The sequence below is a fragment of the Thioclava arctica genome, from assembly GCF_040892615.1.
Taxonomy (GTDB): Bacteria; Pseudomonadota; Alphaproteobacteria; order Rhodobacterales; family Rhodobacteraceae; genus Thioclava; species Thioclava arctica.
In genome coordinates this window covers 223981-281651 of the sequence record NZ_JBFRYC010000005.1, presented here as the reverse complement: position 1 = coordinate 281651, position 57671 = coordinate 223981, and the positions used below count along the sequence as shown (strand labels likewise).

The following is a 57671-nucleotide window of genomic DNA, read 5'->3' as shown; positions in this document are numbered from 1 at the left end:
GGGCATCGTGGGTGTGTTCGCCTCACTCAACTGTGCCGCGAAAGCTGGCCCACCCGAGGCCATCACGGTATCGGGCAAGCCCTGCGACTGCGTGCTCAGGTTTGATCCGGGCGCGCCCGCCATCACTGGCGCTGTCTGATCGAGCTTTTGGCAGGTGGCCTGACGACAGGTGAACATGGCAGGCGTTGCGCCCACCGCCTGGAAGTCATTGCGTTCATAGCCTTGTGGGGTCGAGGCAAAGATCCGCACGGTGCAATTATCGCCATTGCACCAGAAGCCCTGCCCCAGCACCGACGTATCCAGCAGGTAATCCGTGCGCCCGTCGGCGTTCATGTCGGCCAATTGCACAAAGCCCGAGCGCGCGATGAGCTGCTGTGGCTGCACATTTGAGTTGCGCGCGATTTCAAACACAGCCTCCGACACTTCGGGTGGAAGCCCCCCAATCGTGCCGCCCGCATATTTCGGCGACCCCGCCCCGCCCAGCATCTGCTCGCGCGTTTCAACAAGAAGACCGCGCATTCCCTGCGGATGCGTCGAGATGGTCTGCGCCACGGCAGAGCCGCCCAGTCTGGCCTTTTGATACGCAGAGGTCAGGATCGTGCGTTCAAGCTCGCTCAGATTGCCGGTGATCGGGAAATCCATGAACGCCTGATATTGCGAGATGCCCGTGCGCGAATTGCGCCCAAGCACACCATCGGGCCGGCCCACATTCCAGCCGAAATGATTGAGCGAAGCTTGCACTTCGCGATTTTGTTCGCGCTGTGCTGAGGACATCGAAGGTGCCCTGTAAACGTTTCTCGTGACCGTGCGAGTTCGGGTGGTGCGATTGCGATTCGCCTCATTCACGATCGCGCCGCCGATGATGCCACCGATCACGCCGCCGACAATGTCAGAGCCCCCCGCCGCCACTGGTCCCACCGGACCAAAGGCGATGCCAAGCGCGAGTGCGCCGGTAATCCAAGCCTTGTGTTTCATCTTTAGACCCTCCAGTCCCATGCTTTCGGCTTTGCTTTTTGCAGCGTAAAAGCCATTTTGCAGCGCCAAGGGGGGGCTCTTGGATGTGAAGCACTCCACGGCACCGCTCACCAATCCGTTATAGTTTGCGGGGCGAATCGCTTGGATGGCAAGAAGAATTGACGTTGGGTAAGGGAATCCAGCGCCGGAAAAGGAGATGTCATGGTCGAGTGGCGCATCAGCGATACCTTGGTGCCTTACCAAGAGGCGCTTGCCTTTATGGAGGCGCGCGTGGCGCAAATTTCCGCCGGCGACGCCGATGAGATGATCTGGTTGCTTGAACACCCCCCGCTTTACACGGCGGGCACGTCGGCCAAACCCGCCGATCTTGTCGATCCCGACCGCTTTCCCGTCCATGAGGCGGGACGGGGCGGGCAATATACCTATCACGGCCCCGGTCAACGCATCGCTTATGTGATGCTGGACCTCAACAAACGTGGGCGCGATGTACGCCAATTCGTGCATCAACTCGAGACATGGGTGATCGCAGCGCTGGCTGAATTCAACGTCACCGGTGCGATCCGTGAGGGGCGCGTGGGCGTCTGGGTCACCCGGCCCGAAAAGCCGCGAAGCGCCGATGGAACCTTGGCCGAAGACAAAATCGCCGCGATCGGCGTCAAGCTGCGCCGCTGGGTCAGCTTTCACGGCATCTCGATCAATGTTGACCCCGATCTCAGCCATTTTGAGGGAATCGTGCCCTGCGGGATTCGCGACCATGGCGTGACCAGTCTTGTCGATTTGGGCATTCCCGCGACGATGGCCGATCTTGACGTCGCGCTGGCTGCGACATTCGCGCGCACCTTCGCGGGGAAACCCGCTCACGCGCGATAAAGTTACTGACATTGACTATATTTTGCATGTTAAGACCGCCTTCAAGACAGCGTGACTGTCTGTGAAGGCCGGACCGGGAGGGTCCGCACTGCTTACACAAAACCAAGGGAATACGCGATGAAACTTAGCTTGATTGCCTCGATCACCGCCATCGCCTTGGCTGGCCCTGCTTTCGCGCAGGACGCCGCCAAGGGCGAAAAAGAATTCAAGAAATGCAAAGCCTGCCACTCGATCGTCGCCCCTGATGGGACCGCCATCTACAAAGGCGGCAAGGTCGGCCCGAACCTTTATAACGTCGTGGGTCGCCCCGTCGCATCCGTCGAGGGCTTCAAATACAAGGACGGCATCAAGGAACTGGGCGCGACTGGCGCGGTCTGGACCGCCGAAGACATCGCAAGCTACATAACCGATCCGTCGACCTATCTCGAAGAGAAAACCGGCGATCCCAAAGCCAAATCGGGCATGACCTGGAAGCAAAAGAAAGATCAGGCCGATATCGCCGCCTATCTTGCCTCCCCCGAGGTTTCGCCGGGCAACGCCAGCTAAGCAGCGCTTGCGCACTCAGAACACGAAAAGGCGGGGCTGCGGACCCGCCTTTTTTCGTTGTAGCCCCCGTGATCGACGCTGCGACATGCAAATATTCAAGATTCTGCAAAAATCTTCACGGAGCTGCGACAATTTTTCACGGTTGCGTGTGTTGAAATCTTGCTCCGGGCGCAAAACCCCCATAACGTCACCCTAATCAGGCCCATGGGAGGGAGACCCCGGCCTGCAGGGAGATATGGGAGTATACTATGGCCGACGCAGCCGTCCACGGCGAAGGTGCACATGGAAGCCGCGGGTTCTTTACCCGTTGGTTCATGTCCACCAACCACAAGGATATCGGGATCCTCTACCTGTTCACCGCAGGGTTTGTTGGCCTGATTTCAGTTCTTTTCACAGTTTATATGCGCCTCGAGCTGATGGAGCCCGGCGTGCAATACATGTGCCAAGAGGGCGCAAGATTTATCGCCAACGCGGCCGAGGAATGCACCCCCGACGGGCATCTTTGGAACGTGATGATCACCTATCACGGCGTTCTGATGATGTTCTTCGTGGTGATTCCGGCGCTGTTCGGGGGCTTTGGCAACTACTTCATGCCGCTCCAGATCGGTGCGCCGGATATGGCGTTCCCGCGGATGAACAACCTCAGCTACTGGCTGTATGTCGCAGGCACCTCGTTGGGGATCGCGTCGCTGCTGGCACCCGGTGGCGGTGGTGGCATGGGTTCGGGCGTGGGCTGGGTGCTCTACCCGCCGCTTTCAACCAATGAATCCGGCTATTCGATGGATCTGGCGATCTTTGCCGTACACGTTTCGGGCGCCAGCTCGATCCTTGGCGCGATCAACATGATCACCACGTTCCTGAATATGCGCACACCGGGCATGACGCTGCACAAAGTGCCGCTGTTTGCCTGGTCGATCTTTGTGACCTCATGGCTGATCCTGCTGTCTCTGCCGGTTCTGGCGGGCGCGATCACCATGCTGCTGATGGATCGCAATTTCGGCACCACCTTCTTTGACCCTGCAGGCGGTGGCGATCCGATCCTCTATCAGCACATCCTGTGGTTCTTCGGTCACCCCGAGGTCTACATCATCATCCTGCCGGGCTTTGGCATCATCAGCCACGTCATCGCGACCTTCTCGCGCAAGCCGGTCTTTGGCTATCTGCCGATGGTCTATGCGATGGTCGCGATCGGGGTGCTGGGCTTTGTCGTCTGGGCGCACCACATGTACACGGTGGGCCTATCACTGACGCAGCAAAGCTACTTCATGGTGGCGACGATGGTGATCGCGGTGCCCACGGGCGTGAAAGTGTTCAGCTGGATCGCGACGATGTGGGGCGGTTCGATCCAGTTCAAGACGCCGATGCTTTGGGCGCTTGGCTTCTTGTTCCTGTTCACCATCGGCGGCGTGACCGGTGTGGTTCTCAGCCAAGCTCCGCTGGATCGCGTCTATCACGACACCTACTACGTCGTGGCGCACTTCCACTATGTGATGTCGCTTGGCGCGGTGTTCGCGATCTTTGCCGGGATCTATTTCTGGATCGGCAAGATGTCGGGGCGGCAGTACCCGGAATGGGCGGGCCAGCTGCATTTCTGGGCGATGTTTATCGGCTCGAACCTGATCTTCTTCCCGCAGCACTTCCTGGGCCGTCAGGGTATGCCGCGCCGCTACATCGACTATCCAGAGGCCTTTGCCACCTGGAACTATGTTAGCTCGATCGGGGCGTTCATCTCGTTTGCCAGCTTCATCTTCTTCATTGGCATCGTGTTCTACACCTTGTTCTTCGGCAAGCGCGTGACCGAGAACAACTACTGGAACGAATATGCCGACACGCTGGAATGGACCCTGCCCTGCCCGCCGCCCGAACATACGTTCGAGCAGCTTCCCAAGCGCGAGGACTGGGACCACGCCCATTCCCATTAGCGGCGCTCCCATCTTCCTGATCTAGAAACGGCCCCGGTGTGATCCGGGGCCGTTTTTTATTGTAGGAAGCGCGCGCAGAACGCTTTGCCGAGTTGGCGATCCGCGTTATCTTTGAGCCTGCGCGTGAACGAGTGACCTTATGCCCTATCGCTGGACACATAGCCCTGCCGCCGGGGCCACTGCGGCCCAAACCGCAACCGAGTTGCACCTGTGGCCCTACCACTCTTTGCCGCGCAAAGGCTTCGTGACCTTCATCGTCATTTTCGTAACGCTGATCAGCCTGCCGCTCTTTGCGGTGCTTGGGCGGGTGGCGCTGTGGTGGCTTTTGCCCTTCATCATGGCAACCGTGGCAGGGGTCTGGTGGGCGATCTCGGCAAGCTATCGCACCGGCGAGGTGCGCGAGGTTCTGTCGTTCAGCCCCCAAAAGCTGCATCTGACGCGCCATGATCCCGGTCGTGCGAAAGCGCGCGATTGGGAGGCAAACCCGCATTGGGTACGTGTCGAAATGCACGCCAAGGGCGGGCCAGTGCCCGATTATCTGACCTTGTTGGGCGGTCCGCGCGAAGTCGAGATCGGTGCTTTCCTGACACCCGAAGAGCGGCGCACCCTTCATAACGAGCTGACCCGTCGGCTTGCCGAGCTTCGCGCTCCGGGCCAGTTTTAGCGCCTAGTTCTGCACGCCCACGCCCGGGCCCGAGACTGGCAGACATTGATAGGTTTTCTCGATCTTGAGCGCGGCTTGACGTGCCCACGCATCGCTTTGGCCATTGATCTTTCGAGTCGCGGTTTTGGGCGGCGCGCCCGCTGTGAGCGCCCCGATCAACGCCGTTGCGAACGTATCGCCATAAGCCCGAATCTCGGCCTCATAAGCTGTGTGGGCCTGCAAAGCGCGTGTCTTGGTGGCGCGCGGCGTGACGCTCGGCGCACAAAGATATCCCAATTCCCCCCCAGCCACGCGGGAGGGAAACTGAAACATCTGTCTGTCGGGATAACTGCGTTTGAGGTCATCTAAGCCTGCTGACGGCACACAGGCCCCAAGCAGTGAAACGACCCCCAACGCGCCAAGCACACGTCGATTGAGACGGTTGGGCATGGCACACTCCACTCACTCACACAGTCACATTCTAGTGCCAACATCCCCGAGCCAGCAAAGGCCCCTCAGGCGGATCGCGATCATCAGGGATGAGAGCAGGGCCAAAGAGCGCCTGAGGCGCTGCGGCCCTGCCCCTTAGACGGTAAGGCGATCCTTGACCTGCGGACCGACTTTGGAGAAATCCATCTGGCCAGTGTATTCCGCCTTCAACTCGCCCATTACGCGGCCCATATCGCGGATCGAATCTGCACCGAGCTTGGCAATGGCGCCATCAATGGCCGCCGAGACCTCTTCATCACTCAGTTGGCGGGGCAGGAAATCTTCGATCACGGAGACCTCGGACAGCTCCTTTTCGGCCAGTTCCAGCCGCCCGCCTTCTTCATAGGCGCGCGCGCTTTCCTGACGCTGCTTGACCATTTTCCCCATGATCGCAAGCACTTCAGGATCACCGACGGTGCCCTCACCTTCGCCTTCCGAGCGCATCGCAATCTCACGGTCCTTGATGGCCGCATTGATCAGGCGCAGCGTCGAAAGCCGCTCGCGATCCTTGTCCTTCATTGCCGTCTTTAGTGCGGCTGCGATCCGTTCTCGCATTTCCATGATCAGCGTCCCCTACGTATCAAGACGTCAGAATAGCTGCTTTGCGAAATGCGCACAACCAATGCAAATTATTGATTTTATTGAATAATACAAATCTCTTTCTGGCCCTTGACCCGCGCGCATCGCGCGCCTAAGTTCCGTCGAATTTTGCCTCGGGGAGTCGCGCCATGCCTGCAAGTCAGACCGCAACGGAAAAGCCCACTGCATTGATCGCTCTGGCAGATGGACAGCTTTTCTACGGCCACGGATTTGGGGCCCCCGGAGAGACAGTCGCTGAACTGGTGTTCAACACCGCGATGACAGGCTATCAGGAAATCATGACCGACCCATCCTATGCGGGCCAGGTCGTGACCTTCACCTTCCCCCATATCGGCAATACCGGCGTCACCCCGGAAGACGATGAAACCGCAGAACCTTTTGCTGCGGGCATGGTGGTGAAATGGGACCCGACCGCCCCCAGCAATTGGCGCGCCACCGAAACCCTCGTCGAGTGGCTGGAAAAGCGCGGCCGCATCGGCGTCGGTGGCGTTGACACCCGCCGCCTGACCCGCGCGATCCGCCAGCAAGGCGCGCCGCATGTGGCGCTGGCCTACAACCCCGATGGCGTGTTTGACATCGAGGCGCTGGTCAAAAAAGCGCGCGACTGGAGCGGGCTTGTCGGCCTTGATCTGGCCAAGGATGTGACCTGCGCGCAAAGCTATCACTGGGATCAGATGCGCTGGGCTTGGCCCGAAGGCTACAGCGCGGCGACCGATTGCGATCTCAAAGTTGTCGCGATCGATTACGGTGCGAAACGCAACATTCTGCGCTGTCTGGCTTCGGCGGGCTGCGATGTGACGGTGCTGCCTGCCTCTGCGACCGCCGAAGATGTGCTCGCGCTCAACCCCGATGGGGTGTTCCTATCCAATGGCCCCGGCGATCCGGCGGCGACGGGCGTCTATGCCGTGCCCATGATCAAGGGGGTGCTGGACGCGCAATTGCCAGTCTTTGGAATCTGCCTTGGTCACCAGATGCTGGCGTTGGCGCTGGGGGCCAAGACGATCAAGATGAATCACGGCCATCACGGCGCCAACCATCCGGTGAAAGACCTGACCACAGGCAAGGTTGAGATCACTTCGATGAACCATGGCTTTACCGTCGATAGCCAGACGCTGCCGGCAGGCGTGAGCGAAACGCATATCTCGCTGTTTGATGGCTCCAATTGCGGTATCGCGCTGCAAGATCGCCCGGTTTTCTCGGTGCAGCACCACCCCGAAGCGAGCCCCGGCCCGCAGGACAGCTACTATCTGTTCGAGCGCTTCGCCGATGCGATGCGTGCGCGCAAAGCGTCTTGAAATCGTGGCATTTTTGCGCCCTCCGGGCGTGAATGCCACGCAATGCCCTTGATCTGTTAATCCTCTGTTAACCCTCACTGCGCAAGGTGTGAGCGGGACAGTGATTAGGGGCGACTCATGGCGCGGGCCAAGTCAAGTATTCTGGAATTTCCGACAGACTTGGCGCAGGCAGCGCCGCCGCTCTCGGCGCTTCAAACGGCGACGCCCGCGCAGCGCCTGCGCCGGGTATTCCCAAAATCCTCAACCGAGCGCACATCGCGCACCCCGCTGGGCCAGATCTTGCTGGAAATGGGCGAGGTGGAACCAGGAAATCTGCTCAAGGCGCTGGCGCTGCGACAGCGCGAAGATGTGCGGCTTGGAGATATCCTGCTCACCCATGGCTGGGTCGAGGAACCGGCCTTGATGGCCGCCCTCGCGCGGCAATGGCAGGTCTCGGTTGTCGATCTGATGCGCGAACATCCCGATCCCCGGCTGATTGATGCGCTGGGGGCTGAACTGTGCTTGGCGCAAGCCATGGTGCCGTGGCGCCAGATCGGTGGGCAAACCGTGATCGCGACCGCACGTCCCGAAAGTTTCGCAGCGCTGAAATCCGCCCTGCCCGCGAAATTCGCGCCCTATCGCATGATGCTCGCCCCCGAACGCGATGTGCATGACAGCCTGCTGCAGCGTCGCCAAACCGCCCTGATCCGGCGCGCCGAGGTCAAGGTCGACCCCACCGAAAGCTGCCGCACCCATAATGAGGCCCGCGCGGCGCGGATCGCGGGGGGCTTTGTGGTTCTGACGTTGCTGGGGCTGTGGTTTGCACCGCAAGCGATCTTTGGGCTTCTGTTTGGCTGGGTGATGCTGACCTTGATCGCCTCGATGGGGTTGAAATTGCTGGCGTTCACGGCCGAATTCCGTGCGCGGCGCAAGGTGGATGCCCACCCCGTGCCCCTACATAGTCCAACCACGGGCCCGCCTCCGCGCCTGCCGATCATTTCCATGATGGTGCCGCTGTTTCGCGAGAATGACATTGCGCCACGGCTGGTGGAGCGGTTGGGGCGGCTCAACTATCCGCGCGAGTTGCTGGATGTGATCCTTGTCGCCGAGCAAAGCGATGCCATCACCCGCGAGGCTTTGGCGCATGCGCGATTGCCCCGCTGGATGCGGATCGTGACCGTGCCCGACGGCCCGATCAAGACCAAGCCGCGCGCGCTGAACTATGCGTTGAGCTTTTGCCGCGGCTCGGTGATCGGAGTCTGGGATGCCGAGGATGCGCCCGAACCCGATCAACTCCATATCGTGGCGCGCCATTTTGCGCAGGCCCCGCGTGAGGTGGCCTGCCTGCAAGGCGTCCTCGATTACTATAACCCGCGCACCAACTGGCTCTCGCGCTGCTTCACCATCGAATATGCGACCTGGTTTCGCATGTTTCTGCCGGGTCTGGCGCGGCTGGGCTTCGTGGTGCCTTTGGGTGGGACAACGCTGTTTTTCCGCCGCGACGCACTGGAGAAACTTGGCGGTTGGGACGCCCATAACGTGACCGAAGACGCCGATCTGGGCGTGCGTTTGGCACGCCATGGCTATCGCACCGAATTGATCCCCGCCGTCACCTATGAAGAGGCCAATTGCCGCACGATTCCGTGGGTCAAGCAACGTTCACGTTGGCTCAAGGGCTATGCGATGACGTGGTCGGTGCATATGCGCAATCCGTTGCAGCTTTGGCGCGATCTTGGCACCAAGCGGTTCATCGGCGTGCAAATCCTGATCCTCGGCTCGCTGTCGCAATACATACTCGCCCCGGTCCTGTGGAGCTTCTGGATCACGTTGTTCGGGCTATGGCACCCGATCGCTTCGAACATGCCGGCAAGTTTGTTCTGGCCGATGATGGCGCTGTTCGTGCTCTCGGAGCTGCTCAATATCGCGGCTGGAATGTGGTCCGTGCGCCATGAAGATCATCGCCATCTCATCAAATGGGTGCCCTCGCTGCATCTGTATTTTCCACTGGGCGCGCTGGCAGGTTGGAAAGCGATCTATGAGGTCATCACGATGCCATTTTATTGGGACAAGACCCATCACGGCATCTTTGACACCGCGCATATCCAAAGCGAACAGCGCAGCGGCCCGACCCCAACAAGCCTGATCCCGGCCATCACCAAGGCCAACGCTATCCTGACGCAGCCAGCCCCACGCACCCCGCGCGCGCCCTTGATCGACTGACGCTTGGTTACAGTGCTTCGGCCCAATGGCCAGCCGTGCCATGTCCCGCCGCGTCCAGCTTGAGACGGGTTTCAAAGGCAAGCGAGATATGGGCGCGCAGGGCTGCCGCCGCAGCCTCTTCGTCGCCCTCGCGGATCGCATCAATGATCGCCTGATGTTCATCAAGCGCCGCCGCGCCCCGCCCTTTCACCGCCAGCGAGGTGGTCGCCAAAAGCGCCATCGAGCGATGCACCAGATCAAGCTGCTGCACGAGATAGCGGTTATGCGACGCCAGATGGATCTGGTGATGAAAGCGCCGATTGGCCCGGCTCAGCGCCTCGGGGCTGTTCAACTGGCCGCGATCCTCATCAATCATGTTTTGCAGCACGCGCACCTCTTCGGGGGCGGCGTGTTTGGCCGCCAGTCGTGCCGCCAGCGCCTCTAGCTCGGCGCGCACAACGTAAAGCTCGGCGAGTTGATTGTGATCCAGCGATGCCACGATCAGCGAGCGGCCATCGCGCGCCAACATCTGCTGCGTCTCAAGGCGCTGCAATGCTTCGCGCACCGGCGTACGCGAGACACCGAATCGATCTGCCAATTCGGACTCAACCAAACGGTTGCCGGGCCGATAAATCCCCTCGTCGATCGCTTCGAGTATCAGCGTGTAGGCGTCTTTTTGCATCTGTCCTGCCTTGCATCTTGCGTCAGATTAGGCACGCGCGGGGGGGCATGACAAGCAGATTGCACCTGCGCGCGCCCCGGCCTAGCGTGCGCGCCATGAGCACACATGATTTCTCCCAAGTGACCGACTGGGTCTTTGACCTCGACAACACGCTATATCCGCCCTCGGCGCGCCTCTTTGATCAGATCGAAGTGAAGATGACCGATTTCGTGATGCGCGCATTGGGGGTCGATCGCGCCCATGCCGATCACCTGCGCGGCCATTACTGGCAGCTTTACGGCACCACGCTCGCCGGGCTGATGCATGAGCATGACGTCGATCCCGCGCCCTATCTGACCGAGGTACACGAGATTTCGCTGGATCATCTCACGCCAGACCCGGCGTTGCGCGCGGGTATTGCAGCACTTCCCGGTCGTCGGATCGTATTCACCAATGGCTCGGCCCCTTATGCGAACCGGGTTCTGGCGGCGCGCGGGCTGTCGGGGCTGTTTGACGGGATTTATGGTGTGGAACATGCCGAATTTCATCCCAAACCCTCGGCGCGTGCCTTTGATACGGTGTTTGCCAAGGCCGGAATCAGCCCTGCGTCTGGCGCGATGTTCGAAGATGATCCGCGCAATCTGCGCCACCCCCATGCGCTGGGAATGCGCACCGTGCATGTCGCGCCCGCGCCCGAACCGGCCGATCATATCCACCATCACACGGATGATTTGGCGGTCTTTCTGGCAGGGCTAACGCAGAAATGACCGCGACAGTCTGAAACTGCGACATTATGGCACGCGCTGTGCCCTGTAAAAAATGTTCATCGCCCGTTAAATCCGAACGGGCTATCAGGGAGATAGCGAAGGGAGATTCGACAATGACCATGATGACCGCCGATTCCGGCGCAACGGCCTATGTTGCCGACACCCACGACCATGCCGATCCCAAAACGCAGATCGCGCCGCGCACGATGTATCTGATCGCCTTTCTGGTGGTTGCTTTGGCGGCGGGCTTGACCCTGACCATGGGCCTTGGTGGTCTGATCCTTTGGGCAGTTGGTGCCACTTGGATCATGCTGGCACTGCTCGTCGTGATGACGGCTGGCGGCTGACCAACCCATTTGGGCACTGCCTAGGCGGAAATGTCCCTATCCTATTGTAGGCACGGCCCGAACCAGCGTTCGCGGCCGTGTTTGTTATGACCCGATCCTGCGACAGTCTGGGTGATGGTCACGGGCGCGTAATTGTGGTACTATAATATACATTCAAGTCGTATGTTTGATGTATCATAGCCCTCGGAGGCCCCCATGAACGCAGCCATCACCCCGCAGTCAAACAAAGGCGCGCTGTCGCTTTATCTTCTCGCGGCCCTGATCGTGGCCGGGTTGGTTTTCGGCACGCTGCTGTTTGGTCTTTTGGGCACAACGGTCTGGATGATCGCGATGACCTTCGTGGTCTTCGTCGTGCTTGTCGGAATCTCATTCAGCTAAACCAAACACACGAGGTCGCAGAAACGGCTGCCTGCGGGCGGCTTTCAGCGATTGCGAACGCGGCCCAATCAGGGCAAATTGGGTGCGCATCAGACGAGGGCACACCATGTCACAGGCAACCGACATTCAGCAAACCGATATCTTGATTTCCGGCGGCGGTGTCGCGGGTCTGGCGGCGGCTGCGGCCTTTGGCGCGGCGGGGTTCACCACGATCTGCGTTGATCCCACGCCCCCCGTCACCTCAGAGGGGGCAGAGGGCGCGGATATGCGCACCACGGCGTTTCTGCATCCCTCGCGCAAGCTGCTTGAGGCCGCTGGGCTTTGGTCACGATTGGCCCCGCACGCCGCGCCGTTGCAAATCATGCGCATCATCGACGCAGGGGGCGAGAAATCCGAGGCGCGTCTGACACGCGATTTCGATGCCTCCGATCTGTCCGATGAACCCTTCGGCTGGAACTTTCCGAATTGGTTGCTGCGCCGTGAATTGGTGACGCGGCTTGCGGAAATTCCGCAGGTTGATTTCCGCCCCGGCGTCGCCACGACCGGATTGCTGACACGCGAAAGCGGCGCCGAGGTGACGCTCTCGGATGGTAGTCATGTGCAGGCGAAACTGGTGGTTGCCGCCGACGGTCGCAACTCGTTCATCCGCGAGGCGGCGGGCATTCCCGTCAAGACCACGCGCTACGGTCAAAAGGCGCTGGCCTTTGCCGTCACTCATCCGATCCCTCATGGCAATGTCTCCACCGAAATTCACCGCACGGGCGGGCCCTTCACGCTGGTGCCACTGCCTGATCGCAACGGCGTGCCCTCATCGGCCATCGTCTGGATGGAGCGCGGGGCCGAAGCTGAACGTCTGGCCGCCTTGCCCGTCGCAGAGTTCGAGGCTGCGATGCTCGAACGCTCGACCGGTATCCTGGGGCCGCTGAAACTGGAAACACGCCGCTCGGTCTGGCCGATGATGACGCAGATTGCTCGCCGCTTCAGTGCCCAGCGCGTGGCCCTGATCGCCGAGGCCGCCCATGTCATCCCGCCGATCGGGGCGCAGGGGCTGAACATGAGCCTTGCCGATCTGGCGTATCTGCTTGATCTGTGTGACCGCGACCCCGCGCATCTGGGAGAACCCGCGATGCTGGAGGCCTATCACCGCCGTCGCTGGCCCGAGGTGAAAGCGCGCGAAATCGGGATTGATGCTCTCAACCGGGCTTCAATGGTGCAGGCCCGCCCGTTGCGTGATCTGCGCGCGGGCGTTCTGGGCGCGCTGTATTCGCTGGGCCCGGTGCGCAAATCCTTGATGCGCGCGGGGCTGGGGATCAGATAGCGCCGGTCGTCGCAACCGCGCGCAGCCAAGGCCCACGCCAGAACCGGCGCATCATCAGCGCGCCTGCGCAGGCCAGCCCCAGCACCAGCCCAAGCCACAGCCCGACCCCGCCAAATCCCAGAGGAAAGGCCAGAACATAACTAGCCGGAATACCGATCAGCCAATAGCTGAGCACGGCCATCCCCATCGGCACACGGGTGTCCTGCACGCCGCGCAATAGGCCCAGCGCCATCACCTGCATCAGATCGAACAACTGAAACACCGCCGCAACCATCAGGAATCGCACACAGATGCGGATAATCTGTACGCTTGACGGATTGGCGCGATCCAGAAACAGCGCCGTCATCGGCGCACCGAACGCAACGAACAGCACCACCGTTGCCAAGCCGAACCCCAGCGACAATCCGATCACCACCATCGCCCCGTCGCTCAGCAATCGCGGGTTACGCGCACCATGTGCCCGCCCCGCACGCACCGTCGCCGCGTTGGACAAGCCGACATGAACCATGAACGCAATCGAGGTGATTTGCAGCGCGATGCCATGGGCGGCCAGCTCAACCGTGCCGATCCAGCCCATCATCAGCGCCGAGGCCTGAAACATCGAGCCTTCCGCCACAGAGGTCAGCCCCACCGGCAGGCCCATTTTCAGCACCAGCCAGAACGCCTCCCAATCGGGGCGCCAAAATCGCGCGAACAGCGCGATATGGGTCAAACCGGGGGCGCGCGCGGCATAGATCGCCTGCGCCACAAGGCTGAGGCAGGTGACGGTGAGCGAGGCAATCGCCGCACCGCGCACGCCCAGTTCCGGCAGGCCGAAATTGCCAAAAATCAGCAACCAATTCAGCCCGACATTGACCCCAACCCCAGCCAGCGTGATCCAAAGCAAGACCTGCGTGCGCTCTTGAGCGGACAGATATGAGCGCAACACCATCATCGCCAGCGCAGGTGCCAGCGCAAAGCCGAGAATGCGCAGATAGTCCTGTGCGAGACTGGCAATCTGGGGCTCTTGGCCCAGCGCCTGCAGGATCGGCCCCGAATACCACGTCACCGGCAGCACCGCGATGCCATATAGGATCGACAGCCATATCCCCATCCGCGTGTCGCGCCGCGCCTGCACCTCATCGTCCGCGCCAAGGCTGGCCGAGACCCGGCCCATCACCGCCAGCGCAATGCCATTGCCCAGCATGAAAAGCGAAAAGAAAAAGGACGAGCCAAGAACCAGCGCCGCCAGCGACTCGATCCCATACCAGCCCACCATCACCGTATCGGTCACATTGAGCAGCATCTGCGCAAGGTTGGAGCCAATCAGCGGCAAGCCAAGCCCAAGGATCGCGCGCAAATGGCGCGTAATCGGCATCGGGCTTGCAGAGATTGGGGCTTGGACACGCATCCCGGTTCGCTAGACGCGCGCGCCGGATCGGTCAAGGGCAGCTCAGTCTTCTTCGATCACCTTCTTGCCGGTGATCATGGGGGTGACAAGGTTCTCCCCCTTCCAACGGCGGTAAAACAGGATCGCCGCGATATGCATGCCGACCACGATCAGCAGCAAGGTCGAAAGGATATGGTGCAGCTTCACCGATAGATCGCTGATGTCGCTGGGCACATATTGCGCCAAGGGGCCGACATTGATGTAATCCTTGGGGTCCGACATCATCCCGGTCGCGATCTGCGCGATCAGCAGCGCCAGCATCAGAAAAACCGACCAGCCCCCCATCGGGTTGTGGCCGATCCAATGCGAGGGGTCGCGTGAGGGCAGATGGCGCAAATAGGCCACCACCTTGCCCGGCCCGAACAAGAAGCTTGTGAAGCGCGCATTGCGCGTGCCCACAAACCCCCAGATCAGACGCACCCCCACCAATCCTGCAATCACGTAGCCAAAATAGAAATGCCACGTCATCTGGTTCGGCCCCCATTCCCCCAAGCCCCAGGCGCCAGCAAATGCCAGCACCAAAAGCCAGTGGAAAGAGCGAACAACCGGGTCCCAGACTTTGATCACACGGGTCTTGGGGGAGGTGGTGTCACGCATGTGCTCTGGTCCTGCTTACTTCGCGCGGAAGTTGTCGTGGCAGCCTTTGCAAGAACCGCCCAGTTGGCCGACCGCAACTTGCAGCGTCTCAAGGCTGCCCGCAGCTTCGGGCATGCCAGCGGCCGCTTCGTGCATCGCTGTGGCCTTGGCCATGAAATCATCGCCCTTTTCCCAGATCGCGGGAAGTGCACGGGTCGCATCACCCAGATCATCGGTCGAGGTGCCCGGCACGAACAGCGGCGAGACATCAACCTTGGCAAGCGCTGCGAGGTTGTCAGCAGCGACTTTGGCCTTGGCGGCATCGAAATCCATTTTGCCCTGCGCCATCGGCGCCAGCACCGCCATTTGCGCACCAAGCAAATCAAAATAGCCCTGACGGGCCTTCACCGCATCTTCGGGTGATTGTGCTGCAACCATACCGGCGGGCAGAACGAAACAAAGGGCAAGGAGGGTCTTACGCATCTTAGTCTCCAAATACTGAAAATTCAGACTGTTCTCATTTCACATGTTACACGAACACGTGAAACGCCCAAGACATAACATTTGTGCATAAAAGCACATGCGACGTGCTGACGCCGGCGCAAACTCTTTGATTTTACGCGACTTTCCGCCCAATCGACAAATTTCCGGCCATCGCGCAACGGATTCGCAGCGCGTGACCGTATTAACAAGTTGCTTGCCCCCCTGAATCGGATCAAGCGGGTTTGCGCGCCACAAAATCGACCAGTGCGGCACGGCCAGAATGGCCCTCCCCCTCGTCAAGATCGCCATCATAATCGGCCTGATGCAACAGCTCCCATCCCGGAAACGCGGCGCGCAATAGGTCCAGATCATACAGTTGCTCAACCACGCCGGGCCCACCGCTGCCGTAGCTAGGCTGGCGTTTGGCAAACCCGTGGATCAAGACGATTCCACCCGGTTTCAGTGCGCGCGCGAGACCATCGAAAATCTCGGCACGAAACGCTGGGTCTGCAAACTGAATGAAACAGGCAAGCACCGCGTCATACTCGGCTTCGGGCCAGTCATAGCCGCGTAAATCCGCGTCGATGAACGCCAGAGTGACTCCGCGCTCTTGCGCCAGATGAAGCGCCTTGGCACGCGCATTCGAGGCCTGCTCAAGCGCGGTCATCACCACACCTTGCTCGGCCAGAAACACCGAATTGCGCCCCTCTCCTTCGGCAATCGACAGCATCTTGGCGCCCGGCGCGATGCGCCACGCCTGCGCCGCCACGAAAGCAGCGGGCGCCTTGCCGTACACATAATCCTCACCTGCGAAGCGTGCGTTCCAGCTCATCATGTTCTCCTGCTTGCGACCTCAGAACATGGGCCGCAATTCGGGCACGGCAACCCGTGCACTGGACGCATAGACGTGATTAGCCCGCAGGTTTAGCCCGCTTGCGCTGATCGGGATGCAGCGAAGTGCCAAAAATATGATCGGCAGATTGAACCACATGACTGGCATGGCCAACGATCAGCGGGTCAGGCCCCGACGCCACTTCGTAGTCTTTATCGGGATAATCGAGCGTTGACAGGAAATGACGCATGCAGTTGAGCCGCGCGCGTTTCTTGTCGTTCGATTTCACGATGGTCCACGGCGCGTCGGCGGTGTCGGTGTAAAAGAACATCGCCTCTTTCGCCTCGGTGTAATCGTCCCATTTCCCAAGGCTCGCAAGGTCGATTGGCGAAAGCTTCCAGCGCTTCAGCGGGTCGGTTTCGCGTGATTTGAAACGGGCGCGCTGTTCGTTCTGCGTCACCGAGAACCAATATTTGTAAAGCCGTATCCCCGAGCGCACAAACATCCGCTCCAGTTCCGGGGTCTGGCGCATGAACTCAAGATATTCCGAGGGCGAGCAAAAGCCCATCACCCGCTCCACGCCCGCGCGATTATACCAACTGCGATCATAAAACGTCATCTCTCCGGCCGTCGGAAGATGGCTGATATAGCGCTGAAAATACCATTGCCCGCGCTCTTCTTCGGTCGGCTTGTTCAGGGCCACCACGCGGGCAAAGCGCGGATTGAGGTGTTCGGTAAAGCGTTTGATCGTGCCGCCCTTGCCCGCAGCGTCGCGGCCTTCGAACAGGATCACGAATTTCTGGCCCGTCTCAAGCGCCCATTTCTGAACCTTCAGCAACTCGGCCTGAATCTGTGCTTTCTCGCGCTCGTATTGGGCGCGGCGCATCCGACTCCGATAGGGGTATCTTCCCGTTTCAAAAGCCAGCCGAACGGCATTCGGATCAACGCGCGGAAAGCTTTGCGGACCTTGTGTCGCCGCGTCTCCCGGCGCAATCGCAGGATGCGGATCGCTGGGGTCAGCAGGTTTTTCGACGACCACTTGCGCCGTCGATTGCGACTCCGCCTTGGCTTGGGTCTTTTGCTCTGTTGAACCGATTACCGTTTTATTCATCACACATATCCCTACTGATCAAAACTGTTCTTAGCCTAGAACAAAGCCGCGTGATCTGCCTTGATACGAGTCAAGAAGGCGCTGAGGGGGCTTTTCATTCGCCCAGAAAAACCGCCATATCGCCTGATAGCGGAGGGTCAGATGCTTACAGTTTACGGAAACTACCATTCTCGCGCGAGCCGCACACTTTGGCTGCTCGAAGAGACCAAGCTGCCCTTCAAGCTCAAGCGCGTGGTGCAAGCCAACCGTTTCAAGGACCCGCTGGCCCCTGATGCCGCGCTCAACACCCGCTCCCCCGAGTTTCGCCGCCTCTCTCCGATGGGCGCGATCCCGTTGCTGGAAGACGATGGGCTGATCTTGTCGGAATCGCTGGCGATCAACCTGCATCTGGCGCGCAAGGCAGGCGGCCCACTGGCCCCCGCCAATGAACGCGAACTTGCCCTGATGGAGCAATGGGCCCTGTTCGCTGCCACTTGGATTGAGGCAGATTCGCTTGCGCTGAGCTTTGTGTATCGGCGCAAAGAGCAAGACACCGACGCCGGTGCGCGTGAAATTGCGAATCTGACCGCCAAGCTTGCGCGTCCGCTGGAGGCGCTAGAGGCCCATCTCGCAGATCACAGCCACATGGTTGGCGGGCGTTTCACCGTTGCCGATATCAATACGGCCGAGATTCTGCGCTACGGAACCGATCACGCAGCGTTCCTCGACGCCTACCCGCGCCTCGCTCAATGGCTCAAGCTGTGCCACGCCCGCGCAGGGTTTCGCGCGATGTGGGCGCAGTTTCAAGCCGAGCCGGTTTGAACGCGAATCGAACCGGTCTCGCGGGGCGATTCGCGACCTGACCGCGTTTTGACCATAGGCATTGCCCAGCCATTGGGCATTTGCTCATGCCAAACCTAACTTTTTAGTCAGGTTCTCCGGAACCGTCAGTCAGGATTTCCGCAACCCGCTCGGATTCCGCTTGGTGAACGCGCTTCCCTTACGTCAGTGTGAGGGAGTGAAAAGATGCAGAGTTCGGTGATGTTGGGCCTTCTGGCATATGGGATTTGCCTGCTTGCGGTACTTGGGGTGATTGCAAGCGAGCGTCTCATGCGTCCAGTGTCTGGCAGGCGCGTTGCCCTGCATGGGCCGTTTATCTTCCTCGGCACCATGGTCTTTGCCGCTGCCGCGGCAGCTTGGGTTCTTGCGTTGCGCCATGTCTCCTTGGCGCAAGATACGGCTTCTGCATCGCTTTTCACGATGTTGGCGCTTGTGACGATTGGTGTGCTTTTGTTCGGCGGGAAACCTGCCGTGCGAGAGGTGCTCGGAATAGCCATGGCTGTGGGGTCGATGCTGCTTATGACGAGTATCACCTAAGCGTCTTTGATCCGCGGGTGTGGGGCCTGCGGTGAGAAAGGGGCGGAGGGGTGTTCTTGCCCCCCCGCCCCTACCTGCTGTATCTGTGGTGTAACAAACCACAAGAGGATGCGAGCATGGCCGACGATCTCCTGACGCCCAAAACCGATAGCTACGACGCCTCTTCGATCGAGGTACTCGAAGGACTGGAGCCAGTCCGCAAACGCCCCGGCATGTATATCGGCGGCACGGATGAGCGCGCGCTACACCATCTTGTGGCCGAGGTGCTTGATAACTCGATGGATGAGGCGGTTGCCGGCCATGCCACGCGCATCGAGGTCGAATTGCTGGCCGATTATTCCGTTGTCGTGCGCGATAATGGCCGTGGCATCCCGATTGATCCCCACCCGAAATTCCCCGGCAAATCCGCGCTTGAGGTGATCTTGTGCACGCTACATGCGGGCGGGAAATTCTCGGGCGATGCCTATGAAACTTCGGGCGGTTTGCATGGCGTTGGGGCCTCTGTTGTAAACGCGCTGTCAGATGTGATGATCGTGCAAGTTGCCAAAAACAAAGAGCTTTACGAGCAACGCTTTTCGCGCGGCATCCCCGAAGGCCCGGTGCAAAAGATCGGCGCCGCCCCCAACCGGCGCGGCACCACCACCACCTTCCATGCCGATGCGCAAATCTTTGGTCATCACCGCTTCAAGCCCGCGCGCATGATGAAAATGGTGCGTTCCAAGGCCTATCTGTTCTCGGGCGTTGAAATTCGCTGGAAGACCGAAATCGACGATGGCGAGACCCCCGCCGAGGCCGTGTTCCATTTCCCGGGCGGCTTGTCGGATTACCTGACCGAGACCCTCGGCGGCGCCAGCACCTATGCCGATCGCCCCTTCGCCGGAAAGGTGAAGTTTCAAGAAAAATTCGGCGTGCCCGGTCAAGTCGAATGGGCGATCAACTGGACGCCGTCGCGCGATGGCTTCATCCAATCTTACTGTAATACCGTGCCCACGCCCGAGGGCGGCACCCACGAAGCCGGGTTCTGGGCGGCGATTCTCAAGGGGATTCGCGCCTATGGCGAGTTGGTGAACAATAAAAAAGCCAGCCAGATCACGCGCGAAGACCTGATCACAGGCGGCTGCGCGCTGGTCAGCTGTTTCATCCGCGAACCGGAATTCGTCGGCCAAACCAAAGACCGGCTGGCCACGGTTGAGGCTCACCGTCTTGTCGAAGGTGCGGTGCGCGACCACTTCGACAACTGGCTGGCCTCGGACACGAAATCCGCCGGTGCGATTCTTGATTTCCTTGTGCTGCGCTCGGAAGAGCGGCTGAAACGCCGTCAGGAAAAGGAAACGCAACGCAAAACCGCCACCAAAAAGCTGCGCCTGCCCGGCAAACTGGTCGATTGCTCGGCCACCAACCGCGCGAATACCGAGCTGTTCATCGTCGAGGGCGACTCGGCAGGTGGATCGGCCAAGATGGCACGCGACCGCAAGAATCAGGCACTGCTGCCGCTGCGCGGCAAGATCCTGAACGTTCTGGGCGCGGCGAGTTCGAAACTTGGCTCCAACCAAGAGATCAGCGACCTGACACAGGCTTTGGGCGTCGGGCTGGGAACGCGGTTCAACATCGACGATCTGCGCTATGACAAGATCATCATCATGACCGATGCGGATGTTGACGGCGCGCATATCGCGGCCCTGCTGATGACGTTTTTCTTCACCCAGATGCGCCCGATGATTGATCAGGGCCACCTCTATCTAGCCTGCCCACCGCTCTATCGTCTGACCCAAGGGGCGAAACGGCTGTATGTCTCGGATGACGCAGAAAAAGATGAGATGATGGCTAAGGGGCTGGGCGGTAAAGGGAAAATTGACGTGCAGCGGTTTAAAGGGCTTGGCGAGATGGATGCCAAAGACCTGAAAGACACCACAATGAACCCCGAAACCCGCAAACTAATCCGCGTCACCCTGCATGACGACATGCCCGGCGAGACCGACGATCTTGTTGAACGCCTGATGGGCAAGAAACCCGAGCTGCGTTTCCAGTATATTTCCGAGAACGCGCAGTTCGTGGAGGAGCTGGATGTTTGAGGGAGCGCGATGAGCCAGCCGCAATATCAGGTTCAAGAGGATTTGCCTGATGGCTACTTGCTCGCCCTCGGGATCTACGTCCAGACCTGCTCCCGGATCGAGTTGTGGGCTGCTCGTCTGATCTGTCTGACCAATAAGATGAGTCGTTTAGATCCTGATTTCACGCCGGTGGTTGATAAACTCCGGACGGGACAAACCTGGAAATTAGTCTCGGATTTGAAAGCCAGCTTTGCGACGCTGCAAGAACAAGGCGAAACGGATACTGAACTCCTCGCGCTCGGCGATTACATCGAGAAAAGCTTGGAAACTCGAAACAAGGCTGTGCACGGCACTCATATCGTGCTGCACAATGGATTTATCATGATTGATGCTGGTGAAAAGTTGGATCGCACAAGGGCCGCTTATGATCCAACGATACTCCAAGCTGCGCTCGACAACGCTGATCAAGTTCTACGGAAGCTGAAAGCCTATTGCGAAGCAATTTGATGAAAGGTTCCGCCCGGGCGACCAGCCCGGGCAGCGCCCGACCCTCCCCCCCGGGAGGGCGCAGCCCTTATTGCCAAGAACCGAACGCGCACCTAAAGCCGCCTCCACCCTTCCCGCGCGCTAGATGCATCGCTAATGTGACCAGATGCCCTGCTACCTCGCCTACGGCTCCAACCTACTCACCTCACGACTCGCCGCCCGTTGCCCCTCGGCGCGCGTGATCGGGACGGCGCGGGTTCCCGGGCACAGCCTCGATTTCTCGAAACGCGGACGGGATGGGTCGGGCAAAGCCTCGATCACGCCGGGCAGAGGGGGCGCCGTGGGAGTGCTCTATGATATCGCGCCCACCGATATTCCTGCGCTGGACGACGCCGAAGGGGCGGGCAAGCATTACGAGAAAATCGAACTCACGCTAAGCGCGGGCCCCCGCGCCTTCACCTATCGCGCGCTGATCCGCGCCGACGGCCTTGCGCCCTTCGCGTGGTATCTGGCACTGATCCGGGCGGGGCGGCGCGAACATGGGCTGGCACTGGACGATCTTGCCCACATCGCCCCCCTGCCCGACCCACAAGCCGACCGCCCGGCCTTCCTGCAAGCACGCGATGCCCTGATGCGAGCGGGATATGCAGATTGGCGCACCGCTCTCTGATCTGTCGGGGCCTGTTCAACGCTTTTGGCATGCTATATTGAGATCGACGACAGGAAATTGCCCGCACTCACCCGGGCGCGACAGAAACGGAAAAATCCATGGCCTATTATCGTTCCCGCAAATCCACCCATGGGCGCAATATGGCAGGCGCGCGGGGCCTGTGGCGCGCCACAGGCATGACCGACGACGATTTCGGCAAGCCGATCATCGCCGTTGTGAACTCGTTCACGCAATTCGTGCCCGGTCACGTCCACCTCAAAGATCTGGGCCAGATGGTCGCCCGCGAAATTGAAAACGCGGGCGGGGTTGCCAAGGAATTCAACACCATCGCGGTCGATGACGGCATCGCGATGGGCCATGACGGGATGCTTTATTCGCTGCCCTCGCGCGAGATCATTGCGGATTCGGTTGAATATATGGTTAATGCGCATTGTGCCGATGCGATGGTGTGCATCTCCAATTGCGACAAGATCACCCCAGGCATGATGATGGCGGCGATGCGCCTGAACATTCCAGTGATCTTCGTCTCCGGTGGGCCGATGGAGGCGGGCAAGGTCACGATTGACGATCTCGAGCGCGCCGTGGATCTGGTCGATGCGATGGTGATCGCGGCGGACGACAAATACACCGATGCGCAAGTTGCCGAGATGGAGGCCAATGCCTGCCCAACCTGCGGGTCTTGCTCGGGGATGTTCACGGCCAACTCGATGAACTGTCTGGCCGAGGCGCTGGGTCTGGCGCTGCCGGGCAATGGCTCGATGCTGGCGACCCATGCCGATCGCAAGGAGCTGTTCCTTGAGGCCGGCCGCAAGATCGTCGAGATTACGCGTCGTCACTATGAGTTGGAAGACAAGGGCCTGCTGCCGCGCGAGATCGCCACCTTCGAGGCCTTTGAGAACGCGATGAGCCTCGATATCGCGATGGGCGGGTCCACCAATACCGTGTTGCACCTGCTGGCGATCGCCCATGAAGGTGAGGTTGATTTCACGATGGACGATATCGACCGGCTGTCGCGCAAGGTTCCCGTCTTGTGCAAGGTCGCGCCTGCCAAGCAAGATGTTCACATGGAAGACGTTCACCGCGCCGGTGGCATCATGGGCATTCTGGGCGAGATGAACCGCGCAGGCCTGATCCACGAAAACACGCGCACTGTCCATTCCGAGACGATGGGCGAAGCATTGGCAAAATGGGATGTCGTGAGCGCCAATGACGATGCGGTCGATGCGTTTTATCGCGCAGCGCCCGGCGGCGTGCGCACAACACAGGCCTTCTCGACGCAAAATCGCTACAAGGAAACGGATCGTGATCGCAAAGCGGGCGTGATCCGTTCGGCCGAACATGCGTTTTCCAAAGATGGCGGCTTGGCCGTTCTGTCGGGCAATATCGCGACCCAGGGCTGCATCGTGAAAACCGCAGGTGTGGATGACTCGATCCTGAAATTCTCAGGCCCAGCCAAGGTCTACGAAAGCCAAGACGATGCAGTTTCGGCCATTCTGACGGGCAAAGTTGTTGAGGGCGACGTAGTCGTCATCCGCTATGAGGGGCCACGTGGCGGGCCGGGCATGCAAGAGATGCTCTATCCGACCTCTTATTTGAAGTCCAAAGGGTTGGGGGCAAAATGCGCGCTGCTGACGGATGGGCGGTTCTCGGGAGGCACCTCGGGTCTGTCCATTGGCCATGTCAGTCCCGAGGCCGAAGAGGGCGGGCTGATTGGGCTGGTGGAAAGCGGCGATACGATCGAGATCGATATTCCTGGTCGTACGATTCATCTGGCCGTCGATGAGGCGACGCTGGCTGCGCGCCGCGCGGCCAAAGGGCCGCTGCCTTGGAAACCCGCGGCGCCGCGCAAGCGCGCTGTTTCGACTGCGCTCAAGGCCTACGCGTTGCTAGCCAGTTCTGCGGCCAAGGGCGGCGTGCGTATCCTGCCTGAGTGATCTCTATGCCTTAAAAGTTAACGACCGCGCCCTTCGGGGCCGGCCGTTCCATCTCCTCTCAGGAGATGGAACGGCTCACATTTCGTCTGTTTGTTCAAATAGCATACGTTTTTCCAAGAAAGTTTTCCTCGGGAACAAACGCAACTCCCTCGGCTGCGTTCGTGCGGAAATGCGCCCATACAACGATACGAAATATCCGCACTTGAATACTATTTCTTCGAAGGTTGGCGCCCCTTTGGGAGCCCCCCGGCGTCATCCCTAGCAGACCGATACGGGGTTTTGGCTGCGCAAAAGTCACGACGGTTCGATCTGGTCAACGTGCCTCTCTAGCTTGCCAGCGCCTGTGGATCCAAATTTGTTTGCGCCACATTCGCCAGCTTTCCGGTCGTAAATTGCCCCACGGTTTCAGTCAGTTCTGTTGTTGATTCCAACAGCTTGGCACTTGCCGCCGAAGTCTCTTCGAACATCGCAGCATTTTGCTGGGTGACCTGATCGAGTTGGTTCACTGCGGTATTGATCTCTCGCAGCCCCTGACTTTGTTCGGTTGTCCCTTGCGCCATTTCCTGCACCTTACCCGAAATGCTATTGACCGCATCCATGATCGAATGGAGCACCTCCCCAGCCTTGCTAACCAAGCCGACGCCCTGGCCAATCTGCGCGCTAGAGCGATCAATCAAGTCATTGATCTCGCGGGCGGCATCCGAAGATCGCTGCGCCAATGCACGCACCTCAGAAGCGACAACGGCAAAGCCGCGCCCTGCCTCGCCCGCGCGGGCGGCCTCGACACCTGCGTTCAACGCAAGAAGATTGGTCTGGAACGCGATCTCATCGATGACGCCGGAAATGCGCGAAATCTGTTGCGAACTGTCGGCGATTTCATCCATTGCGTTGACCGCCTCACGCACCACGCCTTCGCTAGAATGGGCGTTGCTTTGCGCCTCAACCACCATTGCACTGGCTTGCTTGGCCCCATCAGCCGCCGATTGCACCGAGGCGGTAAGTTGATCAAGAGCAGCGGCAGTTTGCTCAAGCGTAGCGGCCTGCGTTTCGGTACGCTTGGCGAGAGAACCCGCAGCGGTACTGATTTCCTGCGTTTCGCCGCGAATCGAGATTGCATTGGCAATGATGTCACCCACCGCCGCATTCAGCTTGCCCGATGCAGCGTTGAAATCAGAGCGCAATTCTTCATAGCTTTCGCCAAATTGCACGTCGATGCGCGTTGTCAGATCCCCCTCTGAGAGCTGGCCAAGCGCCCGTCGCAACTCTTCGACGACGAGGGATTGCTCACGGCTTGAACGCGCACGCTCATTCCTCGCCTTATCCAAAGAAGCCCGGCTTTCGGTGACGTCATTTCCGATTAACACAAGCCCCGAAAGTTTACCGAAAGGATCAATCATCGGGCTGAGGCTGGCATCGGCGAGCAATGTTCCCTCATTATGCTGAATGTGGAACACGCCCGTCACCGTCTCGCCCGAAGCAATCAAATCGGTGAAGCTGCGGTCAGGCTGACCGTAGGGCGGCTCGTATTTCACCACCTCTTCGATATCCCGCCCCAAGAAATGACGAAGTTCCATCCCGGTCAAATTGCACATCATTTGATTGACGAATACCAATTTAGCATCGGGCGAGATTTCCAGTCGAATTTGTCCTGTGTCCAGCGCCTTGAAGATTGAGGCCTCACGCAGGGTGCGAGTTTGGTTTTTCCACTCAACCACGAAGCCGACATGTTCTCCGTCTTCATCATTCGCCGACGAGACCGCCAAGGAGAAATAGCTGTTCCCCAGCTTCAAATAGGTCTGAAATGGAAGATTTGCAGGGTTCGCAAGCCGCGCGCGTGCCTTTTCGGGCAGCACATGGAACTGATCCATATTCATACCGATGAAATTTTCGCCGTCCAAACCCTTTTGAACGGTGTCGAAATCGACCGCGCGTTCACGCACAAGATCGCTCATCGCTTGGTTGACATAGAGAATGTTGAAGTCTTCATCGACCATCATCAATGCAGAAGAGTTATCAGAGAAGGCAGCACTCTTAAACGCTGCTTCACGTGCCATAGCGTCGGCTGCTTTCATCTTATCGCGGAATATCTCGAGAGTTTTGGAGATTTTGCCGATTTCATCGCCGCGCGCACTTGCCGGGAATGCGACATCATAGTGCTTTTCCGAGATCGAAAGCATTGCCGTGCCAACACGCGACAGAGGCAGCGCGATTGAACGCGACATCAGCACTGCAATCAGCGCTGCAATTGCCGCGATCACACCGCCAATGACCATGATTTGATTGCGCATTGTCCGAACGGGTGCAAGCACCTCGGCCAGATCTTCCTTGACGATCAACGCTGATCGCATGCCGTAGATGTCGATGGGCTGATAATGCATCAAGCTTAGATTTCCAAACCGATCCGTCGCTTCGAGAAACCCGGTCTTGCCCGACAGGGCGGCTTTCACAGCCGGATTATCGACCTTTGTGACAAGGATATCTTGCGTCTTCGATTTAGCGCTATCTGTGTGCATCAGCCCATCGTACCCGGCCAGATAGGCATCACCACTTAAACCCAGATCAGAAAAGTCGTTCACCGCAGCATTGAGCCCATCGATCGGAATTTGATAGGCCAGCACACCAACACGTTTGCCAGCATCATTCATAACCGGCCGCGCCATGAACGCAGCTGGCGCACCGTGACTGGGCGCATAGGCTTGAAAATCACCAAAAGCGACTTGATCGCCCTTGGTCGCCAGCGCCTCGCGAAATACCTTGGCAAGGCCTGTATCCTTATAAGCGCCCGTCAAAAGATTGGTCGCGTAGTCCAATTCTTTGAACACGGTGTAGATGACGTCACCCTCAGTGCTGATGAGGTAAATGTCGTAATAGCCCTTGTCGTTCTGAGCGGCATCGAGGGCGCGGTGAAACCGTGCATGCAAGTGATCATAGGCGGTTTCATCCCCCGCGCTTACAAGATCATCTTTTTTGCCCAGCGGGTTGGGATTGTCCTCGACATAGAGCTTTTGCAAATCGCGCAGCGGTTCATCATATTGCTTGAATGCCGCTGAAAGCCCGGTAATCGCCTCGGCCATAAGCGGATTTTTCGATTGCGCATGCAGGTCGTGATCTACCACTTCAAGCACCGCTTCCAGTGCCCCTTCGCGCGCATTTGAGATCGCCGAAAAGCGTAAATGTGCCTCTTCGATAATTGTGGCAGAGGAACTGCGATAGGCCGCCATGGCGGTGGCCGCAATCGCGCCAATCGTAAGCAATACGATAATCACCGGCAGTTTCAGCGTGATGCGAATATTGTTGATCGGGTTCGACACAGGAATGGTCCTCGCACGTAGAGACAAGACAGGATGTCTCATCTTTACGCGCGAATGATTAACAGTCGGTTCAATCCAACCCTGTGAAGCAATTCTGCAGCAAACAAGCCTACTTTACCTGCGGCTTCCCTTTCGGCGTCAGCTTGCGCACCAGCACATAAAACGCAGGGACCATGAACACGCCGATAAACGTAGCTGCAGCCATACCGCCCAGCACGCCGATCCCAATCGCCTTTTGTGCAGACGCCCCTGCCCCGGTGGCAACAGCCAAAGGCAAGACCCCCAGCATAAAGGCCAGTGATGTCATTAAAATCGGACGCAGTCGCAACCGCGCGGCTTCCAGCGTCGCCTCGATCAACTCGCGCCCCTCAGCTTCAAGATTGCGGGCAAATTCCACAATCAGAATGGCGTTTTTCGCCGCCAGCCCGATGGTCGTGAGGATGCCAACTTTGAAATAGACGTCATTGGCCTGCCCCGACACCCACGCTGCCGCCAACGCCCCCAAAACGCCCACTGGCACGGCCAGCATGACCGAAAGCGGGATCGACCAACTTTCATATAGCGCCGCGAGGCAGAGAAAGACCACCAGCACCGAAAGCGCATAAAGATAGGGGGCCTGATTGCCTGATTGGCGCTCCTGATAGCTGAGACCCGTCCACGCCAGCCCATAGCCGCCCGGCAGTTTGCTGACCAGTTCCTGCATCGCATCCATCGCCGCCCCCGAACTGGTGCTTTGCGAGGACTGGCCGGAAATCTCGATCGCATTGGTGGCATTATAGCGCGACAGTTGCGGCGCGATCGACACCCATTTGGTGCTTGCGAAGGCCGAAAACGGCACCATCTCGCCGCCGGAATTGCGCGCATACCAAGTGTCGATATCGCCCGGCTGCATCCGGTAAGGCGCATCGGCCTGCACGATCACCGGGCGCAAGTTGCCGTTGAGATTAAAATCATTGACGTTCCGCCCCGAGAAAATCACCGACAGCATCGAATTGAGATCGCTTAGAGATAGCCCAAAGCTCTCGGCCTTTTGCTGGTCGATATTGAGTTGCAACGCTGCATTGTCATCGGCCCCACGCACCCGCACATTGGTCAGGCGGGGATCCGCCTTGGCCTCGGTCACAAGCGTATCGGCCGCCGCACTCAGCGCAGCCGTGCCCGCATTCGACTGATCGACCAGATACATCTGGAAGCCCGACGTATTGCCAAGACCGCGGATCGAGGACGGCTGCACAAAGAACACCTGCCCGGCGCGCAGCCCCGCAAAATGGGCATTGCCCCGCGCCGCAATCGCCGCGACGCCTTGTTGGATTCCGCTTCGCTGGCTGAAATCCTTGAGCTTGGCAAAAACCATCGCGGTGTTCTGACCCGAACCGCCATAGGCAAAGCCCAATGTCGCGAAAACCGACGTCACGTCGGTTTTTTCCTGCGTCAGCAGATAATGGGTGATCTGATCGACGACATCGGATGTTTGCGCCGTCGTCGAACCATCCGACAGGTTCACGATCACCATCATCACGCCTTGGTCCTCTTTGGGCAGGAACGAAGATGGCAGGCGCTGTGTCACGCCCCACGCCGCCGCCAGAACCACCACAAGCACCAGAGCCATCAAGAAGGGCTTGCGCAAGATGCGTTTGACCGCCCCCACATAGCCGGCCCGCACCTTGCCAAACCCGGTGTTGAAGGCGCGCGCCGGCGCAATCGGGCGCCCCTTTGCAGGGCGCAACAGCTTGGCGGCCAAGGCGGGCGTCAAGATCAGGGCCACCACGGCTGACAGCACCATAGCCGTAATGATGGTGACCGAGAATTGCCGATAGATCACCCCCGTGGAGCCGGGGAAAAACGCCATTGGCAGGAATACCGCCGACAGCACCAGCGCCACCCCGACCAGCGCTCCGGTGATCTGGCTCATGCTCTTTTCGGTCGCCTGCATCGGGCTCAGGCCTTCTTCCTCCATCACCCGCTCGACGTTTTCCACGACAACGATGGCATCATCCACCAGCAAACCAATCGCCAACACCATTGCGAACATCGTGAGGGTGTTGATCGAATAGCCCGCCACCAGCAGCACCGCGAAGGTGCCCATCAAAACGACAGGAACGGCCACGATCGGGATCAGCGTGGCGCGCCATTTCTGCAGGAAGATCAAGATCACCAGCAACACCAGAAGGATCGCTTCGGCCAGTGTGTGATAGACCTTCTCAATCGATAATTTCACGAAGGGCGAGGTGTCATAGGCGATCTGAAAATTCACGCCCGCTGGCAGTGAGGGGGCGAGCCGATCAAGCGTTGCGCGCACCGCCGCCGCCGTATCCACCGCGTTGGCCCCACTGGCAAGGTTCACCCCGAACCCCGACGCATTCATCCCGTTGAACTTGGAATTGGTGCCGTAATCCTGTTGCCCGATTTCGATACGCGCCACATCGCCCAGATACACCGCCGAGCCGTCGCTTTCGGTCTTGAGCAGGATCTTTTCAAACTGATCGACCGAGGTAAGCTGACTTTGTGCGGTGATCGTGGCGGTGAATTGCTGGCCCTGCGTGGTGGGCAGATCGCCCAGCGAGCCGACTGAGACGGTCGTGTTTTGCGCCTTCACTGCGGTAGTGACGTCATTCGCCGTGAGTTGATATTGCTCAAGTTTATACGGGTTAAGCCAGACTCGCATCGCAAAGCCCGAGCCAAAGATATTCAGCCCACCCACGCCCGCCGTGCGCTCGACCGAGCCCTTGACCTCGGTATCCAGAATGTTGCCCAGCTCGACCGTCGAATATTTGCCATCGCTGGAAACAAGCGCGCCCACCATCAAGATGTCCGAGGCAGAGCGCGACACGTTCACCCCCGAGGTCTGCACCGCATCGGGCAGCTGACTTTCGATTTGGCGGATCTTGGTCTGGACCTCGTTTTCGGCATCAATCGGCGTGATCGAGCTATCAAAGGTCAGTGTCACGCGCGACGATCCCTGATTGGACCGGCTCTCCATGTAGAGCATGCCGTCAAGACCCGTCAGAGAGTCCTCAATCGGCGTGGTGACAGAGTTCTCGACCGCCTGCGCCGTGGCCCCCGAATAGCTGGCCGAAATGCGGATCGTGGTGGGCGCGACCTCGGGATATTGCGACACAGGCAGCTGCGTCACCGCATAACCGCCCGCCAAAATGGTCACCAGCGCCAGAACGATGGCAAAGACCGGACGGTGAATGAAAAAGCGGATCATATTGGGATCACTCGCTTTTTGCGGCGCTGGCCGGGGTGGCGGTGGCGCCATTGGCGCGGCTCCCGGTTTTGGTCGAGGCGTCAGGGCTGTTGGGCGTTGCGTCCTTCACCACCCCTTGCGCATTGATCGTCACGGGCACGGTTTTCACCTCGGCGCCATCGCGCAGATTCTTGAGCCCATCTAGGATCACCGCTTCCCCGCTTTTGATCCCATCGGTCACGATCCAAGCGTTTTGATAGGTGCCTGCAGTGGTCAGCGTGACCTTCTTGGCCTTGCCATCGCTGGCCACAAACGCCGTAAGCGAGCCATCCCCCTGACGCGTGGTCGCGCGCTGGGGCACAAGGATCGCTTGCGTATTGCCCAAAGTGATCTTGGCGCGCAGGAATTGGCCGGGCAGGATCATCCGGTTCGGATTGTCGAACTGGAAGCGAAAATCAACCGTCCCGGTTGTCGCGGAAACCGTGGCACCGGGGCTGATCAGCGTGCCGGTGCGGTCGTAATCTTCCCCGGTCTCAAGCAGCAGCGACACTTTCAACTGCGCGCCGCGCGTCAGCGTGCCCTTATCGATGCGCTGGCGCACTTTCATGATCCGCGCCGAGCTTTCAGAGACATCGACATAGATCGGGTCCAGCCGCGTCACCGTGGTGAGCGCGGTGGTTTGATTGGCCGTCACAAGCGATCCGACCGAGACCTGCGCCACATCGGGAATTCCATCAATCGGCGCGCGGATCACTGTGCGGTCCAGATCAAGCTGCGCGGTTTGCAGATCGGCCTTGGCTTGCAACTGCGCGGCCTTGGCCTGCGCCAGCGTCACCTTCGCCGTTTCCAGATCGCTGACCGAAATAGAGGTCTTTTCCAGCTTGGTATAGCGATCCACCTGGGCTTGAGCGGCTTGGACATTGGCTTGTGCGCTGGCCTGCTCTGCCTGCGCGGCACTCAGCGCGGCCTGATAGGTGTCATCGTCGATGTGAAACAGCGCATCGCCCGTCTTCACCCGATGACCGGCATCATAGTCGATGGATTTGATCTGGCCGTTGACGCGTGGGCGAATATCGGTCTGCTCATAGGCGACTGCGCGCCCCGGCAAGGTCACGATATAGGGCACATCCTGCGTCTTGAGCGCCATCACCCCGACCTCGGTCGGTCCGCCCCTGCCAGCCCCCGGAAAGCCCTGCGCCATCGCCTGCGTCGCCACGATCGTCAGTGCTGCCATCAGTGTGATGCCACGCGCGTGCCTCAAGGCGATCACCATCCACTCACACTCCCTGTCTGCGCCAATATGATACTGGCCTTGCACGCTATTCTTACGATAGTACGCGCAACTTCCGCCGCCAGATTACTGCCGATCCTATTTGAGCGAACGCATGCAGGCCAAACGCAAGAAGGAGCGCAATGCGCCCCTTCAAGTCATTGATTTCATATATTTTAGATCGTAATTCGGTAGCGCGCAAAGCCACCCTCGCCACCATCGGCAGGTTCGATCTTAAGTCCGCGCGACTTCACATCTTCGAGATAGGCCTGCGCCTTGGGGCCGGTTTCAAACAAAACCGTCGCACCACCCGCCGGAGCAAAGGACCAGTTGGCATCTGCCTGCGGGCTGATCGTCCCCTTGTCGTGAATGTAGCGCACGATCACATCGCGGTTGGTATCGGGCGCGCGATAGATCACGGTCGAGCCATCAGCACCGGGGAACTGCCCCCCCCCCGAGGCACGATAGTTGTTCGTGGCGATCACGAACTCGGCCGCAGGATCAATCGGCTTGCCGCCAAATTGCAGATTGACGATGCGGTTCGTATCGGGGTTCACCACATCACCGTCCTTACCGAATTTCGAAGGCTGCGTGATGTCGATCTGATAGGTCACCCCGTCGATCACATCGAAATTGTAGCTGGGGAAATCCGGGTTGAGCAGGGCCACATCTTTTGCGCCCGCCGCCACCTGGTTGAACATCCCCGCCGAGCGTTCCAGCCAATCCTTGACCTGCGCGCCGGTCACCTTCACCGCCTGCAGCGTGTTGGGATAGAGATACAGATCCGCCACGTTCTTGATCGCGATCGGGCCTTTGGGAACATCGGTGTAATATTCCGGGCCGCCACGTCCGCCCGCCTTGAACGGGGCCGCTGCCGAGAGAAGCGGCAGCTTGCCCTCGGGCGTGCCCTCTAGCAGTTGTTTGACATACCAAAGCTGCGCGTTGGACACGATCTGCACCGAAGGATCATCCGCCACCAACGCGAAGTAGGAATAAAGCGGCGCGGTGGTCTCGCCCACCTTGGCGCGGACATATTGCAGCGTCGCCTCATGCACCTGATCCGAGCTGTGCAGAACGGGGCCATAATCGTCGGTCAGTGGCGTGATCGAGCGATCCTCGCCGCGTTTGAAGATCGGGCGGATTTCAGAGGTATGTGTCGCGATCTTCCACGTGCCGCCGTCTTGTTCCAGCATCAGGTCGATCAGGCCCATATGGTTCCCCCAGAACCCCGCCTGCACCGCCGGCTTACCCATCAAAGTGCCCTTGTCATTATCAATGCCGGGGCCCTCAAAGTCCTTGCCGGGGAAGTTCAGGTGCTGGTGACCCGTGATCACCACGTCGATCCCATCGACACCAGCCAGATAGAGGGCCGCGTTCTCCATCCCGTCGCTTTGGGGCCCGGCATCAATGCCCGTATGGGCCAGCGCCACGATGATATCTGCCCCGTCATCGCGCATTTGGGGCACCCAGGCACGGGCGGCCTCTACGATGTCGCGGGTGTTGTAGTTCCCCTCAAGATGGCTGCGGTCCCATTGCATGATCTGGGGCGGCACAAAGCCAATGACGCCGACCTTAATGGGCAGCTTATTGCCCGCGCCATCCACCAGTTCCTTGTCCAGAATGGTATAGGGCAGCATGTACAAATCATCGTCGCGCGGGTTCGCCCCCAGCTTATGGGCAAAGTTCGCACAGACCATCGGGAAGCCCGCCTTGGCATTCACCTTGACCAGAAAATCCATGCCGTAGTTGAATTCGTGATTGCCCAGCGTGCCACAATCATAGCCCAACGCATTCATTGCCGCGATGACGGGATGGGTGTCACCCTCTTTCATCCCCTTGGAATAGGCGATGTAATCGGCCATCGGGTTTCCCTGCATGTAGTCGCCATTGTCGAACGTCATCGTATTGGCGGCTTCGGCACGCACACCCTCGATCAGGGTAGCGGTGCGCGACAGACCCACCGTATCGACCGGCTTGTCGGCGTAGTAATCATAGGGACGGATATGGCAGTGAATATCTGTCGTGCACAGCAAGCGCAGATGGGCCTGCCCCGCAGCCGCCTTTGCGGTGAACGGGTGCACCAGAACCAGGCCGCTCGCGGCGGTGCTGGTAAGCAGAAATTGGCGGCGTGAAAACAACGACATTGGGATGACCTCCGAGAAATGGCTTCTTGTCGAAGCGCTCTATCGTAGGATCGTAACAGCGTTTTGACCGTTCGGACAAACCCTGTTCTGTCGCGTGGCACAAATCGGCGTGAGCGGGCGGCGGTTAAACCGCCCGCGTCTTTTTTCAGCCATGTTCCAAGATTGCCTGCAACTCGGGCGCGGGGCCGGGGTGATGGCAAAACACCTCGCGCCCCTCAATCGTCGCGGTTGGCGGGGTGGTCGCGCAAATCTCGGTTGCGCGCGCACAGCGCGTACGCAGCGGGCACCCCGAAGGCGGATTGAGGGGGCTTGGCAAATCGCCCTCAAGCGCGATCAGTTTCTTGGCGCGCTCCACCACCGGATCGGGGATCGGCACGGCCGATAGCAGCGCTTGCGTGTAGGGATGCTGGGGCGCGGTGAACAGTTTCTCGGTCGGCCCCGCCTCCATCATTGCGCCCAGATAGAGCACCATCACCTCGTCGCAGACATGGCGCACCACCGACAAATCATGGGCGATGAAAATGATCGTTAGGCCCAGATCGCGGCGCAGATCTTCGAGTAGCGCGATTACCTGCGCCTGAATCGACACATCCAGCGCCGAGACGGGCTCATCGCAGATCAGTAGTTTCGGCTCGACCACCAGCGCACGCGCAATCCCGATGCGCTGACACTGACCGCCCGAAAACTCATGCGGGTAGCGATTGATCTGGTTGGGCAGTAACCCGACCTTTTCCATCACCGCGCGCACCTTTTCGCGCCGCTCTTTGCGGCCCATCTTGGGGCGATGCGTGCGCAGCGGCTCGGCGATGATTTCACCCACCGTCATACGCGGATCAAGCGACGCCAGAGGGTCTTGAAAGATCATCTGAATATCAGCGCGGTGCTTCAGCATCGCGCGCGGACCCAGCGGCACCAGATCGGTCTCGCCTTGCCAGATTACCTGCCCCTCGGCGGGCAACATCCGGATCAAAGCGCGCGCGAGCGTGGACTTGCCACATCCGCTTTCACCCACGATGCCCAGCGTTTTGCCTTCCTCCAGCGCAAAGCTGACGCCGTTCACGGCACGCAGCTTTGGCGGCGTGGCCCACGGCAGATCCGAGGCGCGGCGAATGTCGAACGTCACCCGCAGATCACGGGCCTCAATCAATGGAGCACTCATGCGGCGACCTCCTCAATGGGGCGGTGACAGGCGCGCGCGCGCCCTGCCCCGAACGTAGTGAGCGGGGGCATTTTCACCGCGCAGATGTCTTCCACGAAATCGCAACGCGGACAGAACGGGCAGCCGGTCGGCGCGCCGGTCATGTTGGGCGGATTTCCCCGGATCGGGGTCATCGTGCTATTGGCATCCAGCCGCGGAAGGGCCGCGAGAAGCCCGCGCGTGTAAGGATGCGTGGGCTGCGCAAACAGCGGATCAATCGGCGATTGCTCCATCACTTGGCCGCCATACATGACGATCGCGCGCTCGCAAAAGCCAGCAACGACGCCCAGATCGTGTGTGATCAACACCGTCGCCATGCCCAACTCGCGCCGCAGCTCGCCCAGCAGGTCCATGATCTGCGCCTGCACCGTCACATCCAGCGCGGTGGTCGGTTCATCCGCGATCAGAACATCGGGTTTGCACAGCAACGCCATCGCGATCATCACGCGCTGGCGCATCCCGCCCGAGAACTCATGCGGGAACAGCCGCACCCGGTTCTTGGCGTCGGGGATTTTCACCGCATCCAACATCACCACCGCTTGCGCCACGGCATCGCGCTTGGACAGACCTTTGTGCTGCATCAGCGTCTCAGCCATCTGGTCCGAAATCCGCATATAGGGGTTGAGCGCGGTCATCGGGTCTTGAAACACCATCGCAATCCGGTCGGCGCGGATTTTGTTGAGCTGCGTTTCGGGCAGGTTCAAAATCTCGCGGCCCTCGAACGCGACCGAGCCGCTGGCGCGCCCATTGGCCGCCAAAAGCCCGAGAATCGAAAACGCGAGCTGCGATTTTCCCGAGCCACTTTCGCCCACGATGCCCAACGTCTCGCCCGCCTCCAACGCGAAGCTCACCCCGTTGACCGCATGCACCGCGCCCTCTTGGGTGGCGAAACGCACGTTCAGATCGCGCACATCCAACAAAGCCATATCAGCGCTCCTTCGGGTCAAGCGCATCGCGCAGCCCGTCCCCTACGAAATAAAACCCAAACAGGGTGATGATGAAGAAAAACAGCGGAAAGGCGAGCTGCCAAAGCGTGCCGTAATTCATCGTCCCCGCCCCTTCCGAGATCAGCGCGCCGAGCGAGGTCTGTGGCTCTTGCACGCCCAGCCCGAGGAACGAGATGAAGCTTTCGGTCAGGATCATCAGCGGCACCAGAAGCGTCGCAAACACCACCACCACGCCCACAAGGTTGGGCAGGATATGGCGGCGAATGATGGTGAGGGCGGGCACCCCGATGGCGCGCGCGGCCTCGACATATTCGCGGTTCTTCAACGTCAGGGTCTGCCCGCGCACGATGCGCGACATCTCAAGCCATGAAATCAGGCCAACCCCGACAAACAGCATCCCGATCGAGCGGCCATAAATCACCAGCAGCAAGATCAGCACGAACATGTAAGGGATCGCCAGCAAGATATCGACAAGGCGCATCATGAACCCATCAACGCGGCCTCCGAAATAGCCCGAAACCGCGCCGTAAACCGTGCCCACAACCACCGCGATGAGCGAGCCGATCACCCCCACAAGCAGGGAGATCTGCGTGCCCTGAACGGTGCGGGCAAACAGATCGCGCCCCAGATCGTCAACGCCGAAATAATGGCCATTGGCAAAGGACGGCCCCGACAAGGCCACATCGCCCATCACGTTGTAATCAATGTCGGAATTGTTCCACGCTGCGATCCAGTTGCCAAATAGCGCAAACAGCACAACGAAGATCAGCAACCCCAGCCCAAAAATCGCTGCCTTATTGCGAAAGAACCGCCTGCGCGCATCGGCCCAAAGCGAACGCCCCGCCACATCCTCGCGCGAGGTCGCCTCGGCCAGAGAGGCCATCTTGCTTTGATCTATGACCATATCAATACCGGATTTTCGGGTCGATCCATCCGTAGATGATATCGACGACAAGGTTGAACAGGATGGTCAGCGTGCCCAGCAGGATCGTGATTCCCATCATCACCGCGTAATCGCGATTGAGCGCGCTATCGACGAAACTTTTGCCGATCCCGCCAGTGGTGAAATACACATCCACAATGACCGACCCGGTGATCATCGACACGAAGGCCGGGCCCAAATACGAGATCACCGGCAGCAAGGCAGGTTTCAGCGCGTGGCGCAGAATGATCTTGCGCGATGGCAGCCCTTTGGCGCGCGCGGTGCGGATGTGGTTGGAATTCAACACCTCCAGCATCGAGCTGCGCGTGATCCGCGCGATCGAGGCCATATACGAGGTCGAGAGCGCCACCACCGGCATGATCCAAAAGCGCGGATCGTCAAAGCTCCAACCGCCACCGGGCAACCAATGCAGCGTAAGCGTGAAGATCAGCACCAGGATTGGCGCCATCACGAAGTTCGGCAGCACTTGCGCCCCGATCGAAATCCCCACGGCGAAATAATCGAGCCACGAGTTGCGCTTGATCGCCGCCGTCACCCCCAGCGAAACGCCCACCAGCACAGCCGCGATAAAGCTGAGCGACCCGTAGGTCAGCGTGACCGGAAAGCCTTGGGCGATGATGTCATTGACTGAACGGTCCTTGTAGGTGAAGGACGGCCCGAAATCGAAATGCATCACCACGTTGGACAGGTAGGTGGCAATCTGTTTCCACAGCGGCTGATCCAGCCCGTATTTCGCATTGAGATTGGCGAGCACTTCCGGGGGCACTTGTCGCTCGGAAGTGAAGGGCCCGCCGGGAGCCGCATGCATCAGCAAGAAACTCGCGATGATGAGCACCAGCAGCGTCGGCACCGCAATGGCCAGACGCTTGAGAATGTAGACGATCATGAAGGTTACCTCGGAAATTCATCGGGCGGGCCAAACATGTGGCCCGCCCTGTTTCCTGATGCTCAGCTTACTTGGCTGTGCGATACATGTTTTTCGCGTACCAGTTGAGCTGCACGTTATCGAACGGGTAGCCCTTGATATGCGCGTTCAGCAGCATCGGCAGCGAATAGTCATAGATCGGTGCCAGCGGCATGTCGGTGGCCAGAATCTGCTCGGCCTTGGTGTAATCGGCCTGCGGATCGGCTGCGGTCTTGGAGTCCTTCATCAGCTTGTCGTACTCAGCGTTCGACCACTGACCCGAGTTCTGATCCGACCACGAGGTGTTCACGTCGAGATAGGTCGAGGCCTCGTTATAGTCCGCACACCAAGCCGTGCGTGCCACGTCGAAATCATGCTGCGTGTTGAGTTTGTCGAGATAGACTTTCCACTCGAAATTCTCGAGCGTGGCTTCGACACCCAGCTGTTTCCAGAACTGCTGCACCGCGATCGCGATCTTTTTGTGATCGGACGAGGTGTTATACATGATGCGCAGCTTGAGTGGGTGATCGGGGCCATAGCCTGCCTCTTTCAGCAGCTCGCGGGCCTTATCCATGCGCTCTTTATCGGTCCATTTCGCATAGGCGATATCGGGGGCCTTGAAGCCTGCGGTCGCCCAATGGGTCCAGCTATAGGCCGGCTTCTGCCCACCCTTGAGGATCTTGTCGATGATGATGTCACGGTTGATGCCATATGACAGCGCCTGACGCACCTTCACATCCTTCAGCGCCTCCGGGCCGTTCGGGCCGACATTGAAGCGATAGGCATAGACACAGGAACGCGGCGGAGCATGCGCCTGATCGGGATATTCATCCTTGAGGCGCGGATATTGACCCGCCGGGGTCTGCACAAAGTCCAGCTCGCCCGCCTGATAGCGCGTCAGCGCCTGATTGAGGTCTTGGATCGGGATGAACTTCAGATCGGTCAGCGTCGTGTTCGCCGCATCCCAATACTTGTCGTTCTTGGTCATCTCGATGCTTTCGCCGATCTTCCAGCTTTTCAGCGTGTAGGCACCGTTCGAAACCATATGCTCGGGCTTGGTCCAGTCGGAACCATATTCCTTCACCACCTTCTCGGGCACCGGGAAAGTTGAGGACAGCACCAGCATCTGGCGGAAATACGGGATCGGCGTTTCCAGCGTGACCTGCAGCGTGTGGGCATCCAGCGCCTTCACGCCCAGATCGCTCACCGGCTTGTCGCCCTGAATCACGTCATGCGCGTTCTTGACCTGCATCAGTTCAATATACCACGCGTATTCCGAGGCGGTCTTGGGATCGGCAAGGCGCTGCCAGGCGTAGACAAAGTCCTGCGCCGTGACCGGATCGCCATTGGACCATTTCTCGTCGCGCAGATGGAACGTATAGGTCAGCTTGTCATCAGAGACGTCAAAGCTTTCTGCCATAGCGGGCACAAGATTGCCGTGATCATCTTGCTGATACAGCCCGTCGAACATCTGCTGAAGAACGTCATTGCCGTCCTTGGATGTGCTCAGATCGGGATCCAGCGTCTTGAGGTCATCTTGCAACCAATAGGTGAAGCTTTGATCCTTGGCGAGCTTGGTGCCAGCGGGAACATGGCTAGACTGGGCAAAAACGGGTGCTGCGCCGCCCAACATAAGGGCTATGGCGGAAATCGCGATGAATGGTTTCAAGGAATACCTCCAGATTCAGGGTCCGGCTTTGCGCGCAATGTCCAAATTATAGCCCCTGCAACAGTCCGGCTTTCTCGTTGATGCGTCATCAAGAGCGATCATGGATAAGAGAGCAAGACTGACGTTGCGCTTGTAACATTCATGTGAGAGCGGCGCGCGAACAAAGGTAAAACTTTTCCCAAAACTTGCGCAAATGCCGCTGGTCGAGCAATGAAATGCCGGGCCATCGGCAAGCGCTTCGCTGACTTTGACGGAATATTTCAAACCCTGGCGCAGCATACCATCCCCCTCGGCTGATGACGCTATCCATTCTGGTGGTCGAAAGGCTGCCCCAGAGAAGACAGACTGAAGCGGCATCATCTTCTGCAAGCGCGCCTCATTACCCGATTACTTGCTGTTCGCGCTCGTCAGGCATCGTCGATCATAAAAACAGATCACAGCCGTCACGTCCGTCGCGATCAGGGAAAATGCTGGAAAACCACGCCTTACCGCCAAAGAGCCATCAGAGCAGATGCCCACGCGCAGGAGCAGCCGTGTTTCACTTTCCAGCAACGCCGTTTTACCGCCACGCCCCCCAATTCTGGCGCCATACCCGGCAATCAGAACGGCACCAAGCCCCTGCAATCAAGAGCTTTCTCTAATATCAGGGGGGTGAATGGTGCTGTGAGAGAGGATTGAACTCTCGACCTCTCCCTTACCAAGGGTGCGATCTCTGGCGGGCTTCCTAAAAAAAATTTGCGCAAATACTTGTTTTTGAACTAATAATGTGAACTTTTCATCAATTCCGCACTGTCCTGAAAAGCTATATGTTCCTCGTTTGTAAAGCTCGTGTAGAGGCATTTCTGATGCAAAAATTACCGGTGGTAATCAGGTAACTCCCTTGCGAGTCGTCACTTCGACCTCGCCAGCGAGCCTGAAATAGATTTCTGAAAATCAGGATGATGGTGTCCGTAAACCTTCAAAATCATGCGGCTATCCTTGTGCCCTGCGAAGGCCGCGACGTCTTCAACATTTTGCCCGTCGCGCATAAGCCAGGTGATCACAGAATGTCTGAGCGTGTGCGGCGTGACTTCGCTCGGGTTTAGCCCCGCGCTTTTGACCGCCCCGCGAAAAGCTCTTTTGATCGATCCGATCCCCTTACCGCCGAATTCGATGACGAACTCTGACGCTGACCGGCCTTTTGCATCGATTAGCCTATCGAGCAGGACACCTTCCACGCGGCAAGATGCCCGTGGCTTCCTACGCGGCATTGTCTTGCGGCCGCGCTCATCCACTTTCACTTCGTCATTGCGCCGCGCATCTCTGAAATCGATAACGCCGCGCTCGAGATCCACATCACGCCATCGAAGCTCAAGAATTGCTTCATGCCGCGCTGCCGTCGCCAGGGCGATGCGCACAAATATCTCGATGTGCTCAAGCTCGCACGCATCTATGAGACGGTCCGCCTCTGCCCTGTTGATCCAGCAATCTCGTGGCTCTGATGCTGGTGGCAAATCAAACTCGGGATCTGGCAAATCAGTGAGCCTGTGTGTGCTAGATCGAGCGAGTCGGAAAGCCGACAAAATCAGCTGCATTTCTTGTCGGATCGTGGCATCTCCGACGCCCTCAAAGCGCCGTTCTGTCTCATACCATTCCCCCCATTGTAGCGTTAGCGCGGAGAGGTAGAACTTGCCGCCGTGTCGCCGCACTATTGCTGAGACGTATTGCCATTTTTTGCGCCATGTCGTCGGATTCTTCTTCTGCCGTTCTGCGTCGTAGATATCGAGCGCTTCGGCGAGTGTCGCCTTAAGATTCTTCGATCGCTTCATGGGTGCCGATGCTTGCGCGATGATAAACTCGGAAAGCCGCAGATCAGCTTCGCGCCGATCTTTCGTGCCAGTCGATTTGTATTGCCCGCCCGAACGGATTTGCCAGCAATCCTTGCCCTTCGGCCAAGTGAGATATGGTGCGCGCGCGTTTCGCTCTGCCATGCTGAAACTCCAATTTTATAAACAATGCATGCATGGATGCATATGCGGGAACTCCCCTGCAGTAAATATCAATGCTCCTCCGGATTATTCGTTCCGCAAGGCAAGAAGTATTGAATAAAAACACCATATTGGGTTTTTTCTTTCTTGAAGGATCTATGTGCATGCCAAAGTTTAGTAGCATTGCAATGATGGAATGGCCCTCCTAGGAAACCAAAGGATGAAGACAATGACGAAGCTATCGAAGCAGCAACAATCGCAGCGGTTGCCGCTGATGAAGGGCGCAGCTGCCTCTCCGTCATGAAGCGCGAAAATCACGACGGCGACGCTGCTTGGCCTGTCTACATCGGTGACAAGTTCGCTAACTTCAAGATTCACCTCGGTAAGCGGAACTTCGCTGCAGAAACGAGAGATACAATGGCCGCAGCCAGAGCAGACATTCATCCACAAACCTTGTCAGGGCTCAATAATTTCCTCAGCTTTAAGAGCTGGCCGAGGTAGATGCCTCGCCTGGCGGCGAAACATCCAGCACGAAAACATCGATCCGACCTCGCAAATCGTCTGGCAAATGCGCTTCGATTGCAGCTTGAAGCTCTGAGGCGGAATGATAGTCGTGACGTGTTGATCCCGCGACATCGTCTTGAGGGCCATACCAAAGAACAAGGTAGACTCCCTGTTCATCAGCGTCCGGATGCATGGCGTATCGATCCGCCAATTGCGTTGCAGCTGCCCCAAAAAGATCTCGGTGCCATTGGCCTTTGCCCTCAATGACGAGCATCCGCGGAACGCCATTTACCATGCGCGTCGCTGTGAGGTCGCACCTGTTTCGCTCTTCGAGTTGATGCTCCACCACGTCATGGATATCCATAGGTGCCAAACGGGGTCGCAGCCATGCCGCGACGCGCGCCATACCCCGGACTTCATTCAGCCGAACGCCACCATCGTAAAACTGATCTCTGAGCCCAGTGTGACCCGCCAAGACGTCTCTCTGCAGTTCGTCGAAGAGCTCCATAACCACAGTGCGCGTTTGTTCGACGCTGGCTGGTAAGCCTGCGTCGATAAAGTTTGCGACCTCAGCCGGTCCCGGACGCGTAGTCGCCATTGCTGATCTACGACGAAGCTCTGCGCGCATGCTACGAAGATCATTGTAGGAGGGAGCCATGCTATCTTGTGTGAGAAGTCTTTCGATTGTCGGCAATGCCGCGTTCGGCTCATCACGGCCAATTTGCCAAACGGATTCTCTTAGGTATCGATAAGCGGTCTCTCCTTTCGGGCTGCCAGTGCCCCAACTTGATGGAAGAGGAACGACAGGCCAATGAGGCCGATAGGCAAGCTGAATCAGCTCGATCTTCGCGGCGGACATCGTCGACCAAATTCCTTCCCCATCTCGACCGCGGTCCCGACGGCGCTCGAACCAAAAAACAAGGTCCGGATCACGAGCTATGTAGGCCCAGACCGCCGGATTGATGTCATGGGCAAACCAGAAATCGCGCAAGAACCAGAATTGCCGCTGCTCTTCGAGCCTGTGGGGCAAAACCCCTTCGTCCAGGCCCACACAGCGGTCACGGATCGACGCCAAGAGGACGTCGCGGTCTCCAAAACTCGCGGCCATATCGAAGAGTGACTCGAGGGTTTGGAGCGGGAGCTCAGAAAATCGCTGAAGCCATTCAAGCGGAAGTGTGGCTCTCAGGTGATTGAGCGTAGGCTCTCGGTGCAGGATATGAAGATCACAAAACCCGCTTGCTGCTCGGAGCGAAGGTTCAAGATACGCCCGCGCATAGGTCTCACTTTCATGGGGCGCGAGTTGGACCTGTCGCTGCACTTCGGCATGAAACGCCTCATGCTCACCTTCAGCGTAGGTGTTGTATCCGCCTGTGTCCGGTAGGATTGCATGCAAAACCTCCGGCGCCACCGCTTCCAGAGTGCCGGAAGCCCGATACTCGGCGAGAGCACCAGCAAGAAAGATCTGAACCCAGCCTTCGGCACCTCCTGCACCAACTTCCCCGATCGTTGGGCAGCGATTGGACAGGTTTATGAGGCTCTGCCGAAGGGTGGTTACAGGGTCGAAAAGGCCATGGGTGACCTTAGGCAGATCGTCGGGCTGAATTAGGTAGGCGCGAGCAACACTGTGGGTCCATCCAACGTGTTCGCCACGTTCAATTGAGTCCCTATTTTCAAAAAAGAGGGCCATGTTGGCAGCTTCAATCCGCCGTTCGCGTCGTCGGCGACGTGCCTCAAATCTATAGTGCCTCGGTCGTTGTTTCCGCCAACTCTCGTGTCTTGCCCGGTTCAACCATGCCCATTCTCTCATGAAAACAGGCTTCTCAAGTGTCTGCTCGCGGCAGTAACGCCGAAATTCGTCAGGGCCCCGGGTCGACGTTTCCCCATAGTAGCGGTGGCCGCTGACGAAACGGCCCCACAAAGCCGGGTTATCGTTCTGGAAAGCGAGGTCTACCAGATGGCGGTCGTCGCCTTCACACAGGCTCAAGCCTGAGTGACCGTAGTGTCCAATCACATCAAACATCACGTTGAATATCTCGTCTCGGTCGGTGAGCCCTGCAAAGGCCCGAGCATGTAGCGCCCTTCTCAGGGTGTCATCCCTCTGTAGCGCTTCGACCGCGCGGCTTTGCCCCGCACCCATTTGACTGTGATAGTGCAAATTGTGGACCCAGCCCCAAATTTGGTCCGGGTCGTGAGGTCCTGCAAACAACTGGAAATAGCGGTCGAGAATCATTCCCACGATCTTACTAACCCCATCCCGGCAATGGCAGGCATGCCGGTCATTGCCGCACGTGCACTGCAACCCGGCTGTCAGATCGTCGAGCAGCCTGGCACATGTCTCCTGATTAAACTCGCGCGTGAGGCGCTTCAGGAAATACCGCTCTTCGAAGGTCCTGGAACGGCGACGCCCCCCCTCTGTTGGGTAGAGCGAAGCCCCGTCTCTGAGTGTGGCGAGGACCTCGGCATAAGGGGCTTGGGGACCGAGGAACATCAAGATTTCTGATGAGAGCCTGAGTGCGTCGGATGTGCCGTTGGCAATAAGCCTTTGTAGCGTGTTGGTTTGGTCGTGCCGGTCATCGTTCAAGAGGCAGGAAAGGGCATCGAGACGCGCGCCTATGCCTGCTTCCGCATCAAACAAGATGGCTTCGAGCTCGGTTCGCAGATCAGGCACGACCGGAGAACCGACCAGCAGTTCGAGTAAAAGCTCCCGCAGATGTCCGTCATCTTCGTAGGCGAGGATTGGCCGGAGGGCTTCCAGTATATCCGGTGTGAACAAACCCGATGCGCGGAACGTGCGCCATCTGTCACTTCGCCGAAAGTAGGGGTCGTCCGCGTTGAGCGCGGACAAGGCACCAAGCAGAGCGATGCGAGAGGCCGACGTCAGTCTTGACGGATCACCATTCGATAATACCGCATAGGCATCGAGTTCAATGGCGGCGTCCTGAACCGCCTGCGAGCCTTGCGCCGCCATCCATCCCAACAAACCACGCAAATCATCACGCACCACACCGTTCGGAGCGATGAGCGCCATCGAGCGCGACAGGTTTAACCGCGCAGCAGGGTCGTCGATGAGACCAACGAGGTGCCGCGCCGCGCCGTATTCGGCAACGATCCTATGCACAGGTTCGTGCTGATTGGCTGCAGTTCCGGGCCGAAAAAGCTTGGTCGATAGAGTGGATACCGGACCGTCGCCATTGAGCCCTATTGTTTCAAACTGCGGATGCAGGTCGTCTTCGGCGATGTCTCCCACTGCGACACCGTCTGCTCCTGACAGGAGAAGTTTCGCAAAGGTCTCGTTCGCCCAGACAATTCGTCTGTGTCGGGCTGGCGCACCTGCTGCAATCACGTTTGGGTTTACTTCCCTGGCAAGGTGTTCGATTGCCAGCGTGAAGACGACTGAGCGTGAGGGAAGGTGACCATCGGCCTCGACGTAGGCTCCGGCGAACAGACGCAGAAACTCTGGATTGCCGAGCAGGTGATGGAGGTCAAACCGGCTTATATCCTCTGCGAATGCGTCGAATGACCAGTCGGCATGAAGATGATCGAAGAGCCGCCGCTGTTCGTCAGTCTCCAGCGGGACGAGACGAACCACATGCGGATCAACCCCAAAAAGGTCGCCTATGAGCCGGGTCTTCGCATCTTCCCATTCGCCAGATCGGCTGGAGAGCAGGACTCGATCCGGTTCAGCATCGCGGATTTGATGCAAGATATCGAAGACGCGCGCTTCACCGATCCGCGCCACTTCATCAAAGGCGTCGATTACCAAAGTCGAGCCAGTGCTTTGCGCTCTCGGGCGGAAAGCACTGGCTCGGATGCGACCAGCCCCGACCCGATCAGCAATGCTACCCAGGAGCGCAGTTTTCCCCGCACCGGGTTCAGCAAGCAGGATCACGATTCCGGGGGATGCCAGAAGCTCGGCTTCCGGGATGATCGTGTCTCCATCGCGGAGCCTGCGGGGAATGTGAAACTCGCCCGGAATGTGTAGCCCTCTACTCGAATTCTTTTCGCTAATTCACACGTTTAATACACTATAGTTGTTCCCCTGTCTTAGGAACAGCACGGAATAGAGGTGCGTTTGCATCTATATTGCTCAACGTCTGCTTTGATGAAGCTGCGCTGCGGCGTTGGCTGGGGCAACGAGTGGCGGCTACGGGCCGAGAGCGACGATCCTGTAGGAGGAAACTGTTGGGCAAATGTGTGCGTCGGGCGGCTCGCGTTTGGCAGGAATCTCCGCGGCACCATCATAGCTATCTACGCCCAGTTGCACCTTTCGCCGGATACCCCACCGAGACATTGCGCAGCTTGGTCGTTCCAATCTGAAACTCTGCTGCCAAGTGGGTATGCCCGAACAGCCATTGATCGGGCTGGAAGCGGTTGATTAGATCGCTCAGGTCCGAGGCATAGGCTTGCGGCACCGGTCCGCCTGGCGACAGTGCGAAAGGATGGGGCGCATGATGGGTCACGACGACGGTCTCACCTGCAAACGGCTCTGACAACTGCGCCTCCAGCCAGGCGACATGCTCACGATGCAGCGCAACCGTGTCGAGCGGGCGCGCCTTGCTGAAGCCCGCATGCGCGACCCGGATATAGCGGTAATCGTTCATGACCCGCGCAGCCTCGGCTGCATTCTCTTCCAACGTTCCAGCCCCTGCGCGCATATCGGTCCAGAGTGTGCAGCACAGGTAGCGCGTGGAGCCGTAGGTGATCACGGATTTCTGCGCGAACTTGGCGCCGGCTGTCAGGGCAATCTCGGCAAGCCGGTCATCGCCATCCAGACGGAAGTCGTAATAGTCGTGGTTGCCCGGAAGCACATGGACGCGATCCAGCGAGATACGTTCTCCGATCAAATCGAAGGCCTGTTTCCACCGCACCCGGGGTTTGTTGGTCAGATCGCCGGCGATGATCAACAACTCGACACCGTCGAAATCAATCTGGTCGAGCGGGTTGACGCCCGCCTGATGCCAGAGGTCGAGATGCAGGTCGGCGAGGATTAGCGTGTTGGTCATGATTGTTTCCACGACTTCAAGGACAGGGCTGGCGGGTCTTGTGCGCGATGGGCTGTTGATCCCCTTCACCACGGCGCGGTTCAGAACTCGCCTTAGAAGGGATCAAGACGATGCGCACTCGGTGCGAGGCGTCCGTCTTTGCGAAGTTCCGCCAAGAACCCGTCATCACGTTCACCGAGATTGTAGAACCGATTGCAACTCCGGGCCCAACCCTTAGCAGGTTGCATGTTCATGAGAGGCGACGTCCGGACGCGCGCGCCCTCGCGCAGATGCGGGTGGCCGGAGACTTGTCCGACAAGCAAGGGAACACCACTTTCCTTGATCGGGCACCACCTTTGAAGAAGGGGGGCATCCGCAAGATCCTCAATCGAGGGGTTGGATGTGCTGAGGCTAATGATCCAATCCTCAAAGCTGACGATTTCGAAGACGCCGCACGTTTCAGCCAAGCCCTTATCCTTCGGCGCGATCACAGAAAGATGGGTCTGATAGAGGGGGCTCAGGGCAGGATCCTCTCGGATGTGCCGTTTCAATTTGTCGAAATCCGAGCCTCGGCCCCTGAGAGAGTGCAGGAGCTCAATCCGTTTGAGGTAGGGTTGTATGGCGCGGGTGGGTCTCGAGGCTGTCATGGCGGCAGTGTCATCCTTGGGTGGAGGGACTGTTGGGTGGATGTTACTCTTGTTTGCACGCCTTGGAAACACATAAGATATTGAAAACAAACAGTTTATTTTTCGCATGATGCGATTGTTAGGCGAGTCCCTTGAGTTGGTTGGCTCAGAAGGCCACACGACGGCTCTCAAAGCCGTTTTTCGCACGCCTTTTCAAATAGGGACTCGCGGTATTCACCCCCATGCCAATGGAACAAGCGACTTTACGGAGTGTTGCGTTGCCCCAGAATGGCAGGTCTGAGCTGCCTGCGCCCTCAGCCCAAAAGTTGGCGACATTATGGTCAGGCGGAACCAACTTTGAGGCAGAGCTCGACCCAGACTGCAACTGCCTAGACTTCGAAATACTCTTTCCACTCAGCATCAAAAATTCTCGACCTGGTGTCCGCATGTATGCGTTCAATTGAGAGTTTTTGAAACGCTTGGGTGCGATAAAATTCAGCGGTTCTTTCGCTGCGATGATCGCAAGCGCGCATCGCTAGCTCAACGCCTCGCGCTCCAAGACTGGCGAACTCATCATGCAACTTGGTTCGCGCCGCGTGACACCCCGTTCCCAACGCTTCGTGCCACAGCGCGCTGACATATCTTGGATCTGGAGCAGTCCCGTCATGCTTTACGAAAAGAAGCCGCTTCTCAGCGAAGCATTCTTCACGCTTATCTGCAAGATATTCATCGCCTAAACCTTGCAAGATCAGCTGATCGATAAAGTAAGCAAATTCTTCCAGAACGGGAGCCCGAAATCTGCGGCCGCTCTTGCTAATAACGAGGTTGAGTTGGTAGCCATGTTCGTTAAGAAGGATTTCCTCACCAAAGCGCATCATGGTATCGGCCACGCGAAGGGGGAACGGGCAGAACAAAGTGAGCGCTACGGCCATGTTGCGGCGCGATTGAGCATCTCGTGGATTGCAGGTTTGCGCAGCTTCACCAAGCAAATCGAACGCCCGACCGAAGATTTCCTCATAGCTCGGCAGTGCCAAAACTTTCGCAACTTTCTGTGGAAGCGACTGCGCTGCACGATTTTCATGCAGGCGAGTTCTCGATTCGAGATGTTCAATCACGTCACGATCAGCGCCGATATATCTGGCGAAATCTCTCACCTGCCGGATTGACGAGTGCAATGTGACCTTCGATAGCTTCCTCTTTCGATTGAGCAACGATTTTTCGTATGCGATCGTAGCTTCTACAGTCAATTTTTCTTCTAATTTGGCGTCCAGTGTAGCCTTGACAAGCTCGGTAAGCTTTATCCTCGTAGAGGTTATTAGCGACGGTGCCGGAACGCGACCATTCACTCCCAACTTCCCAGCGTCCATATCGGCAAGTGCTCGATGCCAGTCTTGGGGCAACGCATCGGGAGCAACCGAGAATATTCGATCGCGAGGTTTATATTTCTTGGCAGGCGGCTTTCGTGTGGCAATCGCCTTACATATTTCGCGCTCAAAAGGCAGCTCGGGCATCAGTAGCCACACGACGCGTCGAGCGTTTCGTAAATAATAGGTCGGCAAATCTGTGCAGTATTCCGCAATGTCGGCTGCATTCGCTGAAAAGCCCACATCACGTGGCATACGCTTAAGTATCCTATCCAACTGGTAAAAATCATAGAGTCTGAACACGCCATCTGAGATTGCATCTTTCACTTGATCAATGGAAGCCATGCCGTGCCAACATGGCTCGGCAACAATGTCACCCAATCGCGCCAACTGTGGTTTGGAAAGCGATGTTTTAGCGGGCATTTTTAAGTCCTCCGATCTGGATGAGTTCTTCTTGCACTGATCTCATTTCGGCCTCACTATCGATCCACGCATAGTGACGTCGAACTGTTGCCTCCGTATTGCACAGCAGAGTTGCAGCTTGCGCGTATTCACCCGGGTGTGATCTGAGATAAAGGCTTGCCAATCCGTGCCTGAAATTGTGGGGATCCATAGGGATGCCGAGCTTCGATGAATGCTCGAGAAGCCAGTTTCTCATGCTCCCGGCGGATAACGATGGACCACGGAAACCGCAGAAAAAATAGTTGGATTCGTTTGCGAGTGGAATTCGTGGACGAATCTCAGCCAAATACCATTTGAGAACTGTTAGTGCTTTCGTTGGGCCGTCACTGATCGGCGCTTTGATGTCTCGGCGGTTTTTCACTTCTTCCGCCTTGAGAAGAAGGTGCCATTCTCCCTTGCGTCTCGCAGGTTGAATCAAATTCGGCTCAGGCCCCAAGTGACGCAAATTGAGCATGTTGGAGATCCGAAGAGGAACGGACCAGAGAGCTATCGCCGAAAACGCAGCCAAGCAACCAAGCTGAATTATTTTGGTCTCCCTCCCGAAAAAATTTCGATCGGTTTCGATCAGATCATTTGCTTGTCTTTGGAAATTTATATGACTAGATAGGAATTTCAGTTCCAGATCCCTATTCCGTAGTAACCTCTCGCAAAAATCGCGGGTTTTCAGCGGCATAACTTTCGAATCCTTGCGTCCTTTTTGTATGATCCGATTGCCCGTGAGCGCCGCCTCAATGAAGCTTACATCGCCTACACTGAGTGTAGTCGCGAGGCCGAGGAGGCACTGCGTGTAGTGGAAAATCGAGCGATCCGAAATTTTTCGAGAGCTGTCTGCCTCTGTCATCCAGGACCGCATCGTCGGGATGAAAACCGTTTTCTCAAAAGCATGGCGAAGATGCGCTGTGTCCCTCGTGAGAGCGCCGCAACGTATCGCAGAGTCGATATACTTTACTAGCGCGGCATAGTAGACAGCCTTGGTGGATGCACTTTTTTCACCAATCTCTTCTTCTAGAATAGGATCCAATATTCCTCGACAATGCAATTCGATCAATGCATCGATTTCTTGCTTGATTAGTCCTGAAAGTCCTATGTTTTTTGCTCTCAAAGTTTTTTTCGGATTGCGAAGTGATTCCGTTAAGAAAATATTGTCAATTTTTGGAGATCGACTTCTCAACACATTAATATTATCTACCGCCCTGGATAAGGCGCTACGACGAGCGATGTTAGAAACTTCTTGATACTTCTGCGACAGCCACTCGTTTGTAACTTCCTTGGGTGAAATGTTTTCTTCTCGCGCGACATCGATCAGGACGTGGATAGGAATCAATGTTTGTGGAAGCAACCCCGTTCCTACGCCAACATTCGCCGCCGCATATTCTATAAACTCTGCCCACGCGTCTATGCGACCCTTACGTTCCTTCTTCGCCGCGTGTATTCCGTGAAAGCCGCGCAGGATTGAAATCATTTTCTTTCGCCAAGCCCAATAGGCGTCAACGGACCTAAACTCATTGGGGAATCTTTTATTCCGAGGGAACCTATTTTCAAAGGCTTGCAAGTCTGCAGGAATGTTCTTGAGGTCATTCTCGTTTGCCAAGGACTTGGTCCTCATGACCTGGGAGGAATAGTCAACGATGGTTGCATCAGAATAAACTCGATCTGTTTTCAACCACACGAAAACGTCTGACATTGTAGAGTGCCCGATAGTTTTTTTGGTTTCATATTTCATGTTCGTTACTTTTCAAATTGTTCGTAATTTAACTTTCAATGACGAACACCCCTATCTTTTCACACGCCGAAAGATCATGGGTGTTCGTCATTTTGTCCGCTATTTTCTATTCTGTTCGTAAAGCTGCAGAGCTAAGCTCAGAATGAATGTGCTTCGCGGTCCCTATGCCCGCGCCTTGGCGGTGCTCGTATCGCGCCATATTGTGGCTCCAACCAAGCCGCGAGCGGTTCATGGCGGCACCAGGCGTCGATGTGTGCAGGTAGGTAGCGGCGAGTTCTCGGTCCAAGATCAACGTGCATTGGTAAACACCAGAGAGGATCCCTCCTATTTCCCGCGCGGCGAATTGTATGTTCGTCGACGCCAGAAATTTTAGCTATGTCTTCAACTGTTAGAAGTGGCCTTGATAACTCGCTTTCGGCCTCAATCGGGATACTGCGAAATCGCCAGATCCGACGCCAAAAATCCACTTTATCAAAACGGTTCCCTGGCAGTTTTGCACAGCAAAGATTCGTTAGAACTTTGCGTGCGCTTGGCGGCGACAGACTCATATATTGAGCCATCTCCTCGAGGGATGCTGCACGCGCTCCCAATGATATAATCGCATTCTTTTTCATAGCTTCATTATCTCAAACGAACAGTTTTCGAGTGAAGCCACAAAATGCTTAAGTGGTGTATTTCCTGTGGATTAGGCTGGATTCCCCCTAAATTCGGCGAATTTTCGTATGTTACACGGCCTAGTTATGGAGCTCATTTTTGATACCTGTGCGAAAATGAATATAGCGCGATGTGACTCAACTCATTGATAATAATCAATAAAATTTTCAGAGCCTGGTCTTTTCGAACGAAACCGAGAACGGAAAACTCGCTCGTCGAGATGAACATCTCGACTTGAAGCGGGCTGCCGAAAGGGGAAACGCGAGCGGAATACATAAAATAAATGTTCGTTATCAATGCTTTATGTGGATTTTCGAGAAGCAAGGGGCGACGTAGTCGAAATATCTAAAGGTTTTGTAGTCGTCCCCAGGAAGCTCTCAAATATGCGAAACGAGCACTGAATACGCACCATGCGCTCCAATCTGACTGGCTAAAGATGGCGGCGGAGATGAAGCGCAAGTGGGTGACGCCGGTGTTGTTCTGAAAGGAATTACGCATGAGATTTCCCGGTGGAAACCCATTTGCAAACACCTACTCGGGCCACATCCGTTGACACATCAAAACCATGAGACGAAAGTCCGCAATCACGGACTGCACCGCAGTCTCGAGGTGAAGAGGTCAACGGCGGCTCTTGGCCGGTTGCGACGGCGTTGCTCAATGCTACGATTCAAGATTCTGCAAAGCAGAGAATGGCAGGTTTGAGCCCAGACTGACTAAAGAGGGCATCAGCGATTTCGCGAGCGCAGCAACGCGCCCCTTGTCAGCAACGGCCCGTAGTTGCCCTTCAGCGATAAGCCGGCATGCTGTGGTGCGGCCCGTCGAACCGGCCATTCGCTGCAGGCGCGAAATTCTGCAACTGGCGAATTCACACCATGCGGACATCATGGAACTTCAGCGCGGTCTGTGGCAGCATACTGACATGATCGAATTCCGCACTCTCGCCGATGACCATCCCGACCTCACACATTCTCCGCTGCTTCGGGGTGCTCTCCTGACCCTGCAATATGCTCAGCAGCACGGATCAATTGGCCTAACTAAGACCAAGGCTTTCAAGCGCGTCTTCGTCCATTGGGCCGTCGAGCATTTCGACTGGCCGGGGAAAAGCGCAGAAGAGATGTTCCGCTACAATAAGGTGATCAATGAATATGATTTTCCCCCGCTCGAGGTTTTACATTTCCTTCTGATCTCTCTGCGCCTGGGACGTCACTTCAAGGGTGAGTTTCGGCTGACCAAGCGTGGCACAGAACTGGCGCAAGCCCCTGGCCACCTGTTTGCCGAGCTGATGCCATACTTTGTGTTCCAGATCGACCACGCTTCCTATGCGCGTTTCGACGATCGCCCCTTCGGGAAATGGGACGTCTGGATGAACGTGATTAACGTAGAAGCCGATCATGGCGCGACCGAGGCTGCCTTGTTCGAAGCCTTCTACGGTGAGCCACAAGATTGGCACACAGCGGGGTGGCGAGAGATGGCCGCATTTTCATCTTGCGTGCTGCGGCCGCTCGAATGGGCGGGATTGCTGATCGAGACCCGCGAAGACTGCGCCGGAAAGCAAGTGTGCCATGTGTTCAAGACCCCGCTCTGGCGCAGCGCACTCAATCTTGACACTGATGACATGCTGCGACCGATGTCCGTCCAGTGAGATTGTTTTCCCTGCTCCCAAGACGCGACACGGCTTGCGCATGAGCGGCCCACACCGGCGGTGACCACGCGGCCCCACAAGCATATCAATGTTACTGAGAAACTCCCTGATAATCCATCCAATAAGGATGAATCGCAAATCAGCGGCTCACAAGGAAGGTGGGGGCGGCGCATCGCTTACGGAAAAATCGAAACAAGGACGTGAAATTGGGCCGGGACGTTTGCCGCCCCGACCTTTCATTGTTTAAACGTTCGTATCGATTTTCTTTGCCCTCAGGCGGACCGTTCGACCATCCGCCGTCAGACAGATTGTCCATCGTGCTTGGCCATCCGCCGCCATTTCTTTCTCATTTTGCCCATGTGACTATTTCTAGGGCTGAGTTTTTAGAATGCGGGCGGCAGATGGAAAGCATCACATTTGTCACCCGGGATGCTCTGTTCTTTTAGAGGTCCAGCTCATAGACCATCCGAAATCCGATCCGCATATTCTTGTATGCGCCCGTAGTTGTGGGAGGCATGCGATCTGTCGTCGCGGAAACTCTCATATCCCAATTGACATTTAAATCATCTGTCTGGCCCGATCCACTAAGTGCATCCTTCTCAAGATGCAAAGGTGCCAAATTCATTGCCCCCAAGTGCAGGGAGTTAATCGCGGCACCTTCTGGAGCAAGCCACTCCCCGACATCGATGGCTTGGACGAAACTCACACCGTCCTTCGTCTTGCGCCAAGACAGGTCAGCCCCTCCTCCCGAAAGACTTGTTCCAAAGAAGCCGTCAACGTCGCCTCCGATCCGTTCCACCTGGCGGTCTGGGGGGCATGATCGGCACTTTGAACGACATCTGCGTCATCGTCGTTGTTGCACTGTCATGGAAGTGTGTTCTCGTTGCCTTGGTTGCTTTGAGGGCAGTGCTTGCCGTCGTCTTCGACAGCGCCTTCGTCGGGCAATTCGGCTTTTCACTTCACTTGGGTGTTCAGGGTGTCGCGTTGACGAATATCGCAGTTGGCGTGATTCTTTTGATCCCGTCCATCGCAATTCTCATGCGCGCTGGCGCACTTGGTATTCCGCGCCTTGGGCGTATCGAGGGATGGAAGAAAGACTGGTTTTTGGTGGCCGCGCGCTCAGGCCTTGAGTCCGGCGTCCGGAATCTCGCATTTTCGCTCATGGTCTTGCGGCTGATGAACGAGGTCAACGAAGCGGGCCTATTTTGGGTGACTAACAGCTTCATCTGGGGCTGGCTTCTCTTGGCGGGTCTCGCGGTCTGCCAAGACCGACTTCGTCCTCGATGCTCTTGAACAGGCCCTGCATGATCGGCGGCCTGTTCAGAAAGGGAGATTGATCCATCACTCGGATCGCGGCGGGCAATATTTATCCATTCGCTATAGCGAGCGTTTGGCCAAAGCAGGCATTGAACCATCGGTCGGCAGCGTCGGGGATTCCTACGACAACGCCCTCGCTGAAATTATAAACGGTCTCTACAAAACCGAGCTGGTTCACCGCCAGGGCCCTTGGCGCAACATGCAGGATCTCGAAATGGCGACTCTCGGCTGGGTCGATTGGCTCAACAACCGGCGCCTGCTTGGACCCATCGGAAACATCCCGCCAGCAGAGGCCGAAGAGAACTTCTATGCACAGCGCGACATGCTCGATATGGTCGCGTGAAATGAAGCTATAGGTCTCCGACAAACCCGGAGCGATTCAGTGCCGCAGGACCCTTCTGCACACCCACCCCACCAATAAGCTGGTAGAAATTTCTACCAGCGCGGCCGCGCTTCCGCGCGGATTCGCTCAGGCGCTGAGTTTTTCGAACAGACGAGCCACCGCTTCTGCACCGGGATCGACATGGCCCTGCAACTGATCGGAACTGACGTAGGCAGCACGCCCGGGCATGTCAGAATGTGCGAGATTAACCGGGGTATATCAGCCCCATGCCAATGGCTCGACCGACCGCTTGAACGGTCGTGAACGCGCCAAGCTTTTGGCGAGCGGACCGTAAATGGATTTCGACAGTTCGATGTGAAATAGACAATATATCGCCAATATCTTGCTGAAGCTTTCCAGCCGCCGTCCACTGCAAAACTTCTTTCTCTCGGGCAGATAGGCTGGAATATCCCAATGCACCCGGGACGCCACTGGTTCGCATGATGGAATCGTGTAGATGAACGGCTGCGGTTTGAAGATTCCCCATGATGTGTCGCTTCAGTTTTTCCCATTCTTCTTGAGAGCATGCGCGCGTCACTGAAAGTAAGCCTCGGTCGCCGTAGGGACCGCGAATGGGAACGGTCAGGCCCTGAGACGTGATCCCGAAATCTTTTGCGGCATGAAATACTGTCTTGAATTTTTGATCTCGTTCGAACCGCTGCCAGTCGACAGGTGCAATGCTCAAGCAGGCTTTGTGCAGCGTAGGATCCACCCGGTGCATGTTCCGGGTCATGTAGTGGGCTTTCCACACATCAGGATAATTTGCGTATCCAACGACCGCTCCGGTTACGGGGTTTACCGATGCGTAGGACCCAAAATCGAGGTCCAGAGAACCGCACATCTGTTCAATGAAGTTGACGTAGTTTTCGGAGCTTGACGGAACCGTTCCGAGGTCAATGATATCCATGCCAACATCCTGCCCCAGAGGAAAAATCCCAAGTTGTTCGCCCTCCAACAGAGCCGTTCTGGACTATTATGGGCGTCATTTGCCCTCTAGAGTCTAGCACATATCAAAATTGTATCCCAAGTCCTGAAATCAGAGAAGCCCTCGACTTGCAGCGATATGTAGCGCCTCTCTCAGGGTCTTGACTTCCAACCGGATCGCCGCAGATCGAAGCCGTGCCTTGACAGCAGGAAGAGATATATTCAGCTCGTGCGCGATCTGCTTTTGGAGTGTTCCCCGCGAGTAGAGCCGAAGAGCCTCCAATTGAGATTTTGTCAACGAAGTTTGTTTGTAATCATGTATCTTTGTTAACGTTTCCGAAATTTCATTCATCTCGAATGCATGAAACTCTCGATCGTTTCGTGCAAAAATTCCAAGGCTCCGCTTGGGCGATGAGGGGGAGCCCCAGATAGAGAAGACGCCTCCAAACCTGAAGCCAAAAGACCGATAGTCGTTCATGACTTTTGTCGACCCCAAGCTCTCAAAGTCACTCCATCGTGCATAGCCTGAATTTTTTTGGCACCACAGTAAAAACGGATCAGCCAGCGCGTGGCCTGAAAGGGTGTAATGGTCAATCCAATCCTTTGAAAATAGGTTCATTTCCGCTTCTGGCGCATAGAAGCCAACGCGCAATGCAACATAGCAACCGGCCGGTGCAAGATCAGCAAAAAGACATTGAAAATCCGTAAGGTTCATAGCAGTCAGCGCTTCCATTTTGGCTTTGCGGGCTGTAGCCTTCTTAAAAATGCGGCTTTAAATCGTCGGGTATTCTTCCAATAAATTCAAGGGGAGATATATGATCAACGCGATCACAATTCGAGAACTTTTGCAACGCCTGAGAGATGTTTCTGATTGGACGTTCGCAGTGGGGCTGCACATCCGTTTTGCCAACCCGACCCTACTCTATCAGACCTATCCACAATCATGGATCGACTACTATAATGATAATGGCCTCGTTTTTGTCGATCCGACGGTCCAATGGGCTGTCCTAAACGCCGGTGTCTGCGATTGGTCAGATCTCGTTGATCAAGACACCAACAATGTCTTAGGCCAAGCAGCGGATTTTGGCCTTCGGCATGGAAAAGTCGTTGCCATTGGGAAAGATTCTCGGACTTTCGGCTTCTTCGCGCACTCTTCTAGACTGATCACCTGCGCTGAAATTGAAGCGGCGAAGATGATTCTAGAAGAGCTTCACGAAAAGACCCAAGGGGTCACGCAGCTTTCCGAAAACGAGCTCGTCCCACTTCGTGACCTAAGCGGTTCATGATATTGGGTTTGCCGTATCTTGCGATGGCCTATTTTAACGCCTCAACCATCGCCGAGAGGGCAAAAGCTGGCATCTAGCATGTTGGAGAGCCGCCACGCTTGCACCTTTCGCGTCGCCCAGTCCTTGTTCGCCACCAAGTAAAGGAAGCCGCGCTGCACCGGGATGTAGGTAATATCGCTACACCAGACGTGGTTCGGGCAGGTGTCCGAAAAGCCGCGTCTCTTCGTCATTCGTATATCCCATCATCAGCGTTGGATACATTTTAGCAGGCTGTCGAGTTTTCCCGGACCACTTCATTGCACCAATCCCATCCGATCCCCTGACGACATACCCACTTAGGGATTT

General features: G+C 57.6%; 47 protein-coding genes and 2 pseudogenes (1 of these 49 running past the window's edge). 20 read left to right on the top strand and 29 right to left on the bottom strand.

What is annotated here, in order from left to right:
* Positions 1 to 975: the 5' portion of a peptidoglycan-binding domain-containing protein gene (locus tag AB4874_RS11130; protein ID WP_368392034.1), read on the bottom strand. 717 nt of this gene lie to the left of the window's left edge; the window shows 975 of its 1692 coding nt (coding positions 1-975); the start codon lies at positions 973 to 975; its stop codon lies beyond the left edge, outside the window.
* Positions 976 to 1176: 201 nt separating this feature from the next.
* Here AB4874_RS11130 and lipB point away from each other — a divergent pair, with 201 nt between their 5' ends.
* The 4 genes from lipB to AB4874_RS11110 all read left to right on the top strand — a co-directional run bounded on the left by lipB (position 1177) and on the right by AB4874_RS11110 (position 4977).
* Entirely contained in the window at positions 1177 to 1845 is a 669-nt protein-coding gene (gene lipB / locus AB4874_RS11125; RefSeq protein WP_368392033.1) for a lipoyl(octanoyl) transferase LipB, read from the top strand.
* A 117-nt stretch (positions 1846 to 1962) separates the two neighbouring features.
* Positions 1963 to 2391 carry a c-type cytochrome gene (locus AB4874_RS11120; protein ID WP_295537162.1) on the top strand — a complete coding sequence of 143 codons (429 nt, stop codon included), beginning with the start codon at positions 1963 to 1965 and terminating at the stop codon, positions 2389 to 2391.
* 248 nt (positions 2392 to 2639) lie between these two features.
* Positions 2640 to 4313, top strand: coding sequence for a cytochrome c oxidase subunit I (gene ctaD, locus AB4874_RS11115; protein WP_295537163.1), 1674 nt, complete (start codon positions 2640 to 2642; stop codon positions 4311 to 4313).
* A gap of 139 nt (positions 4314 to 4452) precedes the next feature.
* Positions 4453 to 4977, top strand: coding sequence for a DUF2244 domain-containing protein (locus AB4874_RS11110; RefSeq protein ID WP_368392032.1), 525 nt, complete (start codon positions 4453 to 4455; stop codon positions 4975 to 4977).
* A 3-nt stretch (positions 4978 to 4980) separates the two neighbouring features.
* On the opposite strand, the gene AB4874_RS11105 is transcribed toward AB4874_RS11110, so the two are convergent.
* Together AB4874_RS11105 and AB4874_RS11100 are read right to left on the bottom strand one after the other, a co-directional pair.
* Entirely contained in the window at positions 4981 to 5289 is a 309-nt protein-coding gene (locus AB4874_RS11105; RefSeq protein WP_368392031.1) for a hypothetical protein, read from the bottom strand.
* Positions 5290 to 5541: 252 nt separating this feature from the next.
* The gene (locus AB4874_RS11100) at positions 5542 to 6006 is read right to left on the bottom strand and encodes a GatB/YqeY domain-containing protein (RefSeq protein WP_295537168.1); all 465 of its coding nucleotides are present in this window, start codon (positions 6004 to 6006) and stop codon (positions 5542 to 5544) included.
* 167 nt (positions 6007 to 6173) lie between these two features.
* On the opposite strand from AB4874_RS11100, the gene carA reads away from it, so the two are divergent.
* Both carA and AB4874_RS11090 read left to right on the top strand, forming a co-directional pair.
* The gene (gene carA / locus AB4874_RS11095; RefSeq protein ID WP_295537170.1) at positions 6174 to 7340 is read left to right on the top strand and encodes a glutamine-hydrolyzing carbamoyl-phosphate synthase small subunit; all 1167 of its coding nucleotides are present in this window, start codon (positions 6174 to 6176) and stop codon (positions 7338 to 7340) included.
* Between the two features lie 117 nt (positions 7341 to 7457).
* Complete coding sequence (locus tag AB4874_RS11090; RefSeq protein WP_368392030.1) at positions 7458 to 9539, top strand: glycosyltransferase family 2 protein; 2082 nt, start codon at positions 7458 to 7460, stop codon at positions 9537 to 9539.
* Between the two features lie 7 nt (positions 9540 to 9546).
* On the opposite strand, the gene AB4874_RS11085 is transcribed toward AB4874_RS11090, so the two are convergent.
* Positions 9547 to 10200, bottom strand: coding sequence for a GntR family transcriptional regulator (locus AB4874_RS11085; RefSeq protein WP_295533063.1), 654 nt, complete (start codon positions 10198 to 10200; stop codon positions 9547 to 9549).
* A 95-nt stretch (positions 10201 to 10295) separates the two neighbouring features.
* Here AB4874_RS11085 and AB4874_RS11080 point away from each other — a divergent pair, with 95 nt between their 5' ends.
* The 4 genes from AB4874_RS11080 to AB4874_RS11065 all read left to right on the top strand — a co-directional run bounded on the left by AB4874_RS11080 (position 10296) and on the right by AB4874_RS11065 (position 12989).
* The gene (locus AB4874_RS11080) at positions 10296 to 10946 is read left to right on the top strand and encodes a pyrimidine 5'-nucleotidase (protein ID WP_368392029.1); all 651 of its coding nucleotides are present in this window, start codon (positions 10296 to 10298) and stop codon (positions 10944 to 10946) included.
* Positions 10947 to 11059: 113 nt separating this feature from the next.
* Positions 11060 to 11293 carry a hypothetical protein gene (locus AB4874_RS11075; protein WP_295533061.1) on the top strand — a complete coding sequence of 78 codons (234 nt, stop codon included), beginning with the start codon at positions 11060 to 11062 and terminating at the stop codon, positions 11291 to 11293.
* Positions 11294 to 11488: 195 nt separating this feature from the next.
* Positions 11489 to 11671, top strand: a complete 183-nt coding sequence (locus tag AB4874_RS11070; RefSeq protein ID WP_295533060.1) for a hypothetical protein — start codon at positions 11489 to 11491, stop codon at positions 11669 to 11671.
* Between the two features lie 106 nt (positions 11672 to 11777).
* The gene (locus AB4874_RS11065; RefSeq protein WP_295533059.1) at positions 11778 to 12989 is read left to right on the top strand and encodes a UbiH/UbiF family hydroxylase; all 1212 of its coding nucleotides are present in this window, start codon (positions 11778 to 11780) and stop codon (positions 12987 to 12989) included.
* Here AB4874_RS11065 and AB4874_RS11060 read toward each other — a convergent pair.
* The 5 genes from AB4874_RS11060 to ppk2 all read right to left on the bottom strand — a co-directional run bounded on the left by AB4874_RS11060 (position 12982) and on the right by ppk2 (position 17420).
* A complete protein-coding gene (locus tag AB4874_RS11060) occupies positions 12982 to 14379 on the bottom strand; it encodes an MATE family efflux transporter (protein WP_368392028.1) in 1398 nt (465 codons plus the stop codon). The genes AB4874_RS11065 and AB4874_RS11060 overlap by 8 nt on opposite strands.
* Before the next feature lie 42 nt (positions 14380 to 14421).
* A complete protein-coding gene (locus tag AB4874_RS11055; RefSeq protein ID WP_368392027.1) occupies positions 14422 to 15015 on the bottom strand; it encodes a cytochrome b/b6 domain-containing protein in 594 nt (197 codons plus the stop codon).
* A gap of 15 nt (positions 15016 to 15030) precedes the next feature.
* On the bottom strand, positions 15031 to 15477 hold the full coding sequence (locus AB4874_RS11050) for a c-type cytochrome (protein WP_368392026.1): 447 nt from the start codon (positions 15475 to 15477) through the stop codon (positions 15031 to 15033).
* A gap of 232 nt (positions 15478 to 15709) precedes the next feature.
* Positions 15710 to 16309, bottom strand: coding sequence for an SAM-dependent methyltransferase (locus tag AB4874_RS11045; protein WP_368392025.1), 600 nt, complete (start codon positions 16307 to 16309; stop codon positions 15710 to 15712).
* A gap of 79 nt (positions 16310 to 16388) precedes the next feature.
* The gene (ppk2, locus tag AB4874_RS11040; protein WP_295533054.1) at positions 16389 to 17420 is read right to left on the bottom strand and encodes a polyphosphate kinase 2; all 1032 of its coding nucleotides are present in this window, start codon (positions 17418 to 17420) and stop codon (positions 16389 to 16391) included.
* A 141-nt stretch (positions 17421 to 17561) separates the two neighbouring features.
* On the opposite strand from ppk2, the gene AB4874_RS11035 reads away from it, so the two are divergent.
* The 6 genes from AB4874_RS11035 to ilvD all read left to right on the top strand — a co-directional run bounded on the left by AB4874_RS11035 (position 17562) and on the right by ilvD (position 23917).
* Positions 17562 to 18221 carry a glutathione S-transferase family protein gene (locus AB4874_RS11035; protein ID WP_368392024.1) on the top strand — a complete coding sequence of 220 codons (660 nt, stop codon included), beginning with the start codon at positions 17562 to 17564 and terminating at the stop codon, positions 18219 to 18221.
* A 204-nt stretch (positions 18222 to 18425) separates the two neighbouring features.
* Entirely contained in the window at positions 18426 to 18776 is a 351-nt protein-coding gene (locus AB4874_RS11030; protein ID WP_368392023.1) for a hypothetical protein, read from the top strand.
* 116 nt (positions 18777 to 18892) lie between these two features.
* Positions 18893 to 20848 carry a DNA topoisomerase IV subunit B gene (parE, locus tag AB4874_RS11025; RefSeq protein WP_295533051.1) on the top strand — a complete coding sequence of 652 codons (1956 nt, stop codon included), beginning with the start codon at positions 18893 to 18895 and terminating at the stop codon, positions 20846 to 20848.
* 9 nt (positions 20849 to 20857) lie between these two features.
* Complete coding sequence (locus AB4874_RS11020; protein ID WP_368392022.1) at positions 20858 to 21334, top strand: hypothetical protein; 477 nt, start codon at positions 20858 to 20860, stop codon at positions 21332 to 21334.
* A 145-nt stretch (positions 21335 to 21479) separates the two neighbouring features.
* On the top strand, positions 21480 to 21983 hold the full coding sequence (locus AB4874_RS11015; protein ID WP_368392021.1) for a gamma-glutamylcyclotransferase family protein: 504 nt from the start codon (positions 21480 to 21482) through the stop codon (positions 21981 to 21983).
* A 98-nt stretch (positions 21984 to 22081) separates the two neighbouring features.
* Entirely contained in the window at positions 22082 to 23917 is a 1836-nt protein-coding gene (gene ilvD, locus AB4874_RS11010; protein ID WP_295533048.1) for a dihydroxy-acid dehydratase, read from the top strand.
* Positions 23918 to 24243: 326 nt separating this feature from the next.
* Here the strand turns inward: ilvD and AB4874_RS11005 are convergent, their stop codons facing one another.
* From AB4874_RS11005 to AB4874_RS10925, 16 genes are all read right to left on the bottom strand, one after another.
* The gene (locus AB4874_RS11005) at positions 24244 to 27228 is read right to left on the bottom strand and encodes a methyl-accepting chemotaxis protein (RefSeq protein WP_368392020.1); all 2985 of its coding nucleotides are present in this window, start codon (positions 27226 to 27228) and stop codon (positions 24244 to 24246) included.
* Positions 27229 to 27337: 109 nt separating this feature from the next.
* Entirely contained in the window at positions 27338 to 30439 is a 3102-nt protein-coding gene (locus AB4874_RS11000; RefSeq protein ID WP_368392019.1) for an efflux RND transporter permease subunit, read from the bottom strand.
* Between the two features lie 7 nt (positions 30440 to 30446).
* Positions 30447 to 31691 (bottom strand): efflux RND transporter periplasmic adaptor subunit, encoded by a 1245-nt coding sequence (locus AB4874_RS10995; RefSeq protein ID WP_368392018.1) that lies wholly within the window; start codon positions 31689 to 31691, stop codon positions 30447 to 30449.
* Between the two features lie 173 nt (positions 31692 to 31864).
* On the bottom strand, positions 31865 to 33832 hold the full coding sequence (locus AB4874_RS10990) for a bifunctional 2',3'-cyclic-nucleotide 2'-phosphodiesterase/3'-nucleotidase (RefSeq protein WP_368392017.1): 1968 nt from the start codon (positions 33830 to 33832) through the stop codon (positions 31865 to 31867).
* 145 nt (positions 33833 to 33977) lie between these two features.
* Positions 33978 to 34991 (bottom strand): ABC transporter ATP-binding protein, encoded by a 1014-nt coding sequence (locus tag AB4874_RS10985; RefSeq protein WP_368392016.1) that lies wholly within the window; start codon positions 34989 to 34991, stop codon positions 33978 to 33980.
* On the bottom strand, positions 34988 to 35956 hold the full coding sequence (locus tag AB4874_RS10980; RefSeq protein ID WP_368392015.1) for an oligopeptide/dipeptide ABC transporter ATP-binding protein: 969 nt from the start codon (positions 35954 to 35956) through the stop codon (positions 34988 to 34990). The genes AB4874_RS10985 and AB4874_RS10980 overlap by 4 nt, the downstream gene beginning before the upstream one ends.
* 1 nt (position 35957) lies before the next feature.
* Complete coding sequence (locus AB4874_RS10975; RefSeq protein WP_438273472.1) at positions 35958 to 36860, bottom strand: ABC transporter permease; 903 nt, start codon at positions 36858 to 36860, stop codon at positions 35958 to 35960.
* A 22-nt stretch (positions 36861 to 36882) separates the two neighbouring features.
* Entirely contained in the window at positions 36883 to 37806 is a 924-nt protein-coding gene (gene oppB / locus AB4874_RS10970; protein ID WP_295533040.1) for an oligopeptide ABC transporter permease OppB, read from the bottom strand.
* Between the two features lie 67 nt (positions 37807 to 37873).
* Positions 37874 to 39493, bottom strand: coding sequence for a peptide ABC transporter substrate-binding protein (locus AB4874_RS10965; RefSeq protein WP_368392013.1), 1620 nt, complete (start codon positions 39491 to 39493; stop codon positions 37874 to 37876).
* A 15-nt stretch (positions 39494 to 39508) separates the two neighbouring features.
* Complete coding sequence (locus tag AB4874_RS10960; protein WP_368392012.1) at positions 39509 to 39772, bottom strand: hypothetical protein; 264 nt, start codon at positions 39770 to 39772, stop codon at positions 39509 to 39511.
* A 611-nt stretch (positions 39773 to 40383) separates the two neighbouring features.
* Positions 40384 to 41463, bottom strand: a complete 1080-nt coding sequence (locus tag AB4874_RS10955) for a tyrosine-type recombinase/integrase (protein WP_368392011.1) — start codon at positions 41461 to 41463, stop codon at positions 40384 to 40386.
* A gap of 478 nt (positions 41464 to 41941) precedes the next feature.
* On the bottom strand, positions 41942 to 45853 hold the full coding sequence (eruA, locus tag AB4874_RS10950; RefSeq protein WP_497030845.1) for an NACHT domain-containing antiphage protein EruA: 3912 nt from the start codon (positions 45851 to 45853) through the stop codon (positions 41942 to 41944).
* A gap of 355 nt (positions 45854 to 46208) precedes the next feature.
* The gene (locus tag AB4874_RS10940; RefSeq protein ID WP_368392008.1) at positions 46209 to 46967 is read right to left on the bottom strand and encodes a metallophosphoesterase; all 759 of its coding nucleotides are present in this window, start codon (positions 46965 to 46967) and stop codon (positions 46209 to 46211) included.
* Positions 46968 to 47059: 92 nt separating this feature from the next.
* The gene (locus AB4874_RS10935) at positions 47060 to 47593 is read right to left on the bottom strand and encodes a DUF6634 family protein (RefSeq protein WP_368392045.1); all 534 of its coding nucleotides are present in this window, start codon (positions 47591 to 47593) and stop codon (positions 47060 to 47062) included.
* A gap of 368 nt (positions 47594 to 47961) precedes the next feature.
* On the bottom strand, positions 47962 to 49359 hold the full coding sequence (locus AB4874_RS10930) for a hypothetical protein (RefSeq protein WP_368392007.1): 1398 nt from the start codon (positions 49357 to 49359) through the stop codon (positions 47962 to 47964).
* Positions 49349 to 51121, bottom strand: a complete 1773-nt coding sequence (locus AB4874_RS10925; RefSeq protein WP_368392006.1) for a site-specific integrase — start codon at positions 51119 to 51121, stop codon at positions 49349 to 49351. Before AB4874_RS10925 ends, AB4874_RS10930 begins: the two co-directional genes overlap by 11 nt.
* Positions 51122 to 52658: 1537 nt before the next feature.
* Here AB4874_RS10925 and AB4874_RS10920 point away from each other — a divergent pair.
* A complete protein-coding gene (locus tag AB4874_RS10920; RefSeq protein WP_368392005.1) occupies positions 52659 to 53417 on the top strand; it encodes a hypothetical protein in 759 nt (252 codons plus the stop codon).
* Positions 53418 to 53859: 442 nt separating this feature from the next.
* Here AB4874_RS10920 and AB4874_RS10915 read toward each other — a convergent pair whose 3' ends face one another.
* On the bottom strand, positions 53860 to 54216 hold the full coding sequence (locus AB4874_RS10915) for a hypothetical protein (protein WP_368392004.1): 357 nt from the start codon (positions 54214 to 54216) through the stop codon (positions 53860 to 53862).
* Positions 54217 to 54233: 17 nt separating this feature from the next.
* On the opposite strand from AB4874_RS10915, the gene AB4874_RS10910 reads away from it, so the two are divergent.
* Together AB4874_RS10910 and AB4874_RS10905 are read left to right on the top strand one after the other, a co-directional pair.
* Complete coding sequence (locus AB4874_RS10910) at positions 54234 to 54710, top strand: hypothetical protein (protein ID WP_368392003.1); 477 nt, start codon at positions 54234 to 54236, stop codon at positions 54708 to 54710.
* Positions 54661 to 55077: pseudogene (locus AB4874_RS10905) on the top strand (DDE-type integrase/transposase/recombinase); the annotation flags it as partial. The gene AB4874_RS10910 and the pseudogene AB4874_RS10905, both read left to right, overlap by 50 nt.
* 244 nt (positions 55078 to 55321) lie before the next feature.
* Here AB4874_RS10905 and AB4874_RS10900 read toward each other — a convergent pair.
* Positions 55322 to 56023: a LuxR family transcriptional regulator gene (locus AB4874_RS10900; RefSeq protein WP_368392002.1), complete on the bottom strand. Its 702-nt coding sequence runs from the start codon at positions 56021 to 56023 to the stop codon at positions 55322 to 55324.
* A 129-nt stretch (positions 56024 to 56152) separates the two neighbouring features.
* Positions 56153 to 56773 carry a helix-turn-helix transcriptional regulator gene (locus AB4874_RS10895; protein ID WP_368392001.1) on the bottom strand — a complete coding sequence of 207 codons (621 nt, stop codon included), beginning with the start codon at positions 56771 to 56773 and terminating at the stop codon, positions 56153 to 56155.
* Between the two features lie 82 nt (positions 56774 to 56855).
* Between AB4874_RS10895 and AB4874_RS10890 the strand changes: the two genes are divergently transcribed.
* Positions 56856 to 57326: an autoinducer binding domain-containing protein gene (locus AB4874_RS10890; protein ID WP_368392000.1), complete on the top strand. Its 471-nt coding sequence runs from the start codon at positions 56856 to 56858 to the stop codon at positions 57324 to 57326.
* 59 nt (positions 57327 to 57385) lie between these two features.
* Here AB4874_RS10890 and AB4874_RS10885 read toward each other — a convergent pair.
* Positions 57386 to 57523 (bottom strand): annotated as a pseudogene (locus AB4874_RS10885) (DDE-type integrase/transposase/recombinase); the annotation flags it as partial.
* Positions 57524 to 57671: the final 148 nt, after the last annotated feature.

What these genes read in the sequence shown, in the direction of transcription:
- AB4874_RS10910 (WP_368392003.1), top strand. Translation starts at nt 54,234, where the DNA reads ATGATCGGCACTTTGAACGACATCTGCGTCATCGTCGTTGTTGCACTG.
- AB4874_RS10930 (WP_368392007.1), bottom strand. Translation starts at nt 49,359, where the DNA reads ATGCCCGCTAAAACATCGCTTTCCAAACCACAGTTGGCGCGATTGGGT.
- AB4874_RS10980 (WP_368392015.1), bottom strand. Translation starts at nt 35,956, where the DNA reads ATGGCTTTGTTGGATGTGCGCGATCTGAACGTGCGTTTCGCCACCCAA.
- AB4874_RS10955 (WP_368392011.1), bottom strand. Translation starts at nt 41,463, where the DNA reads ATGGCAGAGCGAAACGCGCGCGCACCATATCTCACTTGGCCGAAGGGC.
- AB4874_RS11110 (WP_368392032.1), top strand. Translation starts at nt 4,453, where the DNA reads ATGCCCTATCGCTGGACACATAGCCCTGCCGCCGGGGCCACTGCGGCC.
- AB4874_RS10985 (WP_368392016.1), bottom strand. Translation starts at nt 34,991, where the DNA reads ATGAGTGCTCCATTGATTGAGGCCCGTGATCTGCGGGTGACGTTCGAC.
- AB4874_RS11105 (WP_368392031.1), bottom strand. Translation starts at nt 5,289, where the DNA reads ATGTTTCAGTTTCCCTCCCGCGTGGCTGGGGGGGAATTGGGATATCTT.
- ctaD (WP_295537163.1), top strand. Translation starts at nt 2,640, where the DNA reads ATGGCCGACGCAGCCGTCCACGGCGAAGGTGCACATGGAAGCCGCGGG.
- AB4874_RS10935 (WP_368392045.1), bottom strand. Translation starts at nt 47,593, where the DNA reads ATGACAGCCTCGAGACCCACCCGCGCCATACAACCCTACCTCAAACGG.
- AB4874_RS10990 (WP_368392017.1), bottom strand. Translation starts at nt 33,832, where the DNA reads ATGTCGTTGTTTTCACGCCGCCAATTTCTGCTTACCAGCACCGCCGCG.
- carA (WP_295537170.1), top strand. Translation starts at nt 6,174, where the DNA reads ATGCCTGCAAGTCAGACCGCAACGGAAAAGCCCACTGCATTGATCGCT.
- AB4874_RS10890 (WP_368392000.1), top strand. Translation starts at nt 56,856, where the DNA reads ATGATCAACGCGATCACAATTCGAGAACTTTTGCAACGCCTGAGAGAT.
- AB4874_RS11030 (WP_368392023.1), top strand. Translation starts at nt 18,426, where the DNA reads ATGCAGAGTTCGGTGATGTTGGGCCTTCTGGCATATGGGATTTGCCTG.
- AB4874_RS11120 (WP_295537162.1), top strand. Translation starts at nt 1,963, where the DNA reads ATGAAACTTAGCTTGATTGCCTCGATCACCGCCATCGCCTTGGCTGGC.
- AB4874_RS11060 (WP_368392028.1), bottom strand. Translation starts at nt 14,379, where the DNA reads ATGCGTGTCCAAGCCCCAATCTCTGCAAGCCCGATGCCGATTACGCGC.
- AB4874_RS10895 (WP_368392001.1), bottom strand. Translation starts at nt 56,773, where the DNA reads ATGGAAGCGCTGACTGCTATGAACCTTACGGATTTTCAATGTCTTTTT.
- AB4874_RS11035 (WP_368392024.1), top strand. Translation starts at nt 17,562, where the DNA reads ATGCTTACAGTTTACGGAAACTACCATTCTCGCGCGAGCCGCACACTT.
- AB4874_RS10960 (WP_368392012.1), bottom strand. Translation starts at nt 39,772, where the DNA reads ATGCTGCGCCAGGGTTTGAAATATTCCGTCAAAGTCAGCGAAGCGCTT.
- AB4874_RS11070 (WP_295533060.1), top strand. Translation starts at nt 11,489, where the DNA reads ATGAACGCAGCCATCACCCCGCAGTCAAACAAAGGCGCGCTGTCGCTT.
- AB4874_RS11015 (WP_368392021.1), top strand. Translation starts at nt 21,480, where the DNA reads ATGCCCTGCTACCTCGCCTACGGCTCCAACCTACTCACCTCACGACTC.
- AB4874_RS11000 (WP_368392019.1), bottom strand. Translation starts at nt 30,439, where the DNA reads ATGATCCGCTTTTTCATTCACCGTCCGGTCTTTGCCATCGTTCTGGCG.
- ilvD (WP_295533048.1), top strand. Translation starts at nt 22,082, where the DNA reads ATGGCCTATTATCGTTCCCGCAAATCCACCCATGGGCGCAATATGGCA.
- AB4874_RS11075 (WP_295533061.1), top strand. Translation starts at nt 11,060, where the DNA reads ATGACCATGATGACCGCCGATTCCGGCGCAACGGCCTATGTTGCCGAC.
- AB4874_RS11100 (WP_295537168.1), bottom strand. Translation starts at nt 6,006, where the DNA reads ATGGAAATGCGAGAACGGATCGCAGCCGCACTAAAGACGGCAATGAAG.
- AB4874_RS11065 (WP_295533059.1), top strand. Translation starts at nt 11,778, where the DNA reads ATGTCACAGGCAACCGACATTCAGCAAACCGATATCTTGATTTCCGGC.
- parE (WP_295533051.1), top strand. Translation starts at nt 18,893, where the DNA reads ATGGCCGACGATCTCCTGACGCCCAAAACCGATAGCTACGACGCCTCT.
- AB4874_RS11045 (WP_368392025.1), bottom strand. Translation starts at nt 16,309, where the DNA reads ATGAGCTGGAACGCACGCTTCGCAGGTGAGGATTATGTGTACGGCAAG.
- lipB (WP_368392033.1), top strand. Translation starts at nt 1,177, where the DNA reads ATGGTCGAGTGGCGCATCAGCGATACCTTGGTGCCTTACCAAGAGGCG.
- AB4874_RS11050 (WP_368392026.1), bottom strand. Translation starts at nt 15,477, where the DNA reads ATGCGTAAGACCCTCCTTGCCCTTTGTTTCGTTCTGCCCGCCGGTATG.
- oppB (WP_295533040.1), bottom strand. Translation starts at nt 37,806, where the DNA reads ATGATCGTCTACATTCTCAAGCGTCTGGCCATTGCGGTGCCGACGCTG.
- AB4874_RS10920 (WP_368392005.1), top strand. Translation starts at nt 52,659, where the DNA reads ATGGAACTTCAGCGCGGTCTGTGGCAGCATACTGACATGATCGAATTC.
- AB4874_RS11080 (WP_368392029.1), top strand. Translation starts at nt 10,296, where the DNA reads ATGAGCACACATGATTTCTCCCAAGTGACCGACTGGGTCTTTGACCTC.
- AB4874_RS10940 (WP_368392008.1), bottom strand. Translation starts at nt 46,967, where the DNA reads ATGACCAACACGCTAATCCTCGCCGACCTGCATCTCGACCTCTGGCAT.
- AB4874_RS11085 (WP_295533063.1), bottom strand. Translation starts at nt 10,200, where the DNA reads ATGCAAAAAGACGCCTACACGCTGATACTCGAAGCGATCGACGAGGGG.
- AB4874_RS11020 (WP_368392022.1), top strand. Translation starts at nt 20,858, where the DNA reads ATGAGCCAGCCGCAATATCAGGTTCAAGAGGATTTGCCTGATGGCTAC.
- AB4874_RS10975 (WP_438273472.1), bottom strand. Translation starts at nt 36,860, where the DNA reads ATGGCCTCTCTGGCCGAGGCGACCTCGCGCGAGGATGTGGCGGGGCGT.
- AB4874_RS11090 (WP_368392030.1), top strand. Translation starts at nt 7,458, where the DNA reads ATGGCGCGGGCCAAGTCAAGTATTCTGGAATTTCCGACAGACTTGGCG.
- AB4874_RS10900 (WP_368392002.1), bottom strand. Translation starts at nt 56,023, where the DNA reads ATGGATATCATTGACCTCGGAACGGTTCCGTCAAGCTCCGAAAACTAC.
- AB4874_RS11055 (WP_368392027.1), bottom strand. Translation starts at nt 15,015, where the DNA reads ATGCGTGACACCACCTCCCCCAAGACCCGTGTGATCAAAGTCTGGGAC.
- AB4874_RS10925 (WP_368392006.1), bottom strand. Translation starts at nt 51,121, where the DNA reads ATGAAATATGAAACCAAAAAAACTATCGGGCACTCTACAATGTCAGAC.
- AB4874_RS10995 (WP_368392018.1), bottom strand. Translation starts at nt 31,691, where the DNA reads ATGGTGATCGCCTTGAGGCACGCGCGTGGCATCACACTGATGGCAGCA.
- ppk2 (WP_295533054.1), bottom strand. Translation starts at nt 17,420, where the DNA reads ATGAATAAAACGGTAATCGGTTCAACAGAGCAAAAGACCCAAGCCAAG.